Below are 47,462 nucleotides of genomic sequence, written 5' to 3' on the forward strand. Positions count from 1 at the left end.
AGGTTCGAGGTGGAAGCGTGGCGACACGTGCAGCTGACGAATACTAATCGATCGAGGACTTAACCAAAACCAATTTCGTGAACCGCTTTGTGCGCGAATTGTTTCGATGTCGTTTATCCAGTTTTGAAAGAATAAGATAAAGTTTTTTTAAAAAAAGCTTGAATTAATCGCCAGAGATGGTATGATAAGTCTTGTCTTTCAAAAAGAATAGCCAGTCCAGTGACGATGGCAAAGAGGCCACACCCGTTCCCATCCCGAACACGGCAGTTAAGCTCTTTTGCGCCGATGGTAGTTGGGGGTTTCCCCCTGTGAGAGTAGGACGCCGCTGGGCACAAAAAGAAAGGCCGTTACCGCGAAAGCGGTGGCGGCTTTTTTGTCGTTGGAAAAGACTTCGTGGTCAGTGGCGGGATTGCAGGCCCTTTGAAGAGATTTGCGGGAGGAATTGTGCAAAGCTGTTTTTCTCTGTACGCCTTTTCCCATTGAGCAGCAAGTTCGCTATAATGGAAGGAATAAGGAAGATGTGAGGATGGACTATATGACGCACCGACGACCTTTAGTGGAAGCGTTGAAGAATTTTCAGCAACAGAGACCCGTTTCTTTTCATGTTCCCGGCCACAAGCACGGGGAATTGTCGGGGTTGCCGGATGAGATTCGCCCTGCGCTGCAATATGATCAAACTGAATTAAGTGGACTGGACGATTTGCATTATCCGGACGGTCCCATTAGGAAGGCCCAGGAATTATTGTCCGAGGCATATGGAGCCGACCAAAGCTTCTTCCTGGTAAATGGATCAACAAGTGGAAATTTGGCGATGATCCATGCTGTCTGCAAAGAAGGAGACCGCGTATTGGTTCAACGGAATTCGCATAAATCGATTTTTCATGCACTCGAATTGGCCAGAGTGCGGCCGGTTTATCTGGCCCCGGGATGGGGACAGGCTTCCCAAAGTGCAGAAGGCATCTCGTTGGAAACGGTGAAAGAAGCCCTTAGGCAATACCCGGATGCAAAAGCATTGATTTTAACCTACCCCAATTATTACGGCATGGCTCGAACCGAAACAGAAGACATTATAAGTTATTGCCATCAATTCAATATTCCGGTGCTTGTGGATGAAGCACATGGTGCCCATTTGCTGGCCGGACAGCCGTTCCCCCAGTCCGCGCTGTCACTGGGGGCGGATGTGGTAGTGCAGTCGGCGCATAAGACATTGCCGGCGATGACCATGGGATCGTATCTCCACATACAGGGAACACGAATCAATGCCGAGAAGATAAGAAAATATCTGCGCATGTTCCAGTCCAGCAGCCCCTCCTATTTGATCATGGCTTCGTTGGATGACGCCCGTGCATATATCCAGACGTATTCCAGCCCGGATATGCAGTATTTCGAAGAAAAACGAAGACTTTTTATAAGCAGCCTCCAGACAATTGCGGGACTTGCTGTGTTCGAAGCTGATGATCCACTGAAAATCATGTTGAGAGTGGAAGGGCATAACGGTTTTAAACTGCAGAAAAAACTGGAGGAAATGAACGTATATGTTGAACTGGCGGATATCCGGCAGGTATTGATGGTATTGCCATTATTGAAGCAGGGCCACATCTATCCATTCGCGGAGATCAGGAGCCGCATCAGGGAAGCGGTCCAGAAGCTGCGCAAAGAGCAGGTGGATCCCAAAATAATGATGGCACCCCAGGAGACGACAGTAATCAGTGAGCCGGAAATTTCCTGTGAGGCTATTGATTTGGCCGATAAGGAATGGATTTCCTATACAAAAGCGATGGGACGCTATTCAGCGGCGATGGTGACGCCATATCCGCCGGGTATCCCGCTGGCGGTGCCAGGGGAAGTCTGGACCCACTCCAAACTGGAGCGGTTGTTGGACCATCTGGCAGCCGGAGCTATGATTCAGGGAGAACATAATTTGGCTGAAAAACAACTTTTTGTTATTCAGCATGGAGGCGTCAAGTGATGAACAAACCAGGATATTTTATTACAATCGAAGGGCCGGAAGGAGCAGGCAAGACGACTGCAATTGAACACTTGATGAAACAGCTTCAAACGCTGGGCATTACAGTGGTGTTGACACGAGAACCCGGCGGTATTGAAATTGCAGAAAGAATCCGAGAAGTGATCTTGAATAAAAATCATACAACCATGGACGCCCGCACAGAAGCGCTCCTTTATGCAGCCGCCCGGCGCCAGCACCTGGTGGAGAAAGTCATGCCTGCGCTGCAGCAGGGGGAAGTGGTGCTGTGTGATCGCTTTATCGACAGTTCGCTTGCTTATCAAGGCTATGCCCGTGGACTCGGCATTGACGAAGTTCTGTCAATCAATGAATTTGCCATCCAGGATACCTGGCCGGATCTGACTTTACTATTTGATGTGCCACCTGAAATCGGCCTGCAACGGATTGCGGCAAACAGCGGGAGAGAGCAAAACCGGCTGGATATGGAAAAATTGCCGTTTCACCAAAAGGTATATGAAGGATATCAGGAAGTTTCACGGCGTTACCCCGACCGCATTGTCCGGATTGATGCCTCAAAAGGTCCCGGAGAAGTGGTGGACGAAGCGCTGGCAGCGATTAAAAAGGGCATGGAAAGTTATACAGCGTAATTAATTGTTCGTGTTATAATTATATAGAAGAAAAACAAATAAAAAGGAGTGAGTGCTGATGAAACTCGTCGTTGCAGTTGTACAGGACCAAGACAGTAACCGATTATCCAACGCTTTGACAAAGAATGATTTCCGGGCTACCAAGCTTGCCAGTACAGGAGGGTTTTTGCGCTCAGGGAATACGACTTTTTTAATCGGGGTGGACGATGGCCTCGTTCCTAAATTAATGGATTTGATCCGTGAAAACTGCCGTTCCCGCGAACAGATGGTAGCACCTGTTTCACCTATGGGCGGAAACGCAGATTCGTATATTCCATACCCAGTGGAAGTGGAAGTTGGCGGTGCCACTATTTTTGTGTTGCCAATCGAGCAATTCCATCATTTTTAAGTAACGTTGAACGATAAAATACAGGATACCCGTGCTCCTCTGGAACACGGGATTTTTTTAAAAAGGCGGAAGGTGATATTGTGCAGATGACTACCGAAGAGTTCGAACAAATGCAGCCGATTGTTATGAAGAAACTGCAAGGGGCTTTTGAAAAAGACCGGCTGGCACATGCCTTCCTGTTTGAAGGGCCTGCCGGTTCCGGCATAAAAGAAGTGACCCATTTCTTTGTGAAGCTGTTGCTGTGCGAAAAACCGGAACAGAATGTTCCATGTGGAACATGCAGAAGTTGCCAATTATATGATTCGGGTAACCACCCGAATATTGTTTTTATTGAGCCGGATGGCCAAAACATTAAGATTGACCAAATCCGGGAGCTGATTTACCGGATGAATAAAACCGGTCTGAGTACCGGACGCAAGATTTATGTGATTCAGGAAGCAGATCGGATGAATAACGCTTCCGCGAATGCTTTGCTGAAATTTCTGGAAGAGCCGGAATTCAATGTGACCGCCATTCTTCAGACAGAGCGGCTGAATGCCATCATGAGCACGATTCGTTCACGTTGCCAGCTTGTGTCGTTCCAACCACTGTCACGGCCTCTGCTGATGGAAAAGCTGGTTGCAGGGGGCATGACGGCTTCTATGGCCGCAACAGTAAGCATGCTGACGCAAAGCGAAGAAGAGGCGATGGCACTGAGTGCGGATGAACAATTTCCACAAGCAAGAAAAACAGTTTTAAAGCTGGTCGAAGTGGTCAGCAACAATGTACATGAGGCACTTTTGATGCTCCAGTCAGATTGGCTTCCGTTGTTTAAGGAAAAAGAAGATACCGAAAGAGGCCTGGACATGTTATTATTTGCATATCGGGACATTGCTTCGGTAAAGGCAGGGCTCGAGACAGCAAGAACGTATCCAGACATGGAAGAAACTTGGAAGCAGATGGCTCTTCAGCGTTCTTTTACTGTGTTGTCAAAACAGCTGCAGGCAATTTTACAGGCCAAACAGCAATTGCCTCGCAATATGAACCGAACGCTGCTGATGGAGCAATTAATGCTGAATCTGCGGGAGGGGTAAAAATTGTATAATGTTATAGGTGTCCGCTTCAAAAAGGCGGGTAAAATATATTATTTCGATCCAGGTGAATTCACGATCGAAAAAGATGATTATGTCATCGTTGAAACAGCTCGTGGAGTGGAATACGGGAAAGTAGTCGTACCGGTCAAGACAGTCGGTGAAAACGATGTCGTTTTGCCGCTTAAACAAGTGGTGCGGGTAGCAAGTGAGCGAGACCGCCAACAGGTGGAAGACAACCGCCAGGAAGCACAACAGGCTTTTGAAACAGGTACAGGGAAAATCGAAGAGCATCGCCTCGACATGAAACTGGTGGATGTGGAATATACATTCGACCGCAATAAAGTGATCTTTTATTTTACGGCGGAAGGCCGCGTCGATTTCCGGAACCTGGTCAAGGATCTGGCATCGATATTCCGGACACGCATTGAATTGCGCCAAATAGGTGTCAGGGATGAAGCGAAAATGCTCGGAGGCATCGGACCTTGTGGACGCATGCTTTGCTGTTCGACATTTCTGGGTGATTTTGAACCGGTTTCAATCAAGATGGCGAAAGATCAGAATCTGTCTTTGAATCCATCGAAAATCTCGGGCTTATGCGGACGTTTGATGTGTTGCCTCAAATATGAGAACGATGAATATGAGCAGGCGAAAAAGGAAATGCCGGATGTCGGCACCCGGGTTGCGACGCCGGATGGTGACGGGCGTGTGGTCGGGATGAATATTCTCGAGCGCGTATTGAAAATCCGACTTTCTGAGCAGGAACAGACACTTGAATACGCATTAAGTGAGATAATGGACCAAGGAACGAGAGCGTGAGGTGGTTGGTGTGAAAGATAAAAATTTTTTGGACACGGTCATGGATTTTGAGCAGCAGCTTGAATCGATGCAACAGCAATTTCGTGAACTGAAGGCGGTTGTGGCTCATACAATGGAAGAACATCATGCGCTGCAGCTTGAAAATCATCATCTTCGTGCGCGCCTGGATGAACTTCATGAAGTTGTTCCGGAAGCTGCTGCGGCTGTGGATCCTGTAAAACTCGAAAGAGCGGTCATGGATATCGGCGAAGGCTATGATAATTTGGCCCGTCTTTATCATGAAGGCTATCACGTCTGCCATGTGCATTTCGGCAGTTCCCGAAAAGGCGATGATTGCCTGTTCTGCCTTTCATTTTTAAACAAGCAGAATTGATGGCAAAATTAACAAAAGCTTCCGTCACTTTGCGTGACGGCAGCTTTTTGTTTTGTGAATAAGAAAATATAGCTGTTTTAATATAAAGATTCTTAAGAAAGGCGTTGTGATGTCCAGACTCCAGCGCCCAGATTCTCGGGATCATAAGCCGAACCAGCTATGCGGCAAAGAACGCCGCTTCGCTGATCCCTCTTATGCCTGTCGAATCTACACGGGCGCTTGCGCTTTTCTTATGGTGGAGGAGTTGAGTAAATGTTATTGGACGACGAACGGCTGGATTATTTACTGGCGGAGGAATTGAGGATCATCCAAAGCCCTTCCGTCTTTTCATTTTCGCTGGATGCGGTTTTATTGGCACGGTTTGCCTATTTGCCGCTGAAGCGCGGGAAAATCGTTGACCTGTGTACGGGGAACGGGGCAATCCCGTTGTTTTTGAGCGCCCGGACGGAATCGCAAATCATTGGTATTGAGCTGCAGGAGCGGCTTGTCCACATGGCGGAGCGCAGTGTAGCCTATAACGGGCTGGAGTCGCAGATCAGCATCCTGGAAGGCGATGTGAAGACCATTCCGGAAACGCTCGGATTTGAAAAGTATGATGTGGTGACCTGCAATCCTCCTTATTTTCCGGCGACTGACATGAGCGATAAAAACATAAGTGAACACATGGCGATTGCCCGGCACGAGCTGCATTTGACGCTGGACGAAGCGGTGCGCTCCGCGAGTCAACTTTTGAAACAGGGCGGAAAAGCCGCATTTGTCCACCGGGCAGGCCGGCTGATTGATTTGATCACTGCCATGCGCGCCAACCGGCTGGAGCCGAAACGGGTCCGGCTGGTGTACCCAAAAGCGGGGAAAGAAGCGAATACCTTATTGATCGAAGGAATAAAAGACGGCAAGCCGGATCTGAAAATCCTGCCGCCGCTGGTTGTTTACGGAGATGACGGAGAATACACGGAAGAAGTGCGGGAAATGCTTTATGGAGACAAGTAGCCATTATTTTTACGTGCTCGAATGCGCGGACAATTCTTATTACGCAGGCTATACGAATGATCTGCAAAAACGCCTGGAGGCGCATAATGCCGGAAAAGGCGCGAAATATACACGTGCAAGGGGACCGGCGCGGGTTATCCATTGCGAAGAATTTGCCACGAAACCCGAAGCGATGAAGGCGGAATACGCCTTCAAGCAATTAACGAAAGCGAAGAAAATCCGTTATATTGCTGAAGGAAAGGAGCAAGCCTGATGAAATCCCAGAAAAGTTTCCAGGAAACAACGGCCACTTTGTATCTTGTAGCGACGCCGATCGGCAATCTTGAAGACATTACGGTCCGTGCGCTGCGCATTTTAAAGGAAGTTGATATCATCGCGGCAGAAGATACGCGGAATACGAAGAAGTTATGCAATTACTTTGATATTCAAACGAAGCTTGTCAGCTACCATGAACACAATCAGGAAAGCGGGGGCTATAAGATCCTCGCCCATCTGGCAGAAGGACGGTCGGTGGCCCTTGTCAGTGATGCGGGAATGCCGTGCATTTCCGATCCGGGGGAAGATATTGTAAAACGGGCAATCGCGGAAGGCTTTCCGGTTGTGCCGATTCCCGGGGCCAATGCGGCGCTCAGTGCACTAATCGCTTCCGGCATCACACCTCAGCCATTCCAGTTCTATGGCTTTCTGTCGCGCAGCAAAAAGGAACGGCAGGCTGAACTTGAGCTATTGAGCCAAAACCGGGAAACGCTGATTTTCTATGAAGCGCCGCACCGGTTGAAAGAAAGCCTGAAGAGCATCCAGAAGAATTTCGGCAACGACCGCCGGATTGTGCTGGCGCGTGAAATCACGAAGAAATTCGAGGAATTCCTTAGAGGGACAGTGGAACAGGCGGTGGACTGGGCGGACGCCAATGAAGTACGCGGTGAATTTTGCATTGTCATCGAAGGCAATGCGGCACCGGACGTGATTGAAACCACAAACTGGTGGGAAGGCTTGTCGATTGAAGAACATGTCGAAGAAGTGATGGAGCGGGAACAATTGTCGTCCAAGGACGCCATCAAGAAGGTGTCAGCGGATCGGAAGTTGTCGAAACGTGACGTCTATCAGGCTTTTCATACGTAAAAACACAAAAAAAACCGGAGCGCATGAGCGTTCCGGTTTTAAAAATTATTTTTTAAGGTTGCCTTGAATTTCTTTCATCAGCATTTCTGCGCCTTCAGAACTCAGGACCAATTTGCCGCCGACAAGTTTCATGTTGTCGTCTGATACTTCGCCTGTTACAGCGCAAGTCATGTTCGGCATGTATTTCTTCAAAATGATTTTGTCGTCGTCGACATAAATCTCCAAAGCGTCTTTCTCAGCGATGCCCAATGTGCGGCGCAATTCGATTGGAATAACTACACGGCCCAATTCGTCAACTTTACGTACAATACCTGTTGATTTCATAAAATTCGTCCCCCTTGAAATTTTTAGATGCATTCGCCAAAATTCGACAATTACCACTTCCTGTCATAAATCATACCAACTACTCTCGTCTAGGTCAATAAAAAACTATCGGATTTATAATGAAATATCATAATTTTTGGTAGTTTTTCGATAGGATATAAAAATAAAGCTTACAAAACAGCAATTATCTGGTATTTGGAAAAAATAAACAAAAAATAACGTATAACATTTTTACAGAAAATCCCTGTCGAAACTCAACGTGAAACATTGTACAAAATTGCGGATTTCGTTAAAATGAACTTTATACAAACAAACTGGAGGAATTTTTCGTGACTGCAAAAAAAGAAACATTTTATTTAACCACTCCGATTTATTACCCAAGCGGAAAATTCCATATCGGAACCGCTTATACAACAGTCGCCTCTGATGCAATGGCCCGTTATAAACGCCTGCGCGGCTTCGATGTCCGCTTTTTGACGGGCATGGACGAGCACGGCCAGAAAATTGAGGAAAAGGCGAAGGAAGCCGGCCTTGATCCACAGGAATATGTCGATGGCATGGCGGAAGCGGCGAAAGCAGTATGGAAGACGATGGACATCAGCTACGACGATTTTATCCAGACAACTGAAACCCGCCACAAAGAAGGCGTTGAGAAGATTTTCCAGAAGTTCCTGGATAACGGCGACATTTATAAAGGCCATTACGAAGGCTGGTATTGCACGCCCTGCGAATCTTTCTACACGGAAAGCCAGCTTGAAAACGGCAATTGTCCGGATTGCGGGCGGCCGGTCCATAAAGTGAAGGAAGAGTCGTATTTCTTTAATATGAAGAAATACGCCGCACGCCTCCTCGATTATTATGAAAACAATGTCGAGTTTATCGAACCGGAATCACGGAAAAACGAAATGATCAATAACTTCATCAAGCCGGGGCTGGAGGACCTTTCCGTTTCCCGCACGTCGTTTGACTGGGGGATTCCGGTTCCGGGAGATCCGAAGCACGTTATTTATGTGTGGGTGGATGCTTTGTCGAATTATATTACTTCTCTTGGCTATGGCACTGACGACGATTCGCTGTTCAATAAATACTGGCCGGCGGATGTCCACGTAGTCGGCAAGGATATCGTCCGTTTCCACACGATCTACTGGCCGATTTTCCTGATGGCGCTCGATCTGCCATTGCCGAAAAAAGTTTTCGCCCATGGCTTCATCATGATGAAAGACGGCAAAATGTCGAAATCGAAAGGCAATGTAGTTTATCCGGAAATGCTGGTGGAACGCTACGGCCTGGATGCGACGCGTTACTTCCTGTTGCGGGAGCTGCCATTCGGTTCTGACGGCGTGTTTTCTCCGGAAGCGTTCATCGAACGGACAAATTACGATCTTGCCAACGATCTCGGGAATTTATTGAACCGTACCGTTTCCATGATCAATAAATACTTTGACGGCAATGTGCCGGTGGTCGATGGCCAGAAAACAGAATTCGACGCAACGCTCGAGCGGGTTGCGAAAGAAACGGTCGAAGTTTATGAGAAGCACATGGAAAAAATGCAGTTCAGCATGGTGCTGAGCGAAGTGTGGGTGCTGATTTCCAGAACCAATAAATACATTGATGAAACGCAGCCATGGGTATTGGCGAAAGATGAAGCCACCAAAGAACAGCTGGCGTCTGTCATGGCCCATCTGGCGGAAAGCCTGCGCATGACAGCGGTTATGCTGCAGCCATTCCTGCCGAATGCACCGAAACAGATTATCGAACAGCTTGGCTTGTCCGAAGAATACCTGGCTTGGGAAACGTTGGACGGCTTCGGCAAGATTCCTGCGGATACAAAAGTAACGGCTAAAGGAACACCAATTTTCCCGCGTCTCGAAATCGAACCGGAAGTTGCATATATCCGTGATCAAATGCGCGGCGGTGCACCGGCAGAACCGGAAGAAGCAGTAGAAGAAGTTCCGGACGTGCCGGAAATCACGATTGATGATTTTGCAAAGGTTGATCTTCGTGCTGCGACGGTCACAGCCTGTGAGCCGGTACCGAAGACGTCGAAACTGCTGAAGCTGCAGCTGGATTTGGGATATGAGCAGCGTCAGGTGGTTTCGGGAATTGCAGAGCATTACAAGCCGGAAGAACTGGTCGGCAAAAAAGTGGTGGTCGTGGCAAATCTCAAACCGGTGAAACTGCGGGGCGAATTGTCCCAGGGGATGATTCTGGCTGGTGAGAAGGACGGCTTTCTGACTATGGCATCAATTGCCGAAAAATTGCCGAATGGCGCAAAAATTAAATAAATCCTGATCGAAGATGGTCCGCTTGACTGAGCGGGCCATTTTTATTATGGTGAATTTTGCGGTCTTTTTTTCATCCGTTCAGGGAAAAATGTCATGCAAAAAAGATGTTTTGTTATACAAATGTAATATTACTGAGAAGAAAGAAATGAAGTTAACAGATAAAATAAAGCTTAACGTAAGGAGAATGCATATGTTTATTGATACCCACGTACATTTAAATGCTGACCAATACGACGATGATTTGAAAGAAGTCATCGAACGCGCATTAGAAAAAAATGTTACCAAAATGATTGTCATCGGGTTTGACCGGAAAACGATTGAGCGCGCGATGGCATTAATAGAAGAATACGATTTCCTTTATGCAGTGATTGGCTGGCATCCGGTGGATGCGGTTGATTTCACAGATGAGGACCTGGACTGGATTGAGGAACTTTCTTCCCACCCGAAAGTGGTTGGGATCGGTGAAACGGGCTTGGATTACCATTGGGACAAATCACCCAAGGAAGTGCAGCAGGAAGTTTTCCGCAAGCAGATACGGCTGGCGAAAAAACTGCAGCTGCCGATCATCATCCATAATCGCGAAGCGACAGAAGACGTCTTGCGCATCCTGAAAGAGGAAAACGCGGCTGAAGTCGGCGGCATTATGCACTGCTTCGGCGGCAGCGTCGAAACGGCACAGATCAGCATCGACATGAATTTCATGATTTCCCTCGGGGGACCGGTGACATTCAAGAATGCCAAAAAGCCCAAGGAAGTCGCAGCACAGATCCCGCTCGAACATTTATTGATCGAAACGGACGCGCCTTATCTTGCGCCTCACCCTTACCGCGGAAAACGCAATGAACCTTCCTATGTAACGCTGGTGGCGGAAGAAATCGCCCGCTTGAAGGACTTGCCGGTGGAAGAAGTGGCAAAAATAACCACCCAGAACGCTGAAAAATTCTTTAAATTGAACTAAAGAGAAAAAATAACGGCAACCCGTTCTAATTGACAGGGATGTAAATGAGTCTATATAATCACACAGGTGAATGAGGAGGAGTTACATTTGACGAAAGAAGAAGAGGATAATAATTACTCAACAATAAAAACATCCAAAAAGAAATCAGTGATCATCACATTGGCTACAGTGCTGATGTTTGCGGCAGTTATGGTTTTCGCAATTTATGAAGGCACGAAGAACACGGTCACGATGATTTCCAACGGTGAAAAAGAAGAAGTGAAAACCCACGCTGAAACAGTAGAGACATTTCTGGCAGAGCAGGAAATCAAAGTGGGCCAGGATGACTATTTGAGCCATACAGCGGAAGCTTCAATTGATAAAGATATCGTAATCGAATGGACGAAAGCTGATCAGTTCACCGTTACAGTTGACGGCAAAGCGACATCGGCCTGGACTACTTCGAATACCGTCGAAGATATTTTGGCAAAAGCAGGGATTGAAGTTACGGAACACGATAAAGTAACACCTGCACTTAATGAAGAAGTGGATGCAAACACAGCAATTTCTGTTGAAAAAGCATATGAAGTTACAATTCTTGATGGACTGGAAGAAAAGAAGGTATGGTCCACTTCGACTACGGTCGCTGACTTTTTAAAACAGCATAAAATCACTTTAAGCGATCTTGATCGCGTTGAAAAAGAAATGGATGAGTTAATCCTGCCCGGATCTGAAGTTAAAGTTGTTCGTGTAGAAAAGGTCACCGATGTAGTGGAAGATAAAGTGAAGTTCGCCAAAGAGACAAAGAAAGATTCGTCTCTTCTAAAAGGATCTGAAAAAGTGGTTCAAAAAGGCGAAGAAGGTCTTGTAGAAAAGACTTATGAAATTGTAATGGAAAACGGCAAAGAAGTGAAACGCGAACTAAAAGGTGAAAAAGTATTGAAAGAAGCGAAAAAACAAGTTGTCGCAGTTGGGACAAAAACGGTTGTAGCAAGCATTTCCCGCGGTGCTGATACGAAAGCAACAGCTCCGGCGCCGAAAAAAGCGACTCCGGCCCCGGCCCCTAAGCCAGCAGCAACATCGACTAAAACAACACAAACAGCTGCACCGGTTCAAAGCAGTGAACCATCAAGCAGCCGGGAGTTCTATGTATCGGCAACAGCCTACACAGCTTTTTGCACGGGTTGCTCAGGCATCACTGCAACAGGCATCAACCTGAAAGCGAACCCGCATCTGAAAGTTATCGCTGTGGATCCTTCTGTTATCCCGCTTGGTTCCAAAGTATGGGTTGAAGGATATGGATATGCAATCGCCGGTGACACTGGCGGAGCGATAAAAGGCAATAAGATCGATATTTTCATGCCGGACCGTTCTGCGGCATTGGCATTCGGCCGCAAACAAGTTAAAATTAAAATTCTGGATTGAAGATGGCAATGGAAAGCTTTCCCGGGGCACCCCGGGAAAGCTTTTTACATGTTCATCTATAAAAGAGTAAACTGGATTAAGTTGAAATAAATAAGTAGAGCAGCAAATCTTCTGCAAAACAGCTAACCCATGCTATTGCAACGATTTTGCGCAGGAGCTGACTTCAGTTCAACTTAAACTAAAACAAACAGCTTTGAAACGAGGAACATATATATGAAGATAAAAGAAGTGATCGTGGTCGAAGGAAAAGATGACACCGTCGCCATCAAGCGCGCGGTGCAGGCAGACACCATTGAAACGAACGGGTCGGCTATTTCTGAAGAAACCCTGCAAAAAATAGCACATGCCGCTGCCAAACGGGGTGTAATTGTTTTCACCGATCCCGATTATCCCGGCAGGCGGATCCGTGCTATCATTGAGGAATATGTGCCGACAGCCAAGCATGCATTTTTGGCGAAAGAAAAAACCATTGCGAAAAACGGCAAAGGCCTGGGCATCGAACACGCCAAAGATGAAGACATCCAGGAAGCGCTGGCTTCGGTCCATACGCTTTGGAACAATGAAACACCACCCGAAATCACTTTGGAAGACTTGCTGACGGCCCGTCTCATTGCACACCCGCAGGCAAGACAACGGCGCACAGAGCTCGGCAACCAGCTGCAGATCGGCTATACGAATGGCAAGCAGCTTGCCAAACGTCTCCATATGTTCGGCATCACGAAACAGCAATTCATTGAAGCGGTGCAGGCGCTCAATCAGGAGGAACTCAAATGATGAAAGATATTGCTACACCTATACGGACCCAGGAAATTATGGCGAAACACGGGTTAACCGTGAAGAAAAGCCTGGGCCAGAACTTTCTGATCGACCCTAACATCTTACGGAAAATCGTCAACCAGGCAGATTTGACCAAGCAATCCGCAGCGATTGAGATAGGCCCTGGGATAGGTGCATTGACTGAGCACCTGGCGCGCGCATCCGGCAAGGTCCTGGCTTTTGAAATTGACCAGCGGCTGCTGCCGGTGCTTGAAGATACGCTGTCACCTTACGACAATGTCAGCATCGTCCATTCAGATATCCTCAAAGCGGATGTGGCCGAAGCCATCGAGAAAGAACTGGCAGGCTACGAAGACATTATGGTAGTCGCCAATTTGCCGTATTACGTCACCACGCCGATTATCATGAAACTATTAATGGAGAAGTTGCCGATTCGCGGCCTGGTCGTCATGCTGCAAAAAGAAGTGGCGGAGCGGATCACTGCAAAACCGGGAACCAAAGCATACGGTTCCCTGTCGATTGCCATCCAGTATTATACGGAAGTCGAAATGACCCTGACGGTGCCGAAAGGCGTCTTCATGCCGCAGCCCAATGTCGACTCCGCTGTTATTCGCATGATTAAGCGTCCGACGCCGCAGGTAGAAGTCATCGATGAGGACTTTTTCTTTAAAGTGACGAGAGGTTCTTTCGTGCAGCGCAGAAAAACCATCTTCAACAACCTTCAGGTGGTAATGCCGGCAGGAAAAGAAAAGAAAGAGCTTATTCTGAAAGCATTGGAAGAAGCGGAGATCGACCCGATTCGACGAGGTGAAACGCTGTCGATCAAAGAATTCGGAGTGCTTGCGGACAAGCTGTACAGCTATTTCGCCTAAAAATCGATAATCTGTTGAAAAACGGGCACAACTCGCAAAAAAAATGGATATTTCGAATAAATAAATATTGACACCAAGCGCATTCAGAGATAAAATTAAAAATTTATTTGACAATTTGGGCATTTTGTAGTAAGGTTTATTTATAGTGAGGTGTAGACAAAATGCCCAAAACTTTGGCGGATATTAAAAAGTCGTTGGATTTGCATTTAGGGAAACGATTGCTGTTGAAAGCAAACGGAGGTCGCAAGAAAACGGTCGAACGTGCCGGAATCCTGCGCGAAACATATCACTCCGTGTTCGTAATTGAGTTAGATCAAGATGAACATGCATTTGAAAGAGTGTCCTACAGCTACGCGGACATCCTGACAGAAGCAGTGGAAATCACTGTGTATGAAGGTACAGAAGATGCTTTAGTCGTTAAATAATTGAACTATATCCTTAATTTTTCTTTGTAGCCCCTCCCTTGCCGTCTTCGGCAGCGCAGGGGCTTTTTGTTTGGGCAAAAAATATTTTTTTAATAGGTTGGATGGACGGCGCCCAGCCCCTCGGGTCGTAAGCCAGCCCAGCTGCGCGGCCAAGGCCACTTCGCTGGTCTTCTTATGCCTTTCGGAGCTAAACGGGCCCGTCGCTTTTCTAGTGTCCAGACTCCGGCGGCCCAGCCCCTCGGGTCATAAGCCAGTCCAGCTGCGCGGCCAAGGCCACTTCGCTGGGCCGTCTTACGCCTTTCGGAGCAAAACGGGCGCCGTCGCTTTTCTGCTTTCTTTTCCCAAAAACTCCCCATTTCACCTCCATGTGTTAAAATAGTCTTCATTAGAATATAAAAGGAGGCAGTGGAGATGCTCTATGTGAAAGCGCCTGCCAAAATCAATTTAACATTGGACGTATTACATAAAAGACCTGACAATTACCACGAAGTCGAAATGATCATGACCACTGTGGACCTTGCAGACCGCATCGGGCTGAAGGAAACTGAACGGGGAATCCACATAGAGTCAGCTGACCGCTTTGTGCCGAATGATTCACGCAACCTTGCCTACCAGGCGGCAAAGTTAATCAAAGATACATACCACATCAAATCCGGCGTCATCATCAAACTGGACAAACAGATTCCGGTTGCTGCCGGACTTGCCGGTGGCAGCAGTGATGCAGCCGCCACCCTGAAAGGCTTGAACAAGCTGTGGAAGCTCAATTTGTCCTTGGATGAGCTGGCCGAACTCGGCACGAAAATCGGTTCGGATGTGGCGTTCTGCGTTTACGGGGGCACAGCACTCGCGAAAGGCCGCGGAGAAATTATCCAGCAGCTTCCCGCTCCACCCAATTGCTGGGTGATCCTGGCCAAACCGACAATCGGTGTTTCCACTGCCGAAGTCTACGGTGCATTTGATGTCAATAAAGCTGAACATCCGGATACGCGGAAAATGGTCGAAGCCATTGAATCGAAAGATTATGCCGCTGTCTGCGCGAACCTGGGGAATGCGCTGGAAAGTGTAACGCTGTCCCTTTATCCGGAAGTGGCGCAAATCAAAGAACAAATGAAAAAATTCGGCGCGGATGCTGTGCTGATGAGCGGCAGCGGGCCGACCGTCTTTGGACTGGTGCAGCAGGAAGCGCGCATTCCGCGCATTTATAACGGGCTTCGTGGATTTTGTGCAGAAGTATATGCGGTAAGATTGGTCGGCGAGCGGGACCCACTTGCTTAAAGACGGATAATTATGGTAAGTTTTCTATAAAACATTCGTGTTTAGGAGAGTGGAATATGAAGTGGAAACGCAGTGAACGTTTAGTCGACATGACGCATTATTTATTGGAGCATCCACATAAATTGATTCCGCTGACGTATTTTGCAGATTTGTACCAATCGGCAAAGTCATCGATCAGTGAAGACCTTGGAATCGTCAAGGAGACCTTTGAGGAAAAAGGCATCGGTTTATTGGCCACTGTGCCGGGCGCTGCAGGGGGCGTGAAATATATCCCGAAATTGCAGGAACCGGAAATCAGAGGCATCATGCAGGAACTCATCAGTGAATTGAGCCATTCGGATCGGTTGTTGCCGGGCGGTTATCTCTACATGACGGACGTACTTGGCAATCCTGATATGATGAATCGCGTAGGCAAAGTTTTTGCTACGGCATTTGCGCATCATAAAATCGATGTCATCATGACGGTTGCGACAAAAGGCATTCCAATCGCCCACGCCATCGCCCGCCATCTGAATGTGCCGGTCGTCATCGTCCGCCGCGACAGCAAAGTCACCGAAGGCTCCACGGTCAGCATCAATTACGTGTCGGGTGCATCCCGCCGTATCCAGACAATGGTTTTGTCGAAGCGCAGCATGAGCAGCGGACAGCGGGTGCTCATCACTGATGATTTCATGAAAGTCGGCGGTACAATGAACGGCATGAAAAATCTTCTGGAAGAATTCGAGTGTACGCTTGCCGGCGTTGCCGTGCTGGTGGAAGCCGAACATACAGATGAGCAGCTTGTCGAAAAATACCTGTCCCTCGTTAAATTGCGTGAAGTGAGCGAAAAAGAACGGAAAATCGAGTTGCAGGAAGGCAATTATTTCTCGGATGGAGGAGTTTGATATGAAATACGTAGCTACTGAAGGAGCGGCCGCAGCGATAGGCCCATATTCACAGGGGATTGTTACAGGCAATATGTTTTACAGTTCAGGACAGATCCCATTGACACCTGCGGGGGAACTTGCCGCAGATTCGATTGGTGAACAAACCCATCAGGTTTTCGCCAATCTGAAAGCGGTACTTGCCGAGGCAGGCTCATCTCTCGATCATGTCGTGAAAACAACGGTTTTCATCAAGGACATGAACGATTTTGCTGCAATGAATGAAATCTATGCTTCTTATTTCGGTGACCACAAACCGGCCCGTTCCACAGTGGAAGTGGCCAGGCTGCCGAAAGATGTGAAAGTTGAAATCGAAGTTATCGCGAATGTTAAATGAAGAGATGAAGCTGCCTTTTACAGGCAGTTTTATTTTTTTATCATAAAAACAAAATATTCTAATAAATTTTGTAATTTATGAAGGAGATTAGTCCTTAATAGCGAATACCATAAAACAGGTCCAAAAATTGCATCTTAGGGGAGAGGTGATGAAAGAATGGAAGTTACTGATGTGAGGTTGAGAAGAGTTCAAACGGATGGCCGTATGAGAGCAATCGCTTCCATCACCCTGGACAACGAATTTGTTGTGCATGATATTCGGGTGATTGATGGAAATGATGGTTTGTTTGTAGCGATGCCAAGCAAAAGAACTCCGGATGGTGAATTCAGAGATATAGCACATCCGATTAATTCTGGAACGCGCAACAAACTTCAGCAAGCTGTGTTGACCGCGTATGCACAAAGTGAAACTGACCCTGTTTATGAAGAAGCCGGGGTATGATACCAAACGACAAAAGAGCCCTCACATGAGACAGGCTCTTTTTTGTTTGGAGAAAAATTCCGTTGTCCAGTCTCCGGCGCCCGGCTCTTCGGGTCACCCGAAAGACGGTTCGGCTGGGCGGCAAAAAGCGGCGAACAGCTGGACTGGCTTCGGAACATGAAAGGGCGCACCAGCTTCATCGCCCCGTGTCGTCCGAACTTCCTTCGCGCAACTTCCGGTTGAGCCGGCGCTCGCGCTTTTCTCATTTGTAATGGGATTGTCATGGCTGCAAACCTTGAAAAATCAGGGTTTTTCCGATATAGTTAAGAAAAGCGGGGACGACGTCATAGCCTTATGGCAATGCTGTTATATCTAATAGAGAGAAAATGCATGCCTCTGTTTAAAACAGAAAAATGCAATGGAATATGCCGCAACGGCTTTTTTTTGCGCTCAGACGCATTGGTTTTATTGGTTTCAAGCAAGAAACTCGGAAATAAATCTGATAGACGGAGGATCGATACATGACGAATACATATGCAGTAATACTGGCGGCCGGACAAGGTACGCGAATGAAATCCAAATTGTATAAAGTGTTGCATCCGGTATGCGGAATGCCGATGGTCGAGCATGTAACCGGCAATATCTCAAAGCTTGGTGTCGAAAAAATCGTTACAATTGTCGGTCACGGTGCGGAAAAAGTACAGGACCAACTTGGTGACAGCAGCGATTACGCACTGCAGGAAGAGCAGTTGGGAACGGCGCATGCTGTTCAGCAAGCAGCTTCCCTGATCGAAGGGAAAGCGGGGACGACATTGGTGGTTTGCGGAGATACACCGCTGATACGCACGGAGACGATGCAGTCATTGCTTGACCATCACAGTTCTACCCAAGCCAAAGCGACCATCCTTACAGCGATTGCGGATGATCCTGCTGGCTATGGCCGGATTATCCGGGATGGCAGCGGCCAGGTGTCGAAAATCGTCGAGCAAAAAGACGCCACGCCGGAAGAGCAGCAGGTTAATGAAATCAACACGGGCACTTACTGCTTTGACAATGAAGCATTGTTCGAAGCTTTGAAACTCGTTTCAAATGATAACGTGCAAGGAGAATATTACTTGCCGGATGTTATCGAAATCCTGCAAAAACAAAACGAAATCGTCGCGGCATACGCCACGGACAGTTTTGATGAAACCCTTGGCGTCAACGATCGTGTGGCTTTGAGCCGGGCGGAGAGCATCATGCGCGTACGGATAGCTGAAAAACATATGCGCGGAGGCGTTTCCATCATCGACCCGTCTTCCACATATATCAGTGCAGAAGCCCAAATAGGGGCGGATACGGTGATTTATCCGAACGTCATGATTGAAGGCCCGACGGTAATTGGCGAGGACTGCTTCATTTCTTCCAACAGCCGCATCGTTTCGAGCATTATCGGAGACCGCACTGAAATCCGTTCTTCCGAAATTTACAACAGCACAATCGGCACAGACACGGCTGTCGGGCCGTTCGCCCACGTGCGTCCGGACAGCAACCTGGGCAATGAAGTCAAAATCGGTAATTTTGTCGAAGTGAAAAAATCCGAAGTTGGCAATGGCAGCAAAGTTTCCCACCTCAGTTATATCGGTGATGCGGAAGTGGGCACAAACGTAAATATCGGCTGCGGCACCATCACAGTCAATTACGACGGCAAAAATAAGCACCTCACGAAGATTGAAGACGACTCATTTATCGGCTGCAACTCAAACCTGATTGCACCAGTTACCATCGGCAAAGGTTCCTATGTAGCGGCAGGCTCTACGATTTCCAAGGATGTCCCCGATGACGCCCTGGCAATTGCACGGGCCCGCCAGGAAAATAAAGAAGGCTATGCTTCAAAATTAAACGCGAAAAAATAGGAGGCACACTTTAATGGGTTATCAAAATGCAGACAGTAAACTGAAAATCTTTTCATTGAATTCGAATAAGGAATTAGCAGAGGAAATTGCAGAAAACGTTGGAATTCCACTCGGAAAGAGTTCGGTTACACACTTCAGTGACGGAGAAATTCAAATCAACATCGAAGAAAGCATTCGCGGCTATGACGTCTTTATTGTCCAGTCAACTTCTCAGCCCGTCAACGAAAACCTGATGGAGCTGCTTATCATGATTGACGCGGTAAAACGTGCTTCAGCCCGCACCGTCAACGTGGTCATCCCATATTACGGTTATGCACGCCAGGACCGCAAAGCACGTTCACGTGAGCCGATCACTGCGAAGCTGGTGGCGAATCTTTTGGAGACGGCCGGAGCTACACGTGTGGTTGTACTGGATCTGCATGCGCCCCAAATCCAGGGCTTCTTTGATATTTTGATTGACCATTTAGTGGCAGTGCCCCTACTCTCGGAATATTTCCTGAACGAAAGCGGCATCGACCTTGAAAACGTCATCGTCGTTTCGCCTGATCATGGTGGCGTGACGCGTGCACGCAAAATGGCAGACCGCCTGAAAGCCCCGATTGCCATTATTGATAAACGCCGTCCGCGCCCGAACGTAGCTGAAGTAATGAACATCGTCGGCAATGTCGAAGGCAAGACAGCGATCATCATCGATGACATTATCGACACCGCAGGCACGATATCGATTGCGGCCAGTGCTTTGATCGAAAGTGGAGCGAAAGAGGTTTACGCTTGCTGTACACATCCGGTGCTTTCAGGTCCAGCTATTCAGCGCATCGATGATTCGGTCATCAAAGAATTGATCATCACCAACTCAATCGCTTTGCCGGAAGAAAAAAATTCTCCGAAAATCAAGCAATTGTCTGTAGCTAAGCTATTGGCGGAAACGATCGTTCGCGTACACGAACAAAAATCAGTCAGCACGCTATTCGACTGAGCAGAAAACCCATGCCCATGCGCCCCGGTTTGATGTTAGCGGAGTAAGGGTATATACTAACTATGGACATTTATAAAATTTGGAGGGTGAAATTTATATGGCTACAAAAATGAAAGCACAAAAAAGAGAAAGCGGTACACCGAACTCAGCACTGACAGAACTGCGAGGCAAAGGCAACGTACCAGGAATCGTTTACGGCTATAAAGCTGAAACCACTCCACTTACTGTAGCAGAAATAGATTTGATCAAAACGCTGCGCGAATCAGGACGCAATGGTGTCATCAACCTGGAATTGGATGGCAAGACTTATAATGTGGTCTTAAGTGATTATCAAATGGACACTTTGAAAGGCAATTTCAAGCATGTCGACTTTTTGGCAATCAATATGTCCGATGAACTTGAAATCGCTGTAACTGTCCACACAGTGGGCGAAGCTGCCGGTGAAAAAGAAAACGGCATCGTGAACCAGCCAAACCGCGAAGTTCACATTAAAGTGAAGCCTTCGGAAATTCCGGATTCAATCGATGTGGATGTCAGCAAACTAGAAATCGGCGATCACCTGTCTGTTGGAGATATCCGCGATACGGTGGCGTATGAAATTCTTGACGAAGACGATTTCCTATTGGTATCTGTAACAGCACCACGTACGCAGGAAGAAATCGACGAGCTTGAAGAAACTACTGAAACTGAAGGCGCTGAGCCGGAAGTTGTCGGAACTGAAGAAGACGAGTCCGAAAAAGAAGCTTAAAATTACAACAGAAGAGAACGGGGACTGTCTTCTGGCAGTCCCCATTTTTTCATTAACAGCAGCATATGATAAAATAGACAGCAGTGAACAGCAAAGGACGAGTTGCGATGAAATTGATTATCGGCCTGGGCAATCCAGGCAAAACATACGAGCAGACCCGGCACAATATCGGCTTCCACGTGATTGACCATTTGGCATCGAAGTGGAACGCCCCGTTGGCACAGGCGAAATTTAAAGGCATGCATTCAGTCATTCACCGACCGGAAGGCAAAGTGATGCTGTTGAAGCCGTTGACGTACATGAATTTATCCGGTGAAAGTGTCAGTGCGGTGATGGACTACTACGATATCGGCATTGATGATATCCTCGTGATCTATGATGACCTGGACCTGCCGACCGGCCAATTGCGGTTGCGGCAAAAAGGCAGTGCCGGCGGACACAACGGCATCAAGTCACTGATCCAGCATTTGGGTACCCAGAACTTCAACCGGATCCGGATTGGGATAAGCCGCCCGCCGGCCGGCATGAAGGTGCCGGACTATGTATTATCCAAGTTTTCAAAAGAAGAAAGCGCGGATATCGCGGATGCTGTCCATAGGAGTGCAGAAGCCTGTGAATTCTGGCTTGCCAAACCCTTTATCGAAGTAATGACTAAATACAATGGAGCATAGAACTGCTTTGGCGCAAATTGCGTTCAGAGCTTTTTTCTGGTTCCTGGGAGAGGAGGAATCTTCATGAAGCCTATATTGCAGGCGTTTTCAGAGGATTCTCATGTACAAAACTTAATTGCCGATTTGAAGAAAGGGCAGGATCACCAGCTTGTTTCAGGATTGTCGGGCAGTGGCCGGACGTTATTTTACCGTACGCTGTATGCAGAGCTGGAGGCGCCGCTGTTGATTGTCACGCCAAATTTATTGCATGCGCAGCGTGTCTACGATGATCTGGTGAAGTTATTGGGGGAAGAGCTTGTCCATTTGTATCCGGCCGAAGAATTGATAGCGGCAGATGTCTCCTTCTCAGGGCCGGAATTGCGTGCCCACCGAATTGATACCCTGGACCATATGGCGAATACCGGAAAAGGTGTTTACATCACGCCGGTCGCCGGCTTGCGAAAATTATTGCCTACCCGGCAACGATGGGACGCCTCGACTTTACGGGTGGAAGATGGCGAAGAGTTGGATACGGACCAATGGCTGTTGAACCTGGTAGCCATGGGGTACACTCGCACGACGATGGTGACTGCGCCTGGTGAATTTGCGTTGCGCGGGGGTATTCTGGATATATATCCACTGAATTTTGAGCATCCGGTACGAATTGAATTATTCGACACGGATGTCGACTCTATCCGTATTTTCAACGCGGAAGACCAGCGCTCACTGAAAAAAATCACTTCATTATGCATTTTGCCGGCAAACGAACTGGTCCTTGATCAAACGCAGCGAAGCGCATTGGCGGACAGCATTGAGGAACAGTTGGCCATCACCTTAAAGAAAACTAAGAATGACGATACGAAAGAGTTGTTGTTTCAGTCTATTCAGCACGATATCGACACCCTGCGCCAGGGGGACATGCCGGATCAGGCAGCGAAATATGCATCTTTGGTGAAAACCCAATCCGCTTTTCTCGGCGATTATTTCCCGGGAAATGGATTTGTCTTCTTTGATGAACTGGGCCGCATCCAGGAAATGACGGAAACTCTGGAACGTGAAGAAGGCGAATGGATCGTTTCCTTGTTGGAAGAAGGGAAATTTCTGCAGGACATCAGCCTTTCACACACGTTTCGTGAAGTGATCAGCCGATTGGAACAGAAGATGACGTACCTGTCCCTGTTCGTCCGGACCTTCCCGATGGTCTCGGTCAAAAAATCCGTTGTCTTTTCCAGCAAGCCGATGCAGTCGTTCCATGGCCAGATGAATTTATTGCAGGGGGAAATGGAACGCTGGGTCATGGGGAAATTCCGTGTATTTGTCGTAGCGGATGGTGAAGAACGGCTGCAAAAAGTCCGTTCAGTGCTGGATGATTACGGCATTGAAGCGGAAATCATCACCCCATCGACTATCGTTCAGCCGGGCAAAGTTTATCTGGTGGATGGGGACCTCAGCAACGGTTTCGAGATGTCGCTGCAGCGCTTTGCGGTCATCACCGATTCCGAATTGTTCAAACAGCAGGCGAAGAAAAAAACGCGTGCGCAAAAACTGACGAACGCCGAACGCATCAAAAGCTATTCGGAAATCAAGCCGGGCGATTATATTGTCCACGTCCACCACGGAATTGGCCGTTACGTCGGCATCGAAACGCTGGAAGTAAAAGGTGTTCATAAAGACTACCTCCACATTGTCTACAAAGCGGACGATAAATTGTTTGTGCCGGTCGACCAGATTGACCTGATCCAAAAATACATTGCGTCGGAAGAAAAAGCGCCAAAACTCCACAAAATGGGCGGCGCAGAGTGGAAAAAGACCCGCGCGAAAGTGTCGAAAGCTGTCCAGGATATTGCGGACGACCTGATCAAACTATACGCCGAACGGGAAGCGTTGAAAGGCTTCTCCTTCACGAAAGAGCAGGACATGCAGCGGCAGTTTGAATCGGAATTCCCTTATGACGAAACGGTCGACCAATTGCGTTCGATCAATGAAGTCAAAAAGGACATGGAAAAAGAACGTCCGATGGACCGTTTGATTTGCGGCGATGTCGGTTACGGCAAAACGGAAGTTGCGATACGCGCAGCTTTCAAAGCGGTGCTGGACGGCAAACAGGTCGCGTTCCTGGTGCCGACGACCATACTCGCGCAGCAGCATTTCGAGACGATGAGTGAGCGCTTTAAAGATTATCCGATTGAAGTGGGCCTCATGAGCCGCTTCCGCTCGAAAAAGCAGCAGGCGGAAACTGTCAAAGGATTGAAAAACGGTTCAGTCGACGTTGTCGTAGGCACACACCGGATCCTGTCGAAAGATATGCAGTATAAAGATCTCGGTCTATTGATCATCGACGAAGAACAGCGCTTTGGTGTCACCCATAAAGAGAAGATCAAGCAGATGAAGACCAATGTCGATGTGTTGACCCTTACGGCTACGCCGATTCCGCGGACACTTCATATGTCGATGATCGGTGTCCGGGATCTGTCGGTAATCGAAACGCCACCGGCCAACCGTTTCCCTGTTCAAAGCTATGTAATGGAACAGAACGGAACCCTCGTGCGCGAAGCAATTGAACGCGAAATGGCCCGCAGTGGCCAGGTGTTTTATTTGTATAACCGGGTCGACGACATGACAAGGAAAGTGGAAGAACTGCAGCAGTTGGTGCCGGAAGCCCGCATCGGCTATGCGAACGGCCAAATGTCCGAAACCGAATTGGAATCGGTCATTCTCAGTTTCCTGGACGGCGACTACGATGTACTGGTGACAACGACGATCATTGAAACCGGTATCGATATTCCGAACGTCAACACGCTGATCGTCGAAAATGCAGACCGCATGGGCTTGTCCCAGCTGTATCAGCTGCGTGGACGTGTCGGCCGTTCGAGCCGTGTTGCCTACGCCTATTTCATGTATCAGCGCGATAAAGTGCTGACGGATGTCGCCGAAAAACGCCTCATGGCCATCAAGGAATTTACCGAACTCGGTTCCGGATTCAAGATTGCGATGCGCGATTTGACGATTCGCGGCGCGGGGAATCTCCTCGGCTCCCAGCAGCATGGCTTTATTGACTCGGTCGGTTTCGATCTTTATTCCCAAATGTTGGAAGAGGCGATCGAAGAACGCCAGAGCGGCATCAAAAAAGAGCCGGTTCAGGAAATTGAGATTTCGATTGATACCGATGCGTATATTCCGGATTCCTATATCAGCGACGGCTACCAGAAGATCCAGATGTACAAACGGGTCAAAGGCATAGATGAGGCGGAGGAAGTCGCGGAACTGCAGGATGAACTGATTGACCGTTTCGGCGATATGCCGCTGGAAACCGACCGTCTGCTCCGCATTGCACTCATGAAAGTGTGGGGACGCAGTGTGGGCGTCGAGTCGATCAAACAAAACGGCAAAAGGATTTCCATCAAGCTCACCGAAAAAGGCACAGCGGCTGTCAATGGCGGCAAGCTTGTCGAAGAATCAGCCGCCTATGGCCGTGCAGTCGGTTTCAGCATGGTCGGCCAACAGCTTGTGATGGCAATCGATGAAAATAAAACAGGCAAACACCATCCTTTCGATGTTCTGGAAGGGATGATGAAATTATTGCCGGAATCTCTCCGGGAAGTGGAAACGACAAATTAAAGGGATGAATGGAATGGGTGAAGCCGGTTGAACACAGAAGGTGCGATGAAATCATTTATGAAAGGCGCGGTCCTTCTGACGCTGGCCGGCCTGATCGTGAAAATTCTCAGTGCGGTCTACCGGGTGCCCTTCCAGAACATGGTCGGGGACCAGGGTTTCTATATTTATCAGCAGGTATATCCGTTTATCGCGGTTTTCGGCATCTGGACCTCATACGGATTTGCTGTTGCCGTTTCCAAAATGCTGGCCGATTCCGACCGGCAGGAGCATCGGGCCATTTTCCGCATCGCTTTCTGGGTGATTGCCGGAATCTCGCTCGTGATATTTGCGGCTCTCTTTCTGGGCGCAGACCTTTTGGCGGCGTGGATGGGCGATGGCCAGTTAAGCGGCTTGTTGAAAGTAGGATCTTTTGCGGTGCTCCTGATGGCGCCTCTCGCGGTCATGAAAGGTTCCTTTCAGGCAAGCAGCCGCATGGAGCCGGTCGCTTATGCACAGGTTACTGAGCAGGTAATCCGCGTGGCGGTCATTCTGCTGGGCACCTGGATTGTCGTCACGAATGGATTCTCGCTATACACTGCGGGCCAGACAGCGATGCTGGGTGCGGTCATAGGAGAATTGGCGGCAGTCGGCTTGCTGATTTATTTCTTCTATAAAAAAATTGTATGGCATCCACAGCCGGCAGCGGTCCCCCTGTGGCCGACGGTCAAAAAGATGCTGGTAATAAGCCTGAGCGTCAGCATGAGCTCGTTGATCCTGCTGATTTTTCAGATGGCGGATTCTTTCAGCGTTTTCCGCCTGCTTGAGGCAAGCGGATGGGAAACGCTCCGGGCAATGGAACAAAAAGGCATCTACGACAGAGGCCAGCCACTTGCCCAGTTCGGGTTGCTAGTGGCCACATCACTAGCGCTGTCGATTGTGCCGCTGGTTGCGCAGATGCAGCGCAAAAAGAATGGCCGTTCAGCACAGCTTTACGCCAAACTCGCTTACCGGATTTCGCTCTTGTTCGCCGTCGCGGCTGCAGCGGGACTGACCTTTGTCATGCCCTATGTCAATGAAATGCTGTTTCAGACCAGGGAACAATCAGCAGCGCTCATTGTTTTCAGCTGGCAGATTGTCTGGATGTCGTTGCTCCTGATACTTACGGCATTGCTGCAGGGCATAGGAAAAGTTCGCGTGCCTGCGCTCCTGATGGCGGGTGGCCTGGTGGTGAAAATCATCGGCAACTGGCTGCTGGTTCCGGTTTACGGCGTGATGGGGGCTGCGCTGGCGGGGAATCTGGGGCTCGCATTTATTGTTTGCGGGCTGGTCCTGTACTTTAAAATACAATGGCCGCTGCAATTTGCCCCTCCCCGTTTTTACGGCTGGCTGTTTGCAGCATCGGCCGCGATGGGCGCAGTCGTGCTCGGATGGGCAGTGTTTACGGACTGGACGCTGTTCGATGCATTGCCAAGCCGGTTCGCGGCAACGCTGACAGCGCTGACCGCAGTGCCGCTGGGCGCTGCTGTGTTCCTGGTCTTAATTGCGCGGAGCCGCATCATTACGGAAAAACAATGGTATGTCATGCCGTTCGGCCGGAAAATGGCGAAACTGCAACTGGCCATCAATTCAAAGAAAAAAGGTGATGGACGATGAATACGATCCATATTATCGGACTCGGCGCTGGCGATCTCGACCAGCTGCCGCTCGGTGTTTATAAAAAACTGAAAAACGCGGACCGCTTATATGTACGGACCGCAGACCACCCTGTGCTCGCCGAATTGGCGAATGAAGGGCTGGCGTACGAAAGTTTTGATGAAATTTACGAAAAGCACGATGATTTCGCGCCGGTCTACAAAGAAATTGCCGATACCCTGCTCACACTTTCGACAGACGGACCCGTCGTTTATGCCGTTCCGGGCCATCCGCTTGTGGCAGAGCAGACCGTGCAGCATCTCATCGAAGCGGAAAAAGCGGGAAGCTGCCGATTAAGCATCGAAGGCGGCAGCAGCTTTCTTGATGCGGTGTTCGGTGCATTGCGCATCGATCCGATCGACGGCTTCCAATTGGTGGACGGCACGACGATGGACAGTGACCGTTTGAACATGTCACAGCACATTCTCATAGCGCAAATTTACGATACCTTCAGCGCTTCGGAAGCCAAATTGACGCTGATGGAGAAATATCCGGAGGATTATCCGGTCACCATCGTCACGGCTGCCGGCTCAGCGCAGGAAAAATTGCGGACGGTGCCACTCCATGAACTCGACCGTGCCGCTGAAATCGACAACCTGACGACGGTTTACGTGCCGCCGTCCACAGATACGCAGGAACAACTGAAGGAATGGCAGACCTTCCGCTCGGTCATCGCCACGCTGCGCAGTCCGGAAGGCTGTCCGTGGGACCGTGAGCAGACGCACGAAAGTTTGATGCCATATCTTTTGGAAGAAGCGCATGAACTTTTGCAGGCGATCGAGGAACAGGACGACGACGCCATTGCCGAAGAGCTGGGCGATGTTTTATTGCAGGTGTTCCTGCATGCCCAGATCGGCCAGGATAATGGCTACTTCCAGCTTGAAGATGTGCTCGAGGCGATCAGCGCCAAAATGATCCGGCGCCACCCGCATGTCTTCAGTGACACAGAAGTCGGAGGATCGGCTGACGTGGTCAGCAATTGGCAGGCCATCAAAGCTGAGGAAAAACCGGCGGCCGCGTCGTTATTGGATGGCCAGGAGCGCTTCAGTTCGTCGCTCACGACGTCTTTCAATTATCAGAAACGGGCGGCGAAGGCCGGCTTCACGTGGCCGGATGCGGCAGGTGCGTGGGACAAATTCGAAGAGGAACTGCAGGAATTCCGCAGTGAGCTGGCGAATGGTTCCAAAGAACACCAGCTCGACGAACTCGGAGACTTGTTGTTTACGCTGGTCAACATCGCACGTTTCCATGAATTGTCGCCGGAACAGGCGATGGTCGGGGCCAATCGCAAATTTCGCAGCCGCTTCAGTTTCGTCGAGCAAAAGGTCAACGAAGGCACCGGCCGCTTCCATGATTACACGTTGGAACAGCTGGATGAGTTTTGGAACGAAGCCAAGCTATTGGCAAGAAAGGGAGAATAACAATGCGCCTCGATAAATTCCTGAAAGTTTCCCGGCTCATCAAACGCCGTACACTCGCCAAGCAAGTGGCAGATCAGGGCCGGATCACCGTAAACGGCAATAAAGCCAAAGCAAGTTCGGTCATCAAGGAAAACGATGAACTGCAGATCCGTTTCGGCCAGAAAGTCGTAACGGTGCGGGTGGATATGTTGAAAGAAAACGTCCGCAAAGAAGAAACAGCGAATATGTATACAATCCTGAAAGAAGAGAAGTTGGATAAAGTTGAACCTGAGTTTATCGATGACGAAGCGTAGGGGTTGAGAAAGTAAAAAGCTGCACAGTGAGTATCACGCTCACTTGCAGCTTTTTTACGTATATCGGTGTAAAGCTGAGATCTTACTTAAAAAACAGAGGCTTACACTTTGATGCATTACTTAGTGCGTATTTATTTCCCCATAAGGGCGACCAATAACGCTTTTTGCACATGCAGACGGTTTTCTGCTTCCTGGAATACCACCGAGTTAGGACCTTCTAAAACGCCTGTTGATACTTCTTCCTCGCGGTGAGCAGGCAAGCAGTGCATGAAGATATAATTAGGATTGGCATGTTGAACAAGTTGTTCATTGACTTGAAAGCCATTGAAATCTTCCATTCGCTCAAGCGCTTCCGCTTCCTGCCCCATGCTCGCCCAAACATCAGTGTAGATGACGTCGCTATCGGTTGCCGCTTCGACCATGTCTGCAGTTACGTGAATTTTGGAACCGGTATGGATAGCAATACTTTTCGCCAATTCAACCATTTCCGGTTTTGGCGCATATGCGGGAGGACAAGCAATAGTAATATCCATCCCAACTTTTGCAGCACCGATCATCAAAGAATTAGACATATTATTGGCATCACCGATATAAGTCAGCTTCTTGCCAGTAAAATTGCCGAAATGTTCCTGGATCGTCAATAAGTCTGCGAGCACTTGGCATGGATGGAAATCGTCGGTCAATCCGTTGATCACCGGTACACTGCTGTTGTCAGCAAGTTCCTCTACGATCACCTGTTCAAAAGTACGAATCATAAGGCCATCCAGATAGCCGGACAGTACTTGAGCGGTGTCAGCGATACACTCGCCGCGACCCATTTGAATGTCACGCGTACTGAGGTATATGGCATGTCCGCCAAGCTGCAGCATACCAGCTTCAAATGAAACCCGTGTACGGGTGGAAGACTTCTCGAAAATCATCCCAAGGATTTTTCCTTGCAGCAGCGGCAAGTGTTTGTTTTCCGGTTTTTTCAGCTCTGCAGCCAAAGCCAGCAACTCCAGGATTTCTGAAGAGCTATAATCTTTTAGTGATAATAGGTGATTCTGGACAATTTGTGGAACATACGGCAACGTCAAGGTCATTTGGCAAGCACTCCTTTTTTGCTTTTCATATATTTTACAGGTTCTTTGAAGACGTTGATTGTCTCAATGCGCGTCCATACATGAAGACGATGAACGGCAGCTTGAGACGCTTGAACTTTATCCGGGTTCGGGGTTAAATCGATATAAGCTTTTTTAGGTGTGGTTTTCAGCCATTCGGTGAATGGCAGTGATGCTTCTGTAAATAGGGTGAAACCTTGGCTTTCCCAAAAATCTGTTTCGACCAATGGCAAAGATTTTTCAGTGATGAAAATACTCCCGTCTTCCGTCAAATCGGCCAATTGCTGAGAAGCTCCGATCAATGCTTTTTGCATCGCGATGGCAGAATCCGGATTTTGGCCGATTACTTCACCGGTGGACATCATTTCAGGTGATAGAACAGGCGACAGTCCAGGCAGCTTGATATGTGAGAACACTGGTGCTTTAACGGTATATTCAGGTTGACCGTTATACAGGTTAGCAATATCGAGCTCATGATACGGGACGCCGAGCATAAGAGCTGTGGCCAATTGTACCAATGGTACATCGGTCACTTTTGCACTGATCGGTGCCGTACGCGAAGCCCGGGGATTGATTTCCATAACGAATAGCTGTCCTTCTTCATAAACAAATTGAATATTAAACAAACCAGTGTAATCCATGTTCTTGGCTATATGCTTAGCAGTTGCAGTCAATTCCTCCAGTTCGGCGTTTGTCAGGGAAACAGGCGGGGTAATGGAAATGCTGTCACCTGAATGGACGCCGGTTCCTTCGATATGCTCGAAGACGGCTGATACCCAAGTATTTTCGCCATCGGTTAGAATATCCGTTTCCACTTCTTTGCCGGTGATGAAATGATCGACAAGGACCGGGAAAACAGCTTCAGTCTGTGCTAACCAGTCTTCAAGCTCTTGCTTATTATTCAGCACGTTCATGCCCTTGCCGCCAATCACATAGGAAGGACGCAATAAGACCGGATAGCCAAGCTTTTCAGCAAATTGCGGAACTTCTTCTGGCGTGGATGCCGTGAAACTTGGAATCGTCTGCAAACCGATTGACTCGAGGAATGAATAGAATCGGTCACGATCTTCCATTTGGTCCAGCAAATCGGCTGATGAACCGAGAACATTGATGCCCGCTTCTTCAATTGCAGCGGCAACGTTTAGGGACGTCTGGCCGCCAAATTGGACAATAACGTCTGTGATATTTTCAAAGTCGAGCACATTCAAAATATCTTCCGCAGTCAACGGTTCAAAATAAAGCGCATCGGCAATTTCGTAATCGGTGCTGACGGTTTCCGGGTTGTTGTTGATCATTATTGCTTCGTAACCGAGCTTTTGAAGCGCCATGACGCTGTGGACACAGCAATAATCAAATTCAATCCCTTGACCGATGCGGATTGGACCGGAGCCGATCACCGCCACTTTTTTGCGGGCTGACTGCCGTACGTCAGAAGAGCCGTTCCAGCTGGAGTAATAGTAATTTGTTTGGGAACGAAATTCTGCTGCACATGTATCAATGACTCGGTAAGCAGGAAGCAGATTCCAGCTTTTGCGTTGTCCCCAAAGCTCTGAAACGGAAATTTCCCATAATCCAGCCAATTGCTGATCGCTGAAGCCAAGTTTCTTTGCCTGCAGCAGGCGTTCGGATGTCATATCGTCCCATGACAATAAATGCAGTTTATGCCATTCATCAACAATGCGCTTCAATACATAAAGGAAATACGGTGTAATGCCTGTCAATTGTTGCAGGTAATGGATGCTCTTATTACGGATCAGCAATTCGAAAAGTACGAAGAGGCGGCGGTCATCCGCTTCTACAGCCATTGTTTCGAGTTGGTTCGTCGGCATATTGGAAAGTACCGGAAGCCGGAAGCCGTCAAGTTTTATATCGAGTGAGCGGATAGCCTTTTGAAGTGCTGCTTCCATGCCGCGTTCGATCGCCATAACTTCGCCTGTCGCTTTCATCTGCGTACCAAGCAAACGATTGGCATCCTGGAATTGATCAAATGGCCAACGCGGGATTTTTACCGTCACATAATCAAGTGCCGGCTCAAAGCTGGCAAACGTGGTGCCGGTCACGGGGTTCTTTAATTCAGAAAGCGAATAGCCGATTGCCAGCTTCGCCGCAATTTTGGCGATTGGATAACCTGTAGCTTTTGAAGCAAGCGCCGACGAGCGACTCACACGCGGGTTTACTTCAATTAAATAATAAGCTGACGTCTCGGGATGAAGTGCAAACTGCACATTGCAGGCACCGATAATCCCCAGCGCTTCGATAATGTTGATGGAGGCACTCCGCAACATGTGGTATTCCCGGTCGTTCATCGTCTGGCTCGGAGCTACTACAATAGAATCGCCGGTATGTACACCGACCGGATCAAAGTTTTCCATGTTGCAGACAGTGATGCATGTGCCTGCGGCATCGCGCATTACTTCATATTCGATTTCCTTATAGCCGGCAATGCTTTTCTCGACAAGGCATTGCTTGATGGGACTAGCACTCAAACCTTGACCGACAAGCGTGATGTAAGTGGCTTCATCCTGAGCAATACCGCCTCCGAAGCCCCCAAGTGTATAAGCTGGTCGAACGATTAACGGATAGCCGATTTGTTCAGCAAATTCCAGTGCGCTCTCGATTGAATAAATAATATCGCTTTGAGGCACAGGTTCATTCAATGCGTTCATCAAGGCGCGGAACTGTTCACGGTCTTCAGCTTGCCTAATGGAATCGATGTTGGTGCCTAAGAGTTTTATATTGAATTTTGCAAGAATCCCTGCATCTGATAATGCCATAGCCAAATTCAGGCCTGTTTGGCCACCTACAGTTGCGAGCAGGCCGTCGGGGCGTTCTATTTTGATAATGGCCATCAAGCTTTCAATATTTAGCGGTTCAAAATAGACTTTATCGGAAATCGTTTTATCGGTCATAATTGTTGCTGGATTATTATTGACGAGAATCACTTCAATGCCTTCGTCTTTTAAAGCAAGGCAGGCTTGTGTGCCAGAGTAATCGAATTCAGCAGCTTGGCCGATGACAATGGCTCCTGAACCGATAACAAGAACTTTTTTAATATCTTTGTTTTTAGGCATGTATTTTCACCTTCTTTTTCTGCTTTGCAGTGGATAGGAATTGGCTGAACAATTCAAGATGGTCTGCGGGTCCCGGCGCCGCTTCCGGATGGAATTGCACAGTCATGATTGGAAGTTTCGGATGGAAAAGCCCTTCGATACTGTCATCATTGACGTTTTTATAAAGAACGGCAAACGGTGTTTGTTTGATACTGTCATCCTCTACTACATAACTGTGGTTTTGGGAGCTCATTGCAACACGCCCGGTTTTCAAGTTTATGACAGGGTGGTTGGCTCCGCGATGGCCGAATGGCAATTTCGTTGTGTTTGCTCCGAAAGCTGAAGCAATTACCTGATGCCCCAAGCAGATGCCAAAAGTGGGGTAACGTTCTGCCCAGTCCCGGTAAATCGGGAAACGGGAAGATAACGCGGCGGGATCTCCCGGTCCATTCGAGAACAATAGGCCATCAAGTTGAAGAAGATCCAATTGTTCGGTTGACATTGTATATGGAAGGACGCTGACTTTACATTGCTGCTTCAATAATTCGGTGAGAATGGTGGATTTGTAATGGAAGTCGACCAAGCCGATATGGATTTCACCTTCACCAAATGTCACGATCTCTGCGTGATTGTCAGCACCTGAAAAGAAATCGGTTTGCACCGGCGGCCAGTGAACAGGTGTGACAGAAGATGAACTAATATGTGACTGCATAGTGCCCGACTCGCGCACAGCTTGGATGACAGAGCGTGTATCGACACCGCTTAACACGGGGACATTCGCAATTTCTGTAAAGCGTCTAAGCGTCATAGCCCCTTTTTCTACAGGTCCATCATATAATTCAGTCACTACAATGCCTGCTGCTTGAATTTTCTCTGATTGAAGGTGACTGGCTTTAACGCCGTACTGCCCAATCAATGGATAAGAGAACACAATGATTTGGCCTTTATAGGATGGATCAGTCAATACCTCTTCATACCCTGTCATCCCGGTGAAAAATACAATTTCACCTTGAACAGTTCCCGGAATTCCGTTCCAATGCCCTTTGAATGAAGCTCCGTTCGCTAGCGTCAATAATCCCGTCATTATTACTGCCTCCTTAAATTATTCATTAAAATGTATATTTATTAAAATGGAAATTCTAAAGAACTGAGAGTAATTAGGTATTATATAGGTTTTATAATATAGTACTTCATAATACAGTCTGTATAAATATTAAGTCAATAGTATATTTATAAATTAATGCAAAAGAAATATTAATTTAAAATTGAAAAGTTACAATAATTAGGGACGGAATTAAAAAAACCCTTATAAAAGTAAGGGGTTTCATGTATAATGACTACAACGTAAGCAAAGGGGGAACAAGTCATGAGTTTGAAGAGAGAAAAGACCACCGCCTCTCCGGAAGTCGCTTCAATACGAAATGACTATGTCCGCTCGGTGGAACGCAAAGAAAAAAGGCAGATGGCTCATAAGGTACGGCTATTCAGAAGACTGGCTGTTTTCGGACTTGTGGTCCTGCTGGCAAGCATATGGGTCGGAACGACAATTTATGCGCAATCCCAGACAATGGGCGAAAAAGAGCAATTGCGGGAAGAAGCTCAGCTTGCAATGAAAGAAGTCCAAAAAGAACAGGCCCAATTGAAAGAGCAGATCCTTCTGCTGAATGACGATGAATATTTGGCGAAGCTGGCCAAAAAAGAGTTGTTTGTTTCAGAACAAGGTGAAATTATCTTTACATTGCCTGAGAAGTGAAGAAAAAACGTGTTAAAAAGAGTCGTCAGTTGACACTCTTTTTTTCATGGTTATAATATAAGTGTGACATAAAAACTGTCACCATAACCTAATGGCTTTTAAAACGCCATCTTAATTTTTAAGGAGGAGCATTTTTTTTATGTCGATTGAAGTAGGCAGCAAGTTAGAAGGTAAAGTTACAGGTATTACGAATTTTGGAGCGTTTGTTCAGCTTCCCACTGGTGCCACAGGCCTCGTGCATATTAGTGAAGTCGCCGACAACTATGTAAAAGATATTAACGATCATTTAAAAGTTGGGGAAATGGTTGAAGTTAAAGTGATGAATGTGGAAGCTGACGGCAAAATCGGCCTTTCCATTCGCAAAGCAAAACCACAGCCAGCCGGTGCAACAGAACGACCACAACGCCCACGTCCAAGCAATCGTTCATTCGAGCGCGCGCCTAAAGAGAATTTTGAAACAAAAATGGCGAAGTTCCTGAAGGACAGCGAAGAGAATATGACGACATTGAAACGCGCTACAGAATCCAAGCGCGGTGGCCGAGGTGCAAAAAGAGGCTAACTTGCTAGCTGTTTTAATGGCATGGAAAAAATGCTTCAGCACAGCTGAACTATATTGATAGTGGAACGCTTCTCAATCGGGAAGCGTTTTTTTCTAATAAAATTCCTGAGAGCTGTAATAGGCAGGGGAACAGGACAGTTGTTCTCAAAAGAGCAGCCGGCAGTGGCCAAAGCATCTGGCAGGCATCCCTGCGACGAGATTCACGCTCAGCTGGAAAACAGGACATAAAAAAATAAGCGTCCCCACAAGAGGGACGCTTATTTCTATAAGATGGCGGCAGAGGGGATCGAACCCCCGACCTCACGGGTATGAACCGTACGCTCTAGCCAGCTGAGCTACGCCGCCATGTTGAAACGGACATTTCATATCATACTATCGAAAAGGCAACAAGTCAATTGCGATTTCAAAAAAATTGCTATTTCAATAAAACAGATATCAGCCGCACGATAACAAGGAGGGATCACAAGTGAAGAATTTTCACGAGCAGGTGGCGGATTACACAACAAAGTATAAACTTCTGGAATCTGGAGATCGTGTACTTCTCGGCTGCTCGGGCGGGATTGATTCAATGGTGCTGCTGCATTATTTGAAAACAAATGAAGCCGCGCTGGCGGTTACTGTCGAAGCCGTCCACGTCAATCATATGCTGCGCGGGGAAGAAGCGGATGAAGACCGGCAGTTTACAGAAGCCACCTGCAAACAATGGGGAATTCCCTGTTACAGCCGCGACATTCCGATTCCGGATATTCTCGCAACCTCCGGCGGCAACAAACAACAGGTTTGCCGGCAGGAACGGTACAGTTATTTCGAAGAGATGATGTCAGAAACAGACGCCTCCAAATTCGCCACTGCCCATCATGCAGATGACCAGCTCGAGACCATTTTGATGTCAGGGTTGAGGGGAACTCTGCAAACCGGTTCTTTCGGTATGCCATCAAGCCGGCCGTTTGGAAATGGAAAGCTCGTCCGTCCGCTGCTGGCGGTCACCAAGCAGGAGATTGCCGCATACGCTACAGCCAATGCGGTTCCGTTCAGGGAAGACCCGAGCAACGCTGAAAACCTTTATACGCGCAATCGAATCCGTAAAAACGTTGTGCCTGTTCTTAAGGACGAAAACGCTGACGTATCGAAACAGTTTGTGGAGTTATCCCAAAGTCTGCAGGAAGACCAGCGTTTCCTGACTGAGTTGGCGCAGGAGAAACTGGATTTACTAGTTTCTCTTGATGAGCAGGAAATCAAATTGTCAGCCGAAAGATTCAGATCCCATGCATCTGCTTTACAAAAAAGAATGGTTCTACTACTATTAAACTATCTATATGTTGGTGAGCAAGTAATTGTTCCAAGGCAACTTGCCGAACAAGTGCAGGAAATGATGCAAAGCTCTTCCGGCACCGTTTTTCTGCATTTACCCCAAAAATATATGATGATTCGGCAATACGATCATGTTTTATTCAGCCGCCGAGACATGGAATCCGCTCCCCAAGAAAGCAGTTTGCCGATTACCGGTGAATGGTCGGTGGCGGTTAAGGGTTTTCGTTATAAATTGGTTCCTGTTCAAAACTTTGCGGAAACGCCGGATATTAACTCCTGGTATCTTTCGGGAGAAGATGAACCGCGGCTGCAGCTCCGAAGCAGGCTTCCAGGTGACCGAATCAGGCTGCCTGGAATGTCACATTCCAAAAAAGTGGCAAGGTTGATGATTGATGAAAAAATCCCATCTCTTTTGCGGAGGGATTGGCCAGTCATTACAGACAGTGAAGGCGAAGTTTTACTGGTGCCGGGTTTGCGTCCGTCACAGCGTATCAGCCGCTTCCTGCGCCCGGAAGACAAATGGGTGCTTGTGGAACAAAAATGTGAAGATCGCGCAAGCGAATTATAGGAGGCCCACTTATGTTGCAGAAAGACATCGAAGAAATATTGATCTCTGAAGAAAGACTTCAGGAAAAAGCCCGTGAACTTGGAGAAATCCTGACGACTGATTATAAGGACAAATATCCTTTGGCAATCGGCGTACTGAAAGGTGCGATGCCTTTCATGGGCGATTTGATGAAACGGTTCGACGGCTATGTCGAAATGGATTTTATGGATGTTTCGAGTTATGGCAACGCTACTGTTTCTTCAGGAGAAGTAAAGATCATCAAAGATTTGAATGCCAGTGTGGAAGGCCGCGATTTGTTGATCATCGAAGATATTATCGACAGCGGTTTGACGCTCAGCTATTTGGTGGACCTCTTCAAGTACCGGAAAGCAAATTCCATTAAAATTGTCACTTTGCTGGACAAACCAAGCGGCCGCAAAGTGGATTTAAAAGCAGATTATATCGGTTTTGAAGTTCCTGACGCTTTTGTCGTTGGATACGGGCTTGATTTTGCGGAAAAATACCGCAACCTGCCTTATATCGGTATTCTCAAGCCAGTGGTTTACAGCGAAGAACAGGAATAGACATAAGATATTCACAGTCTGCCGATTAGCCCCGCCATGCGAGTGCTTATCGTTGTAAGCTTAAATGTTCCTATGTTAGTATTTAGTATAGTTTTGGGAAACTTTGTGAGGAGGCTCGGGATGAATCGAATATTTCGATACACCATATTTTATTTACTGATTTTCCTAGTTATTATCGGTATTCTGGGGACATTTAATAACAGTGGCCAACCAACTGAAGATATAGGATATAACGAATTTTTGCAGGCCCTGGAAAATGGTCAGATCGATGAAGTGACCATACAGCCTACGTCCATGGTCTATGAAGTGACCGGGTCATTGGACAGTTACGATGAAGAACAGTCATTTGTAACAAATATCCCTCTGGAAAATGAAGCTTTGATGAATCAGATCGATGAAGTTGCGAGAGCTGACGGTGCAGAGATCACGTATGTGGAAGCACCGCAGACAAGCGGCTGGGTCCAGTTCTTCACAGGCATTATTCCTTTCATCATCATCTTCATCCTTTTCTTCTTCTTGCTAAACCAATCACAAGGCGGCGGAGGCGGCCGTGTGATGAACTTCGGCAAAAGTAAAGCGAAGTTGTATGACGATCAGAAGCAGAAAGTGCGCTTCGATGATGTAGCCGGAGCGGACGAAGAGAAACAGGAACTCGTTGAAGTTGTCGACTTCCTGAAAGATCCACGGAGATTCGCTGATATTGGCGCCCGTATTCCGAAAGGTATTTTGCTGGTCGGACCTCCGGGTACCGGTAAAACATTGCTTGCACGTGCGGTTGCAGGAGAAGCGGGAACACCGTTCTTCTCAATCAGTGGTTCTGATTTCGTGGAAATGTTCGTAGGGGTCGGGGCATCACGTGTCCGCGACCTGTTCGAAAATGCCAAGAAAAATGCACCTTGTATCATCTTCATTGATGAAATTGATGCAGTTGGACGTCAGCGTGGCGCAGGCCTCGGCGGCGGACATGACGAACGTGAACAAACATTGAACCAACTATTGGTTGAAATGGATGGTTTCGGCGCGAACGAAGGAATTATCATTATTGCTGCAACAAACCGTCCGGATATTCTGGATCCGGCACTTCTGCGCCCTGGCCGTTTTGACCGCCAGATTACAGTTGGCCGTCCGGATGTAAAAGGTCGCGAAGAAGTATTGCAAGTCCATGCACGAAACAAGCCGCTTGACGAATCTGTAGATATGAAAGCTATCGCTCAACGTACTCCAGGTTTCACAGGCGCCGATCTGGAAAACTTATTGAATGAGGCAGCTTTGGTTGCAGCACGCCGCAGTAAACTCAAAATCGACATGTCCGATATCGATGAAGCGACGGACCGGGTTATTGCCGGTCCAGCTAAGAAGAATCGTGTCATTTCGAAGAAAGAGCGTAATATCGTCGCTTATCATGAATCTGGCCATACGGTCATCGGACTGGTATTGGACGACGCGGATATCGTCCATAAAGTAACAATCGTCCCTCGCGGACAAGCTGGCGGATATGCCGTAATGCTGCCACGTGAAGACCGTTACTTTATGACAAAACCTGAATTGCTTGATAAGATTGCCGGTTTGCTTGGCGGCCGTGTCGCTGAGGACATCACATTCGGAGAAGTCTCAACTGGCGCCCATAACGATTTCCAACGTGCTACGGCTATCGCCCGCAGCATGGTGACGGAATACGGGATGAGTGACAAAATTGGGCCGATCCAATTTGGTCAGGCACAGGGTGGAAATGTTTTCCTTGGCCGTGACTTTAATTCAGAGCAGAATTATTCAGATGCCATTGCATTTGAAATTGACCAGGAAATCCAACGCATCATCAAAGAGCAATACATCCGCACAAAAGAGATTCTTACTGAAAACAAAGAACTTCTCGAATTGCTTGCGACAACGTTGCTTGAAATTGAAACATTGGATGCCGGGCAAATTCTGCACTTGAAAGAACACGGTACTCTTCCAGAGCGCTCGTATGAAGCGCTGAATGGAGAATATGAAGATAAAAATGTCGATCTGGAAAAAGATAAAGAACTTCCTGACGTAACAGGAGCACCGAGCGATCCTTCATCTGGAGATCTTCCAAGTGAAGAACAGTCGGGCGAAGTGAAAGATCCTATCCAGGAAGAGCGTAAATAACAAGGCTGAAAGCTGGTTGTCCGATTCCGATAAGGAAGAGGGGACCAGCTTTTTTCTTTCCTATAAAACTATGGTATGATATTTTGGAAAATTACATATAAATGGGGAACGCATAATGATTTTAGTAATGGACATCGGAAACAGTAATATTGTCATGGGTATTTATGATCAATCAGTATTGACCCACCATTGGCGAATGGAAACAGACCGCCACAAAACCGAAGATGAATATGGAATGCAGGTCAAGGCGTTTCTGCGAGATGTCGATTTGAAAGTCACTGATGTTAAAGGAATCATCATGTCCTCGGTAGTTCCGCCGATCATGTTTTCGTTGGAACGGATGGCCTCCAAATATTTCGGCCTTAAACCGCTGACTGTGGGTCCGGGTCTGAAAACAGGTCTAAATATCAAATATGAAAACCCTCGGGAAGTCGGTGCAGACCGCATTGTTAACGCAGTGGCAGCAATACACGAATTTGGAGGTCCGCTGATTATCGTCGATTTCGGGACAGCAACCACTTACTGTTACGTCAATGAAGCAGATCAATACATGGGCGGAGCCATTGCTCCGGGCATCGCCATCTCAACAGAGGCCCTTTACAGCCGAGCTGCAAAATTGCCGCGCATCGAAATTGCGCGACCGGAAAACATTATCGGCAAAAATACGGTTTCTGCCATGCAGTCCGGCATCGTCTACGGTTTTGTCGGACAGGCAGAGGGCATCATTGCAAGAATGAAACAACAGAGCAGTGAAACGCCGACCGTAATTGCGACCGGAGGAATGGCTGCATTAATAGCAGCTGAATCGAAGCTTATCGACAAAGTGGAGCCATTTTTAACATTAAAAGGACTCTATTTAATCTATAAGCGCAATGAAGCATAACAAGAAAGGGCGATTGGAATGGCAGATTATTTAGTACGGGGGCTTGGCTTTGGCGGAAGTGTCCGCGCGTTCGCAGTGGACAGCACCGAAACGGTGGGTGAGGCTCAGCGCAGACATATGATGTGGCCGACTGCAACAGCGGCAGTGGGGCGTTTAATGACTGGCGGTGTAATGATGGGAGCCATGCTCAAAGGCGATGACAAAGTCGTTTTGAAAATAGATGGCGGCGGACCGCTGGGTGCGATTCTTGTGGACAGCAATGCGCATGGCGGAGTAAGGGGCTACGCAAAAAACCCGCAAACACATCTCGAGCTCACTGACAAAAAGAAATTGGATGTTGGTGGGGCAGTCGGTACTGAAGGCATGGTATCGATAATCAAAGATTTGGGGATGCGTGACTATTTCACGGGCCAGAGCCCGATTGTTTCAGGAGAAATTGCAGAGGACCTCACTTATTATTTTGCGGTATCAGAACAAGTTCCTTCTTCAGTAGGACTCGGCGTCTTGGTGGATACGGACAATTCTGTACTGGCGGCAGGCGGTTTTATTGTCCAAATCATGCCGGATGCGGAAGAAGGCACAATCTCCAGACTGGAAGAACGTTTGGCTAATATCGAGCCGTTTTCAAAAATGATTCAACGGGGGTTAACCCCGGAAGAGATTTTGGAAGAGGTTTTTGGCGAAGGCAATATTGAAATTTTGAATAAAATACCGGTGAAATTCGAATGTAATTGCTCCAAGGAACGTTTTGCTGAAGGGATTATTGGACTGGGGAAAGAGGAGATCCAAAAAATGATCGACGAAGACGGCGCAGCTGAAACACAATGCCATTTCTGCCTGGAAACGTACAGCTATTCAAAAGAAGAATTGGAAGCATTAATCGATGAGTTACAATCGTGACAACGGTCGCCCCGGCGCATCACCGGGTGAAACGGGTAGACCGAAAAGAAGATTAAAAACAAAACCTTTAATGATATTGCTGCTGATCCTGCTGGCCGGCAATTTACTGTGGTTCATTGCATGGCTCATCCCCGATGATCCTGGGGGCAATGAGGAAGTGGCTTCTGTAAGTGGCAAAGAAATATCGCGCCAGGAATGGATGGCGGCAATGGAAGAGCAGCACGGACGAGAAACCTTGCTCGATCTTGTAAATTTGAAAGTGATGGAAACGGCAGCACAGGAATATGATATTAAAGTAAGCGATAAAGAAGTCGACCTTGAGTTGGCGCTGATGCGTTCGGCGCGGGATGGCAGTGAACAAACGCTTTACTCCGCGGATGGCGAGCGGGTGAGGGAAAAGTTGCGGGCGCAGCTGATTTTGGAGAAAGTGCTGACGAAGGATGTCGTCATCGATGAAAGCGCAATTGAAGCTTTTTATCAGGAAAACCAATCTCTCTATGATATTCCCGATTCCTATAGGGCACGGCTGATTTTAGTGAAATCAACAGAAGAAGCTCAGGCTGTCATAGCGGAACTTGAAAATGGCTCTTCGTTCGAGGCGCTGGCGAGGGAGCGTTCTGTTGATGCAGCGACCGGAAGTCTCGGCGGTGACATAGGATATGTGGTTCCTGGCCAGTCGACTATTGATGAAGCGATAGCAAATGCAGTCGCTGCAGTCGATGTGAACAATTGGTCAGAGCCGCTGACGATGGCGGATGGCCGCGTGGCGGTGATCACGGTTACCGATAAAGCGAAAGGCCGGACCTTTACATATAAAGATGTCGAAGGACATATCAGTCGTGAACTGGCTCTTGAACAATTGCCGCAATCCGTTACTCCGGAAGCTTTTTGGCAGGAGTTTGAAACCGAATGGTTCTACGGCGAATAAAGCCGGTTGTTTGACAGTGGAGGTTAAACATTGATACGATAAGTCTACGAAATGCCGATTAAATTACTAGGGATTAGGAGTGTTGAAAATGGCTCGTATTGCAAATGGTATTACAGATTTGATTGGACAAACGCCTATCGTCAAATTAAACCGTCTGACCGGCACCGAAGACGCTGAAGTTTATTTGAAATTGGAGTATTTCAACCCGGGCAGCAGCGTGAAAGACCGCATTGCCCTGTCCATGATCGAGGCGGCTGAAAAATCCGGTGATTTAAAAGAAGGCGACGTCATCATTGAACCGACCAGTGGCAATACCGGCATCGGGTTGGCAATGATTGCCGCTGCCAAAGGATATAAGGCTGTTTTGGTGATGCCCGATACAATGAGCATGGAACGCCGAAATCTTCTGCGTGCTTACGGAGCAGAGCTCATTTTGACTCCGGGGGCAGAAGGTATGAACGGTGCCATCAAAATGGCAGAACAGCAAGCGACTGAAAATAAATGGTTCATGCCTCAACAATTTAATAATGAAGCGAATCCGGAAATTCATCGCCTTACGACGGGCCCCGAAATCGTGGAAGCGATGGGCGGGCAATTAGATGCCTTTGTTTCCGGCATAGGAACCGGCGGTACCATCACAGGAGCCGGAGAGGTACTGAAAGAGAACTATCCGGATATTCTGATTGTTGCAGTAGAGCCGGCGGATTCACCGGTATTATCCGGCGGTAAACCAGGGCCGCATAAAATCCAGGGAATTGGAGCAGGATTTGTTCCGAAAATATTGAACACAAAAATTTACGATGAAGTCATACAAGTCTCGAATGAGCAATCTTATGAAACTGCGCGAAAAGTTGCGCGTGAAGAAGGCATTCTTGGTGGAGTTTCTTCCGGCGCAGCGGTGTACGCTGCGCTTGAACTGGCAAAGCGTTTGGGTAAAGGGAAGAAAGTTCTGGCAATCCTGCCGTCTAACGGAGAACGTTACCTGAGCACGCCATTATATCAATTCGAAGAAAAAAATACCTGATCTATTATTAAAGGGCATGCCGGCGCATGCCCTTTAATTGTGGTGTGAAAACCGCTGTTCGCGGTAAGATGGATACATAACGAATACTTAAAATATTTTCCGGGAAATAAAATAACTATTAATCAAAATGGAGGGTGCCGGTTTTGGATATTGATTTTACTGGAAAAACCCTGATTATGGGGATCTTGAATGTCACTCCTGATTCCTTTTCGGATGGCGGAAAGTACAGCTTTTTGGATAATGCCGTTGCACATGCCAAAAAAATGGCAGAAGAAGGAGCCGATATCATAGATGTGGGCGGAGAGTCTACTCGTCCCGGACATAAACAGATATCTGTGGAAGAAGAAATTGCACGGGTGGTTCCGGTCATCAAGGCAATAAAAGAAGAGCTGGATATAGCTCTTTCCATTGATACTTATAAATCGGATGTGGCGGAAGCGGCAATAGCCGCCGGCGCCGATATTATAAATGATGTTTGGGGTGCGAAATACGATCCTGCCATAGCAGCGGTCGCAGCAAACCACCAGGTGCCAATCATTTTGATGCACAACCGTAACCATACGTCCTATACTGATTTCTGGAATGAAGTGAAAAGTGATATGGAAGAAAGTATTACTATAGCTTTGGAGGCCGGTGTGAAGAAAGAGCAGATTTGGCTTGATCCGGGCATTGGATTCGGTAAAGATACCCACCAGAACATCGAGATGATGCAGTTGTTGGACCGATTTGTCGGCTTGGGTTATCCGGTTTTGTTGGGCACTTCCCGAAAATCAATGATTGGAAAAGTGCTGGATGTTCCTGTAAGTGAGCGGCTGGAAGGGTCTTTGGCTACAGTCTGCTACGGTGCTGGAAAAGGATGCAGCATCGTACGGGTGCATGATGTGAAAGAAACGGCACGGGCATTGAAGATGACCGATATATTGAATGGTAAAGTGAAGTATCAGGAGGCGGAATGATGGATTATATTCATTTAAATGAGATGGAATTTTATGGCTATCACGGGGTTTTCCCGGAGGAGACAAAACTTGGCCAGCGGTTTCGGCTGACGGTTTCATTGGCTGTCGATTTGAAAAAGGCAGGAGAAACGGATGGACTGGAGCATACTGTCCATTACGGAGAAGTGTATGGTGCATGCCAATCGATAGTGGAGGGGGAACCGAGAAAGCTTCTTGAAGCAGTTGCAGAAAATCTCGCAGCTGAAATACTTTCTACATTTTCTTTAGTTAAAGGCATTCGCGTGCAATTAATCAAACCTGATCCACCAATTCCAGGCCATTATAAATCCGTGGCGGTCGACATCACCAGAGGAGAGTTCCTATGAATGAAATTTATTTGTCGCTTGGATCGAATATGGGCGATCGCTTGGAGATGCTGAAACAAGCTGTCCGCACATTAGTGAAACATCCTGAAGTGAATGTTCTAAAAATCTCCTCATTATATGAAACAGATCCTGTCGGATATACTGAGCAGGATGCATTCCTGAATATGGTTGTTTATTTGCAGACTGATCTTTCTGCGCTGGAATTGCTTGATTTATGCCAGGGCATCGAAAGAGAACTGAATCGTAAACGCGATGTCAGATGGGGCCCGCGGACAATAGACCTTGATATTCTTCTCTTCAATCATGACAACATAAAAACAGAGAGGCTCATCATTCCACATCCCCGTATGCATGAACGGGCCTTTGTTTTAGTTCCCTTGCTGGAGCTTGATCCCGCTCATGATTTCACGGAACCTCAAAGAGATGGTATAAAGTTATGGGAAACATATGAAAGCATCGATTCGTTTTTATTTGAACAGTAGAATAGCATGAAGAGTGCTGAATGGAATTGAAAATCCAGGTTGCTTTGCAGTTATATAGAAGAACAAGTGAATAAGCACGACGAGAAATGGAGTGCCTCCACATTGGCGGGCTTCACACACGGTACGGTTTAAAAACCTATTGGTCATGAAGCAGTGGAGAGTGTTAATTTAATCAGGTAATATTAAGCTGCCATAAATTCTAGGCAGCTTTTTTATGTAGTAAGGAGAAAAATTGTGTACAATAGATAAATACACGAACGAGCGTGGTTTTTATAGATAAAGGAGTGTAGGGAATGTCAGAAGAGTTAAACGATCAATTATTGGTGAGACGCCAAAAAATGCAACACTTGCGTGATAGCGGAATAGATCCGTTCGGCGCTAGATACGAACGAACGCATTTATCAGAAGAAATCGTGCAGGAGTATGATAAATTTACCAAAGAAGAGTTGGAAGAAGCGGGGCATGAAGTAGTAATTGCCGGTCGAATTATGACGAAACGGGGCAAAGGGAAAGCGGGATTTGCTCATCTTCAGGACTTAAAAGGCCAAATTCAGATTTATGTCCGTAAAGATGCTATAGGAGAAGAAGCTTACGGCTTCTTCAATACAGCGGATCTGGGAGATATTATCGGTGTTAAAGGAACGGTGTTCAAAACAAATGTAGGTGAATTATCGGTAAAAGCAAAAGAAGTGGAATTTCTCACAAAAGCTTTGCGTCCTTTACCGGAAAAGTTCCATGGCTTAAAAGATGTTGAACAGCGCTACCGTCAACGCTACCTGGATTTAATTGCAAGTGAAGGAAGCAAAGAAACCTTTATTCTCCGCAGCCGCATTATTCAAGCAATGCGACGCTATCTGGATGATTTAGGGTTTCTGGAAGTTGAAACGCCTATGCTTCACTCAATTCCCGGTGGAGCAGCAGCTCGTCCGTTCGAAACTCATCATAATGCTTTAGATATGGAGCTTTATATCCGGATTGCAATAGAGTTGCACCTGAAGCGCCTAATCGTGGGCGGTTTGGAAAAAGTGTACGAAATTGGCCGAGTATTCCGTAATGAAGGAATATCGACCCGTCATAACCCGGAATTTACGATGCTGGAACTCTACGAAGCATACGCCGACTACAATGACATTATGGAGCTCACTGAAAATTTGGTTGCTCATGTGGCACAAGAAGTTTTAGGCACTACAACCGTACACTACAATGGAGAAGAAATTAATCTGGCACCTGGCTGGAAACGTCTCCATATGGCAGATGCTGTTAAAGAATATGTAGGAGTGGACTTTTGGAAGCCTATGACAAAGGAAGAAGCCCAATCTTTGGCTAAAGAACATAATATTGAGGTTAAACCAACCATGGAAACAGGACACATTTTAAATGAATTCTTTGAGCAAAGAGTGGAAGAACAACTAGTCCAGCCGACATTTGTCTATGGTCATCCAGTAGAAATTTCACCTCTCGCCAAAAAGAATTCCAAAGATGAACGTTTCACAGACAGGTTTGAATTATTTATTGTGCGTCGAGAGCATGCGAATGCGTTTACTGAATTGAATGATCCTATTGATCAGCGTCAGCGTTTCGAAGCCCAACTTCTTGAAAAAGCTGAAGGTAACGATGAAGCGCATGAAATGGACGATGATTTCATAGAAGCACTTGAGTATGGAATGCCTCCAACTGGAGGGTTGGGAATCGGAATTGATAGACTGATTATGTTATTGACTGACTCGGCATCTATTAGAGATGTTCTCCTATTCCCACAAATGCGTCCGCGAGAATAATCATATGAAATAACAAGAAGGTCAGTGCATTTTACTGAGCCTTCTTTTTTTTTGAAAAATGCTTGTCATCTTATTTAGATAGTGATACAATATTTCTTGTCGCGTTTTTAATTCATATATTAGTTTACCGTTAAAAAGATGAAGTAATTAATTTTGTTGACATCTTTCGGGTGAGCTGGTAGTATTGAAAAGTCGCTGTCGTAATTAGTGATAATAAAATTTTTGAACCTTGAAAACTGAACAGCAAAACGTCAACGAAAGACGTCACGAGCGCCTTGGCGCGAGAACGGCTTTTGCGATGGTCGCCTTCAGGCGATCGGAGCACCGCCTTCGAACTACTTGGGTTCGTGACTTAACTTACTGATCAGCATTCGTGCAGATCAAAGCGAATCGCTTGTCTTCGGACGGCGATGCGCCAGCAGTATTGAGCAATCAACACTACTCTATAATGGAGAGTTTGATCCT

44 protein-coding genes, 1 tRNA gene and 1 rRNA gene are annotated in these 47,462 nt (G+C 47.4%); 41 read left to right on the forward strand and 5 right to left on the reverse strand.

The window, feature by feature from the left end:
• The first annotated feature begins 215 nt into the window (after positions 1-215).
• The 10 genes from rrf to rsmI all read left to right on the forward strand — a co-directional run bounded on the left by rrf (position 216) and on the right by rsmI (position 7,375).
• Positions 216-331 (forward strand): 5S ribosomal RNA (gene rrf / locus DIJ65_RS12575).
• A 195-nt stretch (positions 332-526) separates the two neighbouring features.
• The gene (locus tag DIJ65_RS12580; RefSeq protein ID WP_391527605.1) at positions 527-1,969 is read left to right on the forward strand and encodes an aminotransferase class I/II-fold pyridoxal phosphate-dependent enzyme; all 1,443 of its coding nucleotides are present in this window, start codon (positions 527-529) and stop codon (positions 1,967-1,969) included.
• Complete coding sequence (gene tmk, locus DIJ65_RS12585; protein ID WP_117302935.1) at positions 1,969-2,613, forward strand: dTMP kinase; 645 nt, start codon at positions 1,969-1,971, stop codon at positions 2,611-2,613. Before DIJ65_RS12580 ends, tmk begins: the two co-directional genes overlap by 1 nt.
• 58 nt (positions 2,614-2,671) lie before the next feature.
• Positions 2,672-3,001, forward strand: coding sequence for a cyclic-di-AMP receptor (locus tag DIJ65_RS12590; protein WP_117302934.1), 330 nt, complete (start codon positions 2,672-2,674; stop codon positions 2,999-3,001).
• A gap of 80 nt (positions 3,002-3,081) precedes the next feature.
• Positions 3,082-4,074, forward strand: a complete 993-nt coding sequence (holB, locus tag DIJ65_RS12595) for a DNA polymerase III subunit delta' (RefSeq protein ID WP_117302933.1) — start codon at positions 3,082-3,084, stop codon at positions 4,072-4,074.
• 3 nt (positions 4,075-4,077) lie between these two features.
• Positions 4,078-4,890, forward strand: coding sequence for a PSP1 domain-containing protein (locus tag DIJ65_RS12600; RefSeq protein ID WP_117302931.1), 813 nt, complete (start codon positions 4,078-4,080; stop codon positions 4,888-4,890).
• A gap of 10 nt (positions 4,891-4,900) precedes the next feature.
• Positions 4,901-5,263, forward strand: a complete 363-nt coding sequence (gene yabA, locus DIJ65_RS12605; RefSeq protein WP_117302929.1) for a DNA replication initiation control protein YabA — start codon at positions 4,901-4,903, stop codon at positions 5,261-5,263.
• A 252-nt stretch (positions 5,264-5,515) separates the two neighbouring features.
• Complete coding sequence (locus tag DIJ65_RS12610; RefSeq protein WP_117302927.1) at positions 5,516-6,253, forward strand: tRNA1(Val) (adenine(37)-N6)-methyltransferase; 738 nt, start codon at positions 5,516-5,518, stop codon at positions 6,251-6,253.
• Positions 6,240-6,506 (forward strand): GIY-YIG nuclease family protein, encoded by a 267-nt coding sequence (locus DIJ65_RS12615; protein ID WP_117302926.1) that lies wholly within the window; start codon positions 6,240-6,242, stop codon positions 6,504-6,506. The genes DIJ65_RS12610 and DIJ65_RS12615 overlap by 14 nt, the downstream gene beginning before the upstream one ends.
• Positions 6,506-7,375, forward strand: coding sequence for a 16S rRNA (cytidine(1402)-2'-O)-methyltransferase (gene rsmI, locus DIJ65_RS12620; protein WP_117302924.1), 870 nt, complete (start codon positions 6,506-6,508; stop codon positions 7,373-7,375). The genes DIJ65_RS12615 and rsmI overlap by 1 nt, the downstream gene beginning before the upstream one ends.
• Positions 7,376-7,420: 45 nt before the next feature.
• Here rsmI and DIJ65_RS12625 read toward each other — a convergent pair whose 3' ends face one another.
• Positions 7,421-7,732, reverse strand: a complete 312-nt coding sequence (locus DIJ65_RS12625; RefSeq protein WP_313903022.1) for an AbrB/MazE/SpoVT family DNA-binding domain-containing protein — start codon at positions 7,730-7,732, stop codon at positions 7,421-7,423.
• A 296-nt stretch (positions 7,733-8,028) separates the two neighbouring features.
• Here DIJ65_RS12625 and metG point away from each other — a divergent pair, with 296 nt between their 5' ends.
• The 18 genes from metG to DIJ65_RS12715 all read left to right on the forward strand — a co-directional run bounded on the left by metG (position 8,029) and on the right by DIJ65_RS12715 (position 28,647).
• Positions 8,029-9,984, forward strand: a complete 1,956-nt coding sequence (gene metG / locus DIJ65_RS12630) for a methionine--tRNA ligase (protein ID WP_117302922.1) — start codon at positions 8,029-8,031, stop codon at positions 9,982-9,984.
• Positions 9,985-10,174: 190 nt separating this feature from the next.
• Entirely contained in the window at positions 10,175-10,942 is a 768-nt protein-coding gene (locus DIJ65_RS12635) for a TatD family hydrolase (RefSeq protein ID WP_117302920.1), read from the forward strand.
• An 87-nt stretch (positions 10,943-11,029) separates the two neighbouring features.
• Positions 11,030-12,346 (forward strand): G5 and 3D domain-containing protein, encoded by a 1,317-nt coding sequence (locus DIJ65_RS12640; RefSeq protein ID WP_230321420.1) that lies wholly within the window; start codon positions 11,030-11,032, stop codon positions 12,344-12,346.
• A gap of 213 nt (positions 12,347-12,559) precedes the next feature.
• Positions 12,560-13,120 carry a ribonuclease M5 gene (gene rnmV / locus DIJ65_RS12645; RefSeq protein ID WP_117302918.1) on the forward strand — a complete coding sequence of 187 codons (561 nt, stop codon included), beginning with the start codon at positions 12,560-12,562 and terminating at the stop codon, positions 13,118-13,120.
• Positions 13,117-13,995 carry a 16S rRNA (adenine(1518)-N(6)/adenine(1519)-N(6))-dimethyltransferase RsmA gene (gene rsmA, locus DIJ65_RS12650; protein ID WP_117302916.1) on the forward strand — a complete coding sequence of 293 codons (879 nt, stop codon included), beginning with the start codon at positions 13,117-13,119 and terminating at the stop codon, positions 13,993-13,995. Before rnmV ends, rsmA begins: the two co-directional genes overlap by 4 nt.
• Before the next feature lie 161 nt (positions 13,996-14,156).
• Entirely contained in the window at positions 14,157-14,420 is a 264-nt protein-coding gene (gene veg, locus DIJ65_RS12655; protein WP_071152415.1) for a biofilm formation stimulator Veg, read from the forward strand.
• A 411-nt stretch (positions 14,421-14,831) separates the two neighbouring features.
• Positions 14,832-15,695 carry a 4-(cytidine 5'-diphospho)-2-C-methyl-D-erythritol kinase gene (gene ispE, locus DIJ65_RS12660; RefSeq protein WP_117302914.1) on the forward strand — a complete coding sequence of 288 codons (864 nt, stop codon included), beginning with the start codon at positions 14,832-14,834 and terminating at the stop codon, positions 15,693-15,695.
• A gap of 56 nt (positions 15,696-15,751) precedes the next feature.
• Entirely contained in the window at positions 15,752-16,579 is an 828-nt protein-coding gene (purR, locus tag DIJ65_RS12665) for a pur operon repressor (protein WP_071152414.1), read from the forward strand.
• 1 nt (position 16,580) lies between these two features.
• On the forward strand, positions 16,581-16,955 hold the full coding sequence (locus DIJ65_RS12670) for a RidA family protein (RefSeq protein WP_071152413.1): 375 nt from the start codon (positions 16,581-16,583) through the stop codon (positions 16,953-16,955).
• A 156-nt stretch (positions 16,956-17,111) separates the two neighbouring features.
• Positions 17,112-17,396 carry a septation regulator SpoVG gene (gene spoVG / locus DIJ65_RS12675; protein WP_071152412.1) on the forward strand — a complete coding sequence of 95 codons (285 nt, stop codon included), beginning with the start codon at positions 17,112-17,114 and terminating at the stop codon, positions 17,394-17,396.
• A gap of 500 nt (positions 17,397-17,896) precedes the next feature.
• A complete protein-coding gene (glmU, locus tag DIJ65_RS12680) occupies positions 17,897-19,270 on the forward strand; it encodes a bifunctional UDP-N-acetylglucosamine diphosphorylase/glucosamine-1-phosphate N-acetyltransferase GlmU (RefSeq protein WP_117302912.1) in 1,374 nt (457 codons plus the stop codon).
• Between the two features lie 13 nt (positions 19,271-19,283).
• Positions 19,284-20,246, forward strand: a complete 963-nt coding sequence (locus DIJ65_RS12685) for a ribose-phosphate diphosphokinase (RefSeq protein WP_117302910.1) — start codon at positions 19,284-19,286, stop codon at positions 20,244-20,246.
• A 97-nt stretch (positions 20,247-20,343) separates the two neighbouring features.
• A complete protein-coding gene (locus DIJ65_RS12690; protein ID WP_117302908.1) occupies positions 20,344-20,994 on the forward strand; it encodes a 50S ribosomal protein L25/general stress protein Ctc in 651 nt (216 codons plus the stop codon).
• A 107-nt stretch (positions 20,995-21,101) separates the two neighbouring features.
• Positions 21,102-21,665 (forward strand): aminoacyl-tRNA hydrolase, encoded by a 564-nt coding sequence (pth, locus tag DIJ65_RS12695; RefSeq protein ID WP_117302906.1) that lies wholly within the window; start codon positions 21,102-21,104, stop codon positions 21,663-21,665.
• Between the two features lie 63 nt (positions 21,666-21,728).
• A complete protein-coding gene (gene mfd, locus DIJ65_RS12700) occupies positions 21,729-25,262 on the forward strand; it encodes a transcription-repair coupling factor (protein ID WP_117302905.1) in 3,534 nt (1,177 codons plus the stop codon).
• A 27-nt stretch (positions 25,263-25,289) separates the two neighbouring features.
• Entirely contained in the window at positions 25,290-26,894 is a 1,605-nt protein-coding gene (locus DIJ65_RS12705) for a putative polysaccharide biosynthesis protein (RefSeq protein ID WP_391527606.1), read from the forward strand.
• A complete protein-coding gene (yabN, locus tag DIJ65_RS12710) occupies positions 26,891-28,354 on the forward strand; it encodes a bifunctional methyltransferase/pyrophosphohydrolase YabN (protein ID WP_117302901.1) in 1,464 nt (487 codons plus the stop codon). The genes DIJ65_RS12705 and yabN overlap by 4 nt, the downstream gene beginning before the upstream one ends.
• A gap of 2 nt (positions 28,355-28,356) precedes the next feature.
• Positions 28,357-28,647 carry an RNA-binding S4 domain-containing protein gene (locus DIJ65_RS12715; RefSeq protein WP_112225014.1) on the forward strand — a complete coding sequence of 97 codons (291 nt, stop codon included), beginning with the start codon at positions 28,357-28,359 and terminating at the stop codon, positions 28,645-28,647.
• A gap of 131 nt (positions 28,648-28,778) precedes the next feature.
• On the opposite strand, the gene argF is transcribed toward DIJ65_RS12715, so the two are convergent.
• From argF to DIJ65_RS12730, 3 genes are read right to left on the reverse strand one after another with little or no spacing between them, the layout of a single operon-like run.
• Positions 28,779-29,729 carry an ornithine carbamoyltransferase gene (gene argF, locus DIJ65_RS12720; RefSeq protein WP_117302899.1) on the reverse strand — a complete coding sequence of 317 codons (951 nt, stop codon included), beginning with the start codon at positions 29,727-29,729 and terminating at the stop codon, positions 28,779-28,781.
• Entirely contained in the window at positions 29,726-32,818 is a 3,093-nt protein-coding gene (gene carB / locus DIJ65_RS12725; protein WP_071152127.1) for a carbamoyl-phosphate synthase (glutamine-hydrolyzing) large subunit, read from the reverse strand. Before carB ends, argF begins: the two co-directional genes overlap by 4 nt.
• A complete protein-coding gene (locus tag DIJ65_RS12730) occupies positions 32,811-33,881 on the reverse strand; it encodes a carbamoyl phosphate synthase small subunit (RefSeq protein WP_071152126.1) in 1,071 nt (356 codons plus the stop codon). Before DIJ65_RS12730 ends, carB begins: the two co-directional genes overlap by 8 nt.
• 282 nt (positions 33,882-34,163) lie before the next feature.
• Here DIJ65_RS12730 and DIJ65_RS12735 point away from each other — a divergent pair, with 282 nt between their 5' ends.
• Complete coding sequence (locus DIJ65_RS12735; RefSeq protein ID WP_071152125.1) at positions 34,164-34,550, forward strand: FtsB family cell division protein; 387 nt, start codon at positions 34,164-34,166, stop codon at positions 34,548-34,550.
• A 139-nt stretch (positions 34,551-34,689) separates the two neighbouring features.
• Positions 34,690-35,109 carry a S1 domain-containing RNA-binding protein gene (locus DIJ65_RS12740; protein ID WP_071152124.1) on the forward strand — a complete coding sequence of 140 codons (420 nt, stop codon included), beginning with the start codon at positions 34,690-34,692 and terminating at the stop codon, positions 35,107-35,109.
• 271 nt (positions 35,110-35,380) lie between these two features.
• On the opposite strand, the gene DIJ65_RS12745 is transcribed toward DIJ65_RS12740, so the two are convergent.
• Positions 35,381-35,454 (reverse strand) — tRNA-Met (locus tag DIJ65_RS12745).
• 121 nt (positions 35,455-35,575) lie between these two features.
• Here DIJ65_RS12745 and tilS point away from each other — a divergent pair.
• The 11 genes from tilS (at position 35,576) to lysS (ending at position 46,997) form a co-directional block, all read left to right on the forward strand.
• Entirely contained in the window at positions 35,576-36,988 is a 1,413-nt protein-coding gene (gene tilS, locus DIJ65_RS12750; RefSeq protein WP_117302897.1) for a tRNA lysidine(34) synthetase TilS, read from the forward strand.
• Between the two features lie 11 nt (positions 36,989-36,999).
• Positions 37,000-37,551, forward strand: a complete 552-nt coding sequence (hpt, locus tag DIJ65_RS12755; RefSeq protein ID WP_117302896.1) for a hypoxanthine phosphoribosyltransferase — start codon at positions 37,000-37,002, stop codon at positions 37,549-37,551.
• Between the two features lie 120 nt (positions 37,552-37,671).
• Positions 37,672-39,681, forward strand: a complete 2,010-nt coding sequence (gene ftsH / locus DIJ65_RS12760; protein WP_117302895.1) for an ATP-dependent zinc metalloprotease FtsH — start codon at positions 37,672-37,674, stop codon at positions 39,679-39,681.
• Positions 39,682-39,796: 115 nt separating this feature from the next.
• Positions 39,797-40,564 carry a type III pantothenate kinase gene (locus tag DIJ65_RS12765; RefSeq protein ID WP_117302893.1) on the forward strand — a complete coding sequence of 256 codons (768 nt, stop codon included), beginning with the start codon at positions 39,797-39,799 and terminating at the stop codon, positions 40,562-40,564.
• 18 nt (positions 40,565-40,582) lie between these two features.
• Positions 40,583-41,464: an Hsp33 family molecular chaperone HslO gene (hslO, locus tag DIJ65_RS12770; protein ID WP_117302892.1), complete on the forward strand. Its 882-nt coding sequence runs from the start codon at positions 40,583-40,585 to the stop codon at positions 41,462-41,464.
• Positions 41,448-42,392, forward strand: coding sequence for a peptidyl-prolyl cis-trans isomerase (locus DIJ65_RS12775; RefSeq protein ID WP_071152150.1), 945 nt, complete (start codon positions 41,448-41,450; stop codon positions 42,390-42,392). Before hslO ends, DIJ65_RS12775 begins: the two co-directional genes overlap by 17 nt.
• 88 nt (positions 42,393-42,480) lie before the next feature.
• Positions 42,481-43,416 carry a cysteine synthase A gene (gene cysK, locus DIJ65_RS12780; RefSeq protein ID WP_071152151.1) on the forward strand — a complete coding sequence of 312 codons (936 nt, stop codon included), beginning with the start codon at positions 42,481-42,483 and terminating at the stop codon, positions 43,414-43,416.
• 143 nt (positions 43,417-43,559) lie between these two features.
• Positions 43,560-44,372, forward strand: a complete 813-nt coding sequence (gene folP, locus DIJ65_RS12785) for a dihydropteroate synthase (RefSeq protein WP_071152152.1) — start codon at positions 43,560-43,562, stop codon at positions 44,370-44,372.
• Positions 44,372-44,737: a dihydroneopterin aldolase gene (gene folB / locus DIJ65_RS12790; protein ID WP_071152153.1), complete on the forward strand. Its 366-nt coding sequence runs from the start codon at positions 44,372-44,374 to the stop codon at positions 44,735-44,737. The genes folP and folB overlap by 1 nt, the downstream gene beginning before the upstream one ends.
• Positions 44,734-45,219 carry a 2-amino-4-hydroxy-6-hydroxymethyldihydropteridine diphosphokinase gene (folK, locus tag DIJ65_RS12795; RefSeq protein WP_071152154.1) on the forward strand — a complete coding sequence of 162 codons (486 nt, stop codon included), beginning with the start codon at positions 44,734-44,736 and terminating at the stop codon, positions 45,217-45,219. The genes folB and folK overlap by 4 nt, the downstream gene beginning before the upstream one ends.
• A 293-nt stretch (positions 45,220-45,512) precedes the next feature.
• Positions 45,513-46,997: a lysine--tRNA ligase gene (gene lysS / locus DIJ65_RS12800; protein ID WP_071152155.1), complete on the forward strand. Its 1,485-nt coding sequence runs from the start codon at positions 45,513-45,515 to the stop codon at positions 46,995-46,997.
• The last annotated feature ends 465 nt before the right edge of the window (positions 46,998-47,462 follow it).

Origin of the sequence: Planococcus salinarum, assembly GCF_007004625.1 — a bacterium.
Taxonomy (GTDB): Bacteria; Bacillota; Bacilli; order Bacillales_A; family Planococcaceae; genus Planococcus; species Planococcus salinarum.

Bases quoted from the DNA above. Each gene is read 5' to 3' on its own strand.
- DIJ65_RS12580 (WP_391527605.1), top strand. From the start codon at position 527: ATGGACTATATGACGCACCGACGACCTTTAGTGGAAGCGTTGAAGAAT.
- tmk (WP_117302935.1), top strand. From the start codon at position 1,969: ATGAACAAACCAGGATATTTTATTACAATCGAAGGGCCGGAAGGAGCA.
- DIJ65_RS12590 (WP_117302934.1), top strand. From the start codon at position 2,672: ATGAAACTCGTCGTTGCAGTTGTACAGGACCAAGACAGTAACCGATTA.
- DIJ65_RS12610 (WP_117302927.1), top strand. From the start codon at position 5,516: ATGTTATTGGACGACGAACGGCTGGATTATTTACTGGCGGAGGAATTG.
- DIJ65_RS12615 (WP_117302926.1), top strand. From the start codon at position 6,240: ATGGAGACAAGTAGCCATTATTTTTACGTGCTCGAATGCGCGGACAAT.
- rsmI (WP_117302924.1), top strand. From the start codon at position 6,506: ATGAAATCCCAGAAAAGTTTCCAGGAAACAACGGCCACTTTGTATCTT.
- DIJ65_RS12625 (WP_313903022.1), bottom strand. From the start codon at position 7,732: ATGCATCTAAAAATTTCAAGGGGGACGAATTTTATGAAATCAACAGGT.
- DIJ65_RS12635 (WP_117302920.1), top strand. From the start codon at position 10,175: ATGTTTATTGATACCCACGTACATTTAAATGCTGACCAATACGACGAT.
- rnmV (WP_117302918.1), top strand. From the start codon at position 12,560: ATGAAGATAAAAGAAGTGATCGTGGTCGAAGGAAAAGATGACACCGTC.
- rsmA (WP_117302916.1), top strand. From the start codon at position 13,117: ATGATGAAAGATATTGCTACACCTATACGGACCCAGGAAATTATGGCG.
- veg (WP_071152415.1), top strand. From the start codon at position 14,157: ATGCCCAAAACTTTGGCGGATATTAAAAAGTCGTTGGATTTGCATTTA.
- ispE (WP_117302914.1), top strand. From the start codon at position 14,832: ATGCTCTATGTGAAAGCGCCTGCCAAAATCAATTTAACATTGGACGTA.
- purR (WP_071152414.1), top strand. From the start codon at position 15,752: ATGAAGTGGAAACGCAGTGAACGTTTAGTCGACATGACGCATTATTTA.
- DIJ65_RS12670 (WP_071152413.1), top strand. From the start codon at position 16,581: ATGAAATACGTAGCTACTGAAGGAGCGGCCGCAGCGATAGGCCCATAT.
- spoVG (WP_071152412.1), top strand. From the start codon at position 17,112: ATGGAAGTTACTGATGTGAGGTTGAGAAGAGTTCAAACGGATGGCCGT.
- glmU (WP_117302912.1), top strand. From the start codon at position 17,897: ATGACGAATACATATGCAGTAATACTGGCGGCCGGACAAGGTACGCGA.
- DIJ65_RS12685 (WP_117302910.1), top strand. From the start codon at position 19,284: ATGGGTTATCAAAATGCAGACAGTAAACTGAAAATCTTTTCATTGAAT.
- DIJ65_RS12690 (WP_117302908.1), top strand. From the start codon at position 20,344: ATGGCTACAAAAATGAAAGCACAAAAAAGAGAAAGCGGTACACCGAAC.
- pth (WP_117302906.1), top strand. From the start codon at position 21,102: ATGAAATTGATTATCGGCCTGGGCAATCCAGGCAAAACATACGAGCAG.
- mfd (WP_117302905.1), top strand. From the start codon at position 21,729: ATGAAGCCTATATTGCAGGCGTTTTCAGAGGATTCTCATGTACAAAAC.
- yabN (WP_117302901.1), top strand. From the start codon at position 26,891: ATGAATACGATCCATATTATCGGACTCGGCGCTGGCGATCTCGACCAG.
- DIJ65_RS12715 (WP_112225014.1), top strand. From the start codon at position 28,357: ATGCGCCTCGATAAATTCCTGAAAGTTTCCCGGCTCATCAAACGCCGT.
- argF (WP_117302899.1), bottom strand. From the start codon at position 29,729: ATGACCTTGACGTTGCCGTATGTTCCACAAATTGTCCAGAATCACCTA.
- carB (WP_071152127.1), bottom strand. From the start codon at position 32,818: ATGCCTAAAAACAAAGATATTAAAAAAGTTCTTGTTATCGGTTCAGGA.
- DIJ65_RS12730 (WP_071152126.1), bottom strand. From the start codon at position 33,881: ATGACGGGATTATTGACGCTAGCGAACGGAGCTTCATTCAAAGGGCAT.
- DIJ65_RS12735 (WP_071152125.1), top strand. From the start codon at position 34,164: ATGAGTTTGAAGAGAGAAAAGACCACCGCCTCTCCGGAAGTCGCTTCA.
- DIJ65_RS12740 (WP_071152124.1), top strand. From the start codon at position 34,690: ATGTCGATTGAAGTAGGCAGCAAGTTAGAAGGTAAAGTTACAGGTATT.
- hpt (WP_117302896.1), top strand. From the start codon at position 37,000: ATGTTGCAGAAAGACATCGAAGAAATATTGATCTCTGAAGAAAGACTT.
- ftsH (WP_117302895.1), top strand. From the start codon at position 37,672: ATGAATCGAATATTTCGATACACCATATTTTATTTACTGATTTTCCTA.
- DIJ65_RS12765 (WP_117302893.1), top strand. From the start codon at position 39,797: ATGATTTTAGTAATGGACATCGGAAACAGTAATATTGTCATGGGTATT.
- hslO (WP_117302892.1), top strand. From the start codon at position 40,583: ATGGCAGATTATTTAGTACGGGGGCTTGGCTTTGGCGGAAGTGTCCGC.
- DIJ65_RS12775 (WP_071152150.1), top strand. From the start codon at position 41,448: ATGAGTTACAATCGTGACAACGGTCGCCCCGGCGCATCACCGGGTGAA.
- cysK (WP_071152151.1), top strand. From the start codon at position 42,481: ATGGCTCGTATTGCAAATGGTATTACAGATTTGATTGGACAAACGCCT.
- folB (WP_071152153.1), top strand. From the start codon at position 44,372: ATGGATTATATTCATTTAAATGAGATGGAATTTTATGGCTATCACGGG.
- folK (WP_071152154.1), top strand. From the start codon at position 44,734: ATGAATGAAATTTATTTGTCGCTTGGATCGAATATGGGCGATCGCTTG.
- lysS (WP_071152155.1), top strand. From the start codon at position 45,513: ATGTCAGAAGAGTTAAACGATCAATTATTGGTGAGACGCCAAAAAATG.